Source organism: Novosphingobium sp. G106 (genome assembly GCF_019075875.1).
Classification (GTDB): domain Bacteria; phylum Pseudomonadota; class Alphaproteobacteria; order Sphingomonadales; family Sphingomonadaceae; genus Novosphingobium.
Map to the genome: position 1 here is coordinate 5,867,501 of NZ_JAHOOZ010000001.1, position 55,784 is coordinate 5,923,284.

The 55,784-nt window shown below is 64.6% G+C and carries 51 protein-coding genes, 1 tRNA gene and 1 pseudogene (2 of these 53 running past the window's edge); 27 read left to right on the forward strand and 26 right to left on the reverse strand.

Annotation, left to right across the window (positions count from 1 at the left end; all coding sequences use genetic code 11):
• From KRR38_RS28590 to KRR38_RS28600, 3 genes are all read left to right on the forward strand, one after another.
• A protein-coding gene (locus KRR38_RS28590; RefSeq protein ID WP_217406768.1) for a pyridoxamine 5'-phosphate oxidase family protein crosses the window boundary here: on the forward strand, positions 1-906 show its 3' portion. It extends 69 nt beyond the left edge of the window; 906 of the gene's 975 nt are visible here — the last part of the coding sequence; its start codon lies beyond the left edge, outside the window; the stop codon is at positions 904-906.
• A gap of 31 nt (positions 907-937) precedes the next feature.
• Entirely contained in the window at positions 938-1,402 is a 465-nt protein-coding gene (locus tag KRR38_RS28595; protein ID WP_217406769.1) for a nuclear transport factor 2 family protein, read from the forward strand.
• Between the two features lie 91 nt (positions 1,403-1,493).
• Complete coding sequence (locus KRR38_RS28600; protein WP_217406770.1) at positions 1,494-2,384, forward strand: LysR family transcriptional regulator; 891 nt, start codon at positions 1,494-1,496, stop codon at positions 2,382-2,384.
• Between the two features lie 3 nt (positions 2,385-2,387).
• On the opposite strand, the gene KRR38_RS28605 is transcribed toward KRR38_RS28600, so the two are convergent.
• A complete protein-coding gene (locus tag KRR38_RS28605; protein ID WP_217406771.1) occupies positions 2,388-3,626 on the reverse strand; it encodes an MFS transporter in 1,239 nt (412 codons plus the stop codon).
• Positions 3,627-3,750: 124 nt separating this feature from the next.
• Positions 3,751-4,005, reverse strand: coding sequence for a GlsB/YeaQ/YmgE family stress response membrane protein (locus KRR38_RS28610; protein WP_217406772.1), 255 nt, complete (start codon positions 4,003-4,005; stop codon positions 3,751-3,753).
• A gap of 240 nt (positions 4,006-4,245) precedes the next feature.
• Here KRR38_RS28610 and KRR38_RS28615 point away from each other — a divergent pair, with 240 nt between their 5' ends.
• From KRR38_RS28615 to KRR38_RS28625, 3 genes are read left to right on the forward strand one after another with little or no spacing between them, the layout of a single operon-like run.
• Positions 4,246-5,091, forward strand: a complete 846-nt coding sequence (locus tag KRR38_RS28615) for a TauD/TfdA family dioxygenase (RefSeq protein ID WP_217406773.1) — start codon at positions 4,246-4,248, stop codon at positions 5,089-5,091.
• A gap of 1 nt (position 5,092) precedes the next feature.
• Positions 5,093-6,394 carry an MFS transporter gene (locus KRR38_RS28620; protein WP_217406774.1) on the forward strand — a complete coding sequence of 434 codons (1,302 nt, stop codon included), beginning with the start codon at positions 5,093-5,095 and terminating at the stop codon, positions 6,392-6,394.
• A gap of 44 nt (positions 6,395-6,438) precedes the next feature.
• Positions 6,439-8,922 (forward strand): TonB-dependent receptor, encoded by a 2,484-nt coding sequence (locus KRR38_RS28625; RefSeq protein WP_217406775.1) that lies wholly within the window; start codon positions 6,439-6,441, stop codon positions 8,920-8,922.
• 77 nt (positions 8,923-8,999) lie between these two features.
• Here the strand turns inward: KRR38_RS28625 and KRR38_RS28630 are convergent, their stop codons facing one another.
• From KRR38_RS28630 to KRR38_RS28640, 3 genes are all read right to left on the reverse strand, one after another.
• Complete coding sequence (locus tag KRR38_RS28630; protein WP_217406776.1) at positions 9,000-10,187, reverse strand: amidohydrolase family protein; 1,188 nt, start codon at positions 10,185-10,187, stop codon at positions 9,000-9,002.
• Between the two features lie 165 nt (positions 10,188-10,352).
• Entirely contained in the window at positions 10,353-11,153 is an 801-nt protein-coding gene (locus KRR38_RS28635) for an IclR family transcriptional regulator (RefSeq protein ID WP_217406777.1), read from the reverse strand.
• Positions 11,154-11,442: 289 nt separating this feature from the next.
• Positions 11,443-12,936, reverse strand: coding sequence for an aldehyde dehydrogenase family protein (locus tag KRR38_RS28640; protein WP_217406778.1), 1,494 nt, complete (start codon positions 12,934-12,936; stop codon positions 11,443-11,445).
• A gap of 449 nt (positions 12,937-13,385) precedes the next feature.
• On the opposite strand from KRR38_RS28640, the gene KRR38_RS28645 reads away from it, so the two are divergent.
• Entirely contained in the window at positions 13,386-14,516 is a 1,131-nt protein-coding gene (locus KRR38_RS28645) for a sensor histidine kinase (protein ID WP_217406779.1), read from the forward strand.
• On the opposite strand, the gene KRR38_RS28650 is transcribed toward KRR38_RS28645, so the two are convergent.
• The 3 genes from KRR38_RS28650 to KRR38_RS28660 all read right to left on the reverse strand — a co-directional run bounded on the left by KRR38_RS28650 (position 14,481) and on the right by KRR38_RS28660 (position 18,231).
• Positions 14,481-15,131 carry a response regulator transcription factor gene (locus KRR38_RS28650; protein ID WP_217406780.1) on the reverse strand — a complete coding sequence of 217 codons (651 nt, stop codon included), beginning with the start codon at positions 15,129-15,131 and terminating at the stop codon, positions 14,481-14,483. The genes KRR38_RS28645 and KRR38_RS28650 overlap by 36 nt on opposite strands.
• A gap of 694 nt (positions 15,132-15,825) precedes the next feature.
• Positions 15,826-16,590, reverse strand: coding sequence for a phosphatase PAP2 family protein (locus KRR38_RS28655; protein ID WP_217406781.1), 765 nt, complete (start codon positions 16,588-16,590; stop codon positions 15,826-15,828).
• Between the two features lie 90 nt (positions 16,591-16,680).
• On the reverse strand, positions 16,681-18,231 hold the full coding sequence (locus tag KRR38_RS28660) for an arylsulfatase (protein WP_217406782.1): 1,551 nt from the start codon (positions 18,229-18,231) through the stop codon (positions 16,681-16,683).
• A 216-nt stretch (positions 18,232-18,447) separates the two neighbouring features.
• Here KRR38_RS28660 and KRR38_RS28665 point away from each other — a divergent pair, with 216 nt between their 5' ends.
• On the forward strand, positions 18,448-18,663 hold the full coding sequence (locus tag KRR38_RS28665; protein ID WP_217406783.1) for a hypothetical protein: 216 nt from the start codon (positions 18,448-18,450) through the stop codon (positions 18,661-18,663).
• A gap of 32 nt (positions 18,664-18,695) precedes the next feature.
• On the opposite strand, the gene aqpZ is transcribed toward KRR38_RS28665, so the two are convergent.
• On the reverse strand, positions 18,696-19,445 hold the full coding sequence (gene aqpZ, locus KRR38_RS28670; RefSeq protein ID WP_217406784.1) for an aquaporin Z: 750 nt from the start codon (positions 19,443-19,445) through the stop codon (positions 18,696-18,698).
• A 112-nt stretch (positions 19,446-19,557) separates the two neighbouring features.
• Positions 19,558-20,241 carry a hypothetical protein gene (locus KRR38_RS28675; RefSeq protein WP_254515020.1) on the reverse strand — a complete coding sequence of 228 codons (684 nt, stop codon included), beginning with the start codon at positions 20,239-20,241 and terminating at the stop codon, positions 19,558-19,560.
• A 148-nt stretch (positions 20,242-20,389) separates the two neighbouring features.
• Between KRR38_RS28675 and KRR38_RS28680 the strand changes: the two genes are divergently transcribed.
• The gene (locus KRR38_RS28680) at positions 20,390-21,073 is read left to right on the forward strand and encodes a YidH family protein (protein WP_217406785.1); all 684 of its coding nucleotides are present in this window, start codon (positions 20,390-20,392) and stop codon (positions 21,071-21,073) included.
• 39 nt (positions 21,074-21,112) lie between these two features.
• Complete coding sequence (locus KRR38_RS28685; RefSeq protein ID WP_217407514.1) at positions 21,113-22,012, forward strand: formylglycine-generating enzyme family protein; 900 nt, start codon at positions 21,113-21,115, stop codon at positions 22,010-22,012.
• On the opposite strand, the gene KRR38_RS28690 is transcribed toward KRR38_RS28685, so the two are convergent.
• Entirely contained in the window at positions 22,003-22,872 is an 870-nt protein-coding gene (locus KRR38_RS28690; RefSeq protein WP_217406786.1) for a bile acid:sodium symporter family protein, read from the reverse strand. The two genes, KRR38_RS28685 and KRR38_RS28690, sit on opposite strands and share 10 nt — an antisense overlap.
• A 233-nt stretch (positions 22,873-23,105) precedes the next feature.
• Between KRR38_RS28690 and KRR38_RS28695 the strand changes: the two genes are divergently transcribed.
• Positions 23,106-23,771, forward strand: coding sequence for a DUF3313 domain-containing protein (locus tag KRR38_RS28695; RefSeq protein WP_217406787.1), 666 nt, complete (start codon positions 23,106-23,108; stop codon positions 23,769-23,771).
• 102 nt (positions 23,772-23,873) lie between these two features.
• Here the strand turns inward: KRR38_RS28695 and KRR38_RS28700 are convergent, their stop codons facing one another.
• The 4 genes from KRR38_RS28700 to KRR38_RS28715 form a co-directional block, all read right to left on the reverse strand.
• Positions 23,874-24,878 (reverse strand): transporter, encoded by a 1,005-nt coding sequence (locus tag KRR38_RS28700; RefSeq protein ID WP_217406788.1) that lies wholly within the window; start codon positions 24,876-24,878, stop codon positions 23,874-23,876.
• Between the two features lie 138 nt (positions 24,879-25,016).
• Positions 25,017-26,075 carry a glycosyltransferase family 4 protein gene (locus tag KRR38_RS28705; RefSeq protein WP_217406789.1) on the reverse strand — a complete coding sequence of 353 codons (1,059 nt, stop codon included), beginning with the start codon at positions 26,073-26,075 and terminating at the stop codon, positions 25,017-25,019.
• Position 26,076: 1 nt separating this feature from the next.
• Positions 26,077-27,696, reverse strand: a complete 1,620-nt coding sequence (locus tag KRR38_RS28710; RefSeq protein ID WP_217406790.1) for an alpha-amylase family glycosyl hydrolase — start codon at positions 27,694-27,696, stop codon at positions 26,077-26,079.
• A 47-nt stretch (positions 27,697-27,743) separates the two neighbouring features.
• Entirely contained in the window at positions 27,744-27,956 is a 213-nt protein-coding gene (locus tag KRR38_RS28715; protein ID WP_217406791.1) for a hypothetical protein, read from the reverse strand.
• A 193-nt stretch (positions 27,957-28,149) separates the two neighbouring features.
• Here KRR38_RS28715 and KRR38_RS28720 point away from each other — a divergent pair, with 193 nt between their 5' ends.
• From KRR38_RS28720 to KRR38_RS28745, 6 genes are all read left to right on the forward strand, one after another.
• The gene (locus KRR38_RS28720) at positions 28,150-28,323 is read left to right on the forward strand and encodes a hypothetical protein (protein ID WP_217406792.1); all 174 of its coding nucleotides are present in this window, start codon (positions 28,150-28,152) and stop codon (positions 28,321-28,323) included.
• Between the two features lie 125 nt (positions 28,324-28,448).
• Entirely contained in the window at positions 28,449-28,670 is a 222-nt protein-coding gene (locus tag KRR38_RS28725; protein ID WP_217406793.1) for a hypothetical protein, read from the forward strand.
• A 62-nt stretch (positions 28,671-28,732) separates the two neighbouring features.
• Positions 28,733-29,530: an SDR family NAD(P)-dependent oxidoreductase gene (locus KRR38_RS28730; RefSeq protein WP_217406794.1), complete on the forward strand. Its 798-nt coding sequence runs from the start codon at positions 28,733-28,735 to the stop codon at positions 29,528-29,530.
• Complete coding sequence (locus KRR38_RS28735; protein ID WP_217406795.1) at positions 29,530-30,330, forward strand: alpha/beta fold hydrolase; 801 nt, start codon at positions 29,530-29,532, stop codon at positions 30,328-30,330. Before KRR38_RS28730 ends, KRR38_RS28735 begins: the two co-directional genes overlap by 1 nt.
• Positions 30,330-31,205 (forward strand): LLM class F420-dependent oxidoreductase, encoded by an 876-nt coding sequence (locus tag KRR38_RS28740; protein ID WP_217406797.1) that lies wholly within the window; start codon positions 30,330-30,332, stop codon positions 31,203-31,205. The genes KRR38_RS28735 and KRR38_RS28740 overlap by 1 nt, the downstream gene beginning before the upstream one ends.
• Positions 31,202-32,257 (forward strand): phosphotransferase family protein, encoded by a 1,056-nt coding sequence (locus tag KRR38_RS28745; protein WP_217406799.1) that lies wholly within the window; start codon positions 31,202-31,204, stop codon positions 32,255-32,257. The genes KRR38_RS28740 and KRR38_RS28745 overlap by 4 nt, the downstream gene beginning before the upstream one ends.
• Here the strand turns inward: KRR38_RS28745 and KRR38_RS28750 are convergent, their stop codons facing one another.
• Together KRR38_RS28750 and KRR38_RS28755 are read right to left on the reverse strand one after the other, a co-directional pair.
• Positions 32,258-32,704 (reverse strand): nitroreductase family deazaflavin-dependent oxidoreductase, encoded by a 447-nt coding sequence (locus tag KRR38_RS28750; protein ID WP_217406800.1) that lies wholly within the window; start codon positions 32,702-32,704, stop codon positions 32,258-32,260. It lies immediately after the preceding gene.
• A 49-nt stretch (positions 32,705-32,753) separates the two neighbouring features.
• On the reverse strand, positions 32,754-34,046 hold the full coding sequence (locus tag KRR38_RS28755) for a cytochrome P450 (protein WP_217406802.1): 1,293 nt from the start codon (positions 34,044-34,046) through the stop codon (positions 32,754-32,756).
• A 391-nt stretch (positions 34,047-34,437) separates the two neighbouring features.
• Between KRR38_RS28755 and KRR38_RS28760 the strand changes: the two genes are divergently transcribed.
• Both KRR38_RS28760 and KRR38_RS28765 read left to right on the forward strand, forming a co-directional pair.
• Positions 34,438-35,766 (forward strand): AMP-binding protein, encoded by a 1,329-nt coding sequence (locus KRR38_RS28760; protein WP_309141164.1) that lies wholly within the window; start codon positions 34,438-34,440, stop codon positions 35,764-35,766.
• 83 nt (positions 35,767-35,849) lie between these two features.
• Positions 35,850-36,758, forward strand: coding sequence for a C13 family peptidase (locus KRR38_RS28765; RefSeq protein WP_217406803.1), 909 nt, complete (start codon positions 35,850-35,852; stop codon positions 36,756-36,758).
• A 3-nt stretch (positions 36,759-36,761) separates the two neighbouring features.
• Here KRR38_RS28765 and KRR38_RS28770 read toward each other — a convergent pair whose 3' ends face one another.
• On the reverse strand, positions 36,762-38,057 hold the full coding sequence (locus tag KRR38_RS28770; RefSeq protein WP_217406805.1) for an MFS transporter: 1,296 nt from the start codon (positions 38,055-38,057) through the stop codon (positions 36,762-36,764).
• 290 nt (positions 38,058-38,347) lie between these two features.
• Here KRR38_RS28770 and KRR38_RS28775 point away from each other — a divergent pair, with 290 nt between their 5' ends.
• Together KRR38_RS28775 and KRR38_RS28780 are read left to right on the forward strand one after the other, a co-directional pair.
• Positions 38,348-39,271 (forward strand): LysR substrate-binding domain-containing protein, encoded by a 924-nt coding sequence (locus tag KRR38_RS28775; RefSeq protein WP_217406806.1) that lies wholly within the window; start codon positions 38,348-38,350, stop codon positions 39,269-39,271.
• A 136-nt stretch (positions 39,272-39,407) separates the two neighbouring features.
• On the forward strand, positions 39,408-40,613 hold the full coding sequence (locus tag KRR38_RS28780) for an amidohydrolase family protein (RefSeq protein WP_217406807.1): 1,206 nt from the start codon (positions 39,408-39,410) through the stop codon (positions 40,611-40,613).
• Between the two features lie 100 nt (positions 40,614-40,713).
• Here the strand turns inward: KRR38_RS28780 and KRR38_RS28785 are convergent.
• Positions 40,714-40,789 (reverse strand) — tRNA-Thr (locus tag KRR38_RS28785).
• Positions 40,790-40,978: 189 nt separating this feature from the next.
• Between KRR38_RS28785 and KRR38_RS28790 the strand changes: the two genes are divergently transcribed.
• Entirely contained in the window at positions 40,979-42,343 is a 1,365-nt protein-coding gene (locus KRR38_RS28790; protein WP_217406808.1) for a hypothetical protein, read from the forward strand.
• 3 nt (positions 42,344-42,346) lie between these two features.
• Here KRR38_RS28790 and KRR38_RS28795 read toward each other — a convergent pair whose 3' ends face one another.
• Together KRR38_RS28795 and KRR38_RS28800 are read right to left on the reverse strand one after the other, a co-directional pair.
• Entirely contained in the window at positions 42,347-43,501 is a 1,155-nt protein-coding gene (locus KRR38_RS28795; RefSeq protein WP_217406809.1) for a glycosyltransferase family 1 protein, read from the reverse strand.
• Positions 43,502-43,568: 67 nt separating this feature from the next.
• The gene (locus tag KRR38_RS28800) at positions 43,569-43,928 is read right to left on the reverse strand and encodes a hypothetical protein (protein WP_217406811.1); all 360 of its coding nucleotides are present in this window, start codon (positions 43,926-43,928) and stop codon (positions 43,569-43,571) included.
• Positions 43,929-44,196: 268 nt separating this feature from the next.
• Here KRR38_RS28800 and KRR38_RS28805 point away from each other — a divergent pair, with 268 nt between their 5' ends.
• The gene (locus KRR38_RS28805) at positions 44,197-45,042 is read left to right on the forward strand and encodes an outer membrane protein (protein ID WP_217406812.1); all 846 of its coding nucleotides are present in this window, start codon (positions 44,197-44,199) and stop codon (positions 45,040-45,042) included.
• Between the two features lie 73 nt (positions 45,043-45,115).
• Here KRR38_RS28805 and KRR38_RS28810 read toward each other — a convergent pair whose 3' ends face one another.
• The 3 genes from KRR38_RS28810 to istA form a co-directional block, all read right to left on the reverse strand.
• Positions 45,116-45,490 carry a hypothetical protein gene (locus KRR38_RS28810; RefSeq protein ID WP_217406813.1) on the reverse strand — a complete coding sequence of 125 codons (375 nt, stop codon included), beginning with the start codon at positions 45,488-45,490 and terminating at the stop codon, positions 45,116-45,118.
• An 851-nt stretch (positions 45,491-46,341) separates the two neighbouring features.
• Positions 46,342-47,070 carry an IS21-like element helper ATPase IstB gene (gene istB / locus KRR38_RS28815; protein ID WP_217401355.1) on the reverse strand — a complete coding sequence of 243 codons (729 nt, stop codon included), beginning with the start codon at positions 47,068-47,070 and terminating at the stop codon, positions 46,342-46,344.
• Positions 47,057-48,571, reverse strand: coding sequence for an IS21 family transposase (istA, locus tag KRR38_RS28820; protein WP_217406814.1), 1,515 nt, complete (start codon positions 48,569-48,571; stop codon positions 47,057-47,059). Before istA ends, istB begins: the two co-directional genes overlap by 14 nt.
• Positions 48,572-48,639: 68 nt before the next feature.
• Here istA and KRR38_RS28825 point away from each other — a divergent pair, with 68 nt between their 5' ends.
• Complete coding sequence (locus tag KRR38_RS28825; RefSeq protein WP_217406815.1) at positions 48,640-49,041, forward strand: hypothetical protein; 402 nt, start codon at positions 48,640-48,642, stop codon at positions 49,039-49,041.
• A gap of 448 nt (positions 49,042-49,489) precedes the next feature.
• Here the strand turns inward: KRR38_RS28825 and KRR38_RS37930 are convergent, their stop codons facing one another.
• Together KRR38_RS37930 and typA are read right to left on the reverse strand one after the other, a co-directional pair.
• Entirely contained in the window at positions 49,490-49,924 is a 435-nt protein-coding gene (locus KRR38_RS37930) for a TonB family protein (RefSeq protein WP_375293475.1), read from the reverse strand.
• Between the two features lie 878 nt (positions 49,925-50,802).
• Positions 50,803-52,635: a translational GTPase TypA gene (typA, locus tag KRR38_RS28835; protein ID WP_217406820.1), complete on the reverse strand. Its 1,833-nt coding sequence runs from the start codon at positions 52,633-52,635 to the stop codon at positions 50,803-50,805.
• 423 nt (positions 52,636-53,058) lie between these two features.
• Here typA and KRR38_RS36540 point away from each other — a divergent pair.
• From KRR38_RS36540 to KRR38_RS28845, 3 genes and pseudogenes are all read left to right on the forward strand, one after another.
• Positions 53,059-53,385, forward strand: a pseudogene (locus KRR38_RS36540) (TonB-dependent receptor plug domain-containing protein); the annotation flags it as partial.
• Positions 53,386-54,641: 1,256 nt separating this feature from the next.
• Complete coding sequence (locus tag KRR38_RS36545) at positions 54,642-55,553, forward strand: TonB-dependent receptor domain-containing protein (protein WP_309141165.1); 912 nt, start codon at positions 54,642-54,644, stop codon at positions 55,551-55,553.
• 131 nt (positions 55,554-55,684) lie between these two features.
• Positions 55,685-55,784, forward strand: the beginning of a protein-coding gene (locus KRR38_RS28845) for a DUF805 domain-containing protein (protein ID WP_217406822.1). It continues 290 nt past the right edge of the window; the window shows 100 of its 390 coding nt (coding positions 1-100); its start codon is at positions 55,685-55,687; the stop codon falls past the right edge of the window.

The window sequence follows — 55,784 nt, forward strand, 5'->3', positions numbered from 1 at the left end:
TTCGGTATTGCCGAACGGATGGAAGAGGTGGGGCGCCAGGTGATCCGCCCGTTCATGCCCGACCAGCATCGCGCGTTCTATGCGCAGTTGCCCTTTGTCGTCGCGGGAAGCGTCGATAGCGGCGGTGATGCCTGGGCGACGCTGCTGGCGGGTAGGCCGGGTTTCGTCTCCTCGCCTAGCCCGACGATTCTGGAGTTGCAGGTCGGGCTAGACCCCGCCGATCCGGCGAGCGAAGGCCTTGGCGAAGGCGATGCCGTCGGTCTGCTGGGGATCGAACTCCACACCCGGCGCCGCAATCGAGCGAACGGGGTGCTGCGCGGGTCAACTGCGGGGACGCTGCATTTCGAACTCGATCAGAGCTTCGGCAATTGCCCCAAGTACATTCAGCTTCGCGACTATATCTTCGTTCGTGATCCCGCCGAGCCCTTCGCCGGCGAGGTGCTCGAAAGCGCCGAGCTGGATGCTGCGGCGCGAGTCATGATCACCGCGGCCGATACCTTCTTCGTCGCGTCCTATGCCGATGAAGGGGGGCGCCGCCAAGTCGATGTCTCGCACCGTGGCGGCCGGCCGGGCTTCGTCCGGATCGGCGACGACGGCACGCTCACGATCCCGGATTTCTCGGGCAACATGTTCTTCTCGACGCTGGGCAACATCCTCGTCAACGGCAACGCCGGGCTCCTGTTCGTGGATTTCGAGACCGGCGACCTGCTGCAATTGAGCGGGGATGCCGAAGTGATCCTGGACTCGCCCGAGATCGCCGAGCTGGCGGGCGCCGAGCGCCTGTGGAAGTTCCGCGCGCGCCGCGTCGTGTGGCGGCCGGCGGCGCTGCCGCTGCGCTGGGAATTTCGCGAGGACGGTTGGTCGCCCTTTGCGCTACGAACCGGGGACTGGCCGCAGCATTCCTGAGTTTCGATCCGCACCGCCAAAGGAGTTCTCCATGTCCCGTCCGCCCTTGCCACCGTTCGACGAGCAAAGCGCCATCGAGAAGGTCCGCCTAGCCGAGGATGGCTGGAACAGCCGCAATCCCACCAAGGTCACGTTGGCCTACAGCGCCGACAGCCGCTGGCGCAATCGCGCCGAATTCTTCACCGGACGCGCGGAAATCGAGGCCTTCCTGACGCGCAAGTGGAACCGCGAACTCGACTACCGGCTGATCAAGGAGCTCTGGGCTTACGCCGGCAACCGCATCGCGGTGCGCTATGCCTACGAATACCATGACGACAGCGGCCAATGGTTCCGCGCCTATGGCAACGAGAATTGGGAATTCGACGATGACGGGCTGATGCGCGCGCGTCATAGCAGCATCAACGAGCAGCCTATCGCCGAAGCCGACCGCAAGTTCCACTGGCCGCTCGGCCGCCGGCCGGACGATCACCCCGGGCTCAGCCATTTCGGCTTCTGAGGTTTGGTCGCGCCCGGCTACTTTTGCGCCCGGATTTCTGTACAGAACTTCCGGGTGGACGATCCGGACGCGCCCCCGAGGAAAGCAAGCGATGGACCGCTGGCAAGCCATGCGCATCTTCGTGAAGGTCGCCGATACGGCGAGCTTTTCCGAAGCCGCGCGCCAGCTGAACATGAGTGCGCCCGCCGTGACCCGCGCGGTCGCGGCGCTCGAGGATGTCATCGGCGCGCGGCTGTTCGTGCGGACCACGCGCTCGGTAAAGCTGACCGAAGCAGGCAGCCGATATCTCGAGGATTGCCGCCGCATCCTGGCCGACATTGCCGAGGCCGAGGCCTTTGCTGCCGGTTCCTATGCCAAGCCTTCGGGGACGCTGAGCGTGACTGCGGCGACGCTTTTCGGGAAGATCTACGTGCTCCCGGTCATGCTCGAATATCTCGACGCGCATCCGGCTATGGACGGGCGCGCCTTTCTGGTCGATCGCCAGGTGAACATCGTCGAGGAGGGCATCGACGTCGCGGTCCGCATCGGCCACCTGGCGGATTCGGGTTTCACCGCCATCAAGGTCGGCTCGGTGCGGCGGGTGGTTTGCGGATCACCGGCCTATTTCGAACGACACGAGGTGCCGAGAGTGCCGAGCGACCTCAAGGACCACCGCATCGCGGCTTCGACCGGAGCCTGGGCTTCTCCCGAATGGCGCTTCGCCCGCGATCAGCGGGTGACGGTTCATCCCGGCCTGCAATGCAACACCAACGAAGCGGTGATCGCCGCCGCCGAAGCGGGGTGGGGGCTGACGCGAGTGCTGAACTATCAGATCGGTCCGGCCCTGCTTGCAGGCACGTTGCAGATCGTCCTCGCGGACCACGAGGAACCGCCGCTGCCCATCCATGTGCTTTACGCGGAGGGTCGTCATGCGCCGGCCAAGGTCCGCGCATTCGTGGACCTGGCCGTGGAGCGGCTGCGGGCAAATCGCCTTCTGAACTGAGCTCTAGGACAGAGAAGCTTCCCTCGGGCGGGCGACGAAGCGTGTTGCCAGCAGCAGCGCCGCCGCAACCAGGCCGATGAAGAAGAAAGACAATAGCATCAGATCGTAGCCGCCGGTCCGGTCGAACACCTCACCGCCGAAACGCACGGCGATGGCGCTGACGAAAGTCGACATGAAGCTCGCCGTGCCGATGGCGATGCCGAACGAGGCGGTCCCGAAATATTCGGCGATCAGCGCCATGAAGCCGGGAGAGGTCATGCCGCCCGTCAGCCCGATGAGGCCGGCGCAGGCTAGGATAGGGACATAGCCGTGGACGACCAGCAGTCCGGCATTGGCGGTGCCGATAATCGCTGCCATCGCGGCGAAAATGATGACCTGGTCGAAGCGGTCGCCGACCCAGGCGAAGATGAGTGCGCCGATCACTGCGCAGATGCCGTAGGCGGACATCAGGCTCGCGGCCTGGGTGGTGGAGAAGCCCTCACCCTGGGCGAGCGGGACCAGCGAGACGATATCCGTCGTCAGGATCGCGAAGACCAGGGCGCAGCCGATGGCGATCGTCCAGAACTTCGGCTGACGCAGCAACTGGCCGATCGTGAGCACCGCACCTGCCGGGCCCTCGCCCTCGGTCTGCATCGTTGACGCGTGCGCTGCGCCAGGTTCCTTGTCGCCGGGCCCGGGCAGATTGCGGACAAGCACCGCCATGCCCGCGATCAGCAATCCGCTGGCCACGCCCAGCACGACGAGCGTCTGCCGCCAGCCCATCGCCTCGATCATGGCTCCCACCAGCGGCGTGACGACGACGGGTCCGATCGAAATGCCGATGGTCGAGATGGCGAGCGCTCGCCCGCGGTGGACCGTGAACCAGCGCGAGACCAGCGCCGGAGAGGTCAGCGTACCGCAGCCAACGACCGCCGCGCCCAGCGGCAGCGCGATCACCACGGCGCTGAGCAGCGGGCTGGTCGAAAGCCCCAGGATTGCCAGGCTGCCGCCGAAGACGAGCCCGCTGATCATCATGATCGGCCGAGCAGGGAAGCGGTCGATCATCCGGCCGAGGAAGGGGGAAACGACAGCCATGCCGAGATTGAGCAGGATCGCGCCCGTATTCATCTCGGCGCGGGTCAGGCCGAAGGCTTCCGAGACCGGCAGCACGAACAGTCCATAGGACTGCATCGACGCGCCGATCACCAGTGCGAAGGTGACGACGGTTATCGCGACGATGAACCAGCCGTAGTAGATGCGCATGCCTTCTCTCCCCGCCGCTTTTTGCGGTCTGCGCCGGCTATGGCGGGAAGGGATGGCAGTGGAAAGACTTCAAATGGTTGCCGCGCGTTTTCCTCTCGGAGGAATCTCCGGTCAGGCTACCGGTTCAAACCCACCGACGGCCGCGTACCAAGCCCACGATCAGCAGGAGAATTATGGCGCCGACAACCGAGTAAACCACCGACATCAGCGTGATCGCGCCGGTGAGGAACGATGCGCCGCCGCCGAAAAGCCATCCGGCGACAAGCGCGCCCAGAATGCCCACGACCATGTCGAAGATGAAGCCGCCGCCGGTGCCGGTGACAACGCTCGCCAGCCAGCCGACGAGCATGCCGACAAGAAGTATGATGAGAAGGCTCATGTTTTGTCTCCTTGGCCAAGAGACGCTTGGGACCCCGCCTTGTTCCGGGTCCGCGCTCGGAGTCTGTCCAGACAGTTGACCGGGTAGACGCACATATGTGCTAAATCCCGCCGCTTAGCCCTATTGGCTGCACTTCCAAGCGCTTGTTCGCTTAGCATCGCCCAGCGTTGTCCCGAACCCGAGCCAATCGGGCGGAGACGGCGATCGCCGCCGGACCACGGCGCGAGAGGGAGAATATCGATGTCGAATAGCGCCGTTCTGGTGAAACCGCTCGAAGTCGTGCCGCTGCAGCCGGCGATCGGCGCCGTGGTCGAGAACGTCGACCTGCGCCGTCCGCAGAGCGAGGACGAGAAGCAGGTGCTGCGCGACGCGCTGTTGAAGCACGGCGTCATCTTCCTGCGCGAGCAGGCGATCGACGAGGACCAGTTCATCGCGCTCGGCCAGGTGTTCGGCAAGGTGCCGGGGTTTGACGACGATCCGGACAAGCCGCGCGTCGGCTATCAGCAGTCGATTGGCGGCGCAAAGGACCAGGCGGCCAACGTCTGGCACAGCGACGGCTGCTATCTGCCGGTCCCGCCTGCGCTGACGATCCTGCGCGCGGTCCAGGCCTCGCCCTTTGGCGGGGATACCTGCTTCTCTTCGGCGGTCGCGGCCTATGCCGGGCTGTCCGAGGTGATGCAGCAGCGGATCGCCAAGCTGCGCTATCGCTCGAGCTTCGCTTTCATCATCAGCCGCTATCCGCGCTTCACCGATCCCAAGATCCTCGAGGAACAGGCCAGGCGCTATCCCGAGGTCGAGCAGCCGGTGGTGCGCATACACCCCGAGACCGGCGCGAAAGTGCTCTACACCAACGACAGCCAGACGATCGACATCGTCGGGCTCGACAAGGCCGAAAGCGCCGCATTGCTTCGCGATCTCTCCGACGAGATCAAGCGTCCCGAATACCAGGTGCGCTGGAAGTGGAGCGATGGCGACATCGCGGTCTGGGACAACCGCGCGGTGCAGCACTACGGCGTGCCCGATCACACGGGTGATCGCCGCATGGCGCGCGTTTCGGTCGAAGGCCAGGCTGTGATCGGCGCCTGACATGCTGAATCTCAACCCGGTTACGCGACGCGAATGGCGGCTCGGCTGGCCATCGGTCTGCGCCGGCCTGTTCGGCGCCGCGGCCTCGCAGATCCAGTTCGCCACCATGGGCGTCTTCCTCAAGCCGATCGCGCAGAGTACCGGCTGGAGCAACAGCACGATCACTTTCGGCATCTTCATCTGCGCCGTCATTTCGGTGCCGGGATCGCCTTTCGCGGGCTGGCTGGCGCAGCGTTACGGGCTCACGCGGATCATCCTGCCGGGCCTGCCGCTGTTCCTTCTGGCTTTCGCCGGGCTAGGCCTGTTCTCGCACAGCCAGGCGCAATGGATCTTCGGCTGGAGCCTGCTCGCGGTGGTCGGCGTGCTGGTGAAGAGCAACCTGTGGATGCTCTGGGTCGCGCAGAAGTTCGATGCGGCGCGCGGCATGGCTTTCGCGCTGGTCATGGCGGGATCGGGCGTGCTGGCGATCTTCGTGCCGATCCTGACGCAGCTCTCGGTCGAGAACTTCGGCTGGCGCGCGACCTTTCCGATCCTCGCCGGCGTGCTGGGCCTTATTGCCATAACTGCCTGCGTGCTGGGCCTGCGGGCCTGTCCGCCGACGCCGGGCACGAAACAAGTCTCGTTCGATGAAGGCGCGGCGATGCCCAAGGGCCTGTCGATCCAGCAGGCCGCGCGGATGCGCGCCTTCTGGATGATCGCGCTGATCGCTTTCCTGATCGGCGTCGGGCTAGCCTCGATGCAGGTCCATCTCGTGCCGATGTTCGGCGAGAAGGGTCTCGACGCGCGTACCGCAGCGGTCTTGGCCGGCCTGTTCGGCGCAGCGGCGCTGGCGGGACGGATCGTCGGCGGCGCACTGCTCGATCGCTATTCGGCCAAGGTGATCGGCATGATCAGCCTGCTGCTGCCCGCGCTGGCCTGCGTGATCTACTATCTCCTGCCGATCAGCCCGGTCGCGGGCGGCCTCATTGCGATCCTGTTCGGTGTCGGCGTTGGGGCCGAGGGCGATGTGCTCGGCTACATCACCGCCAAGTTCTTCGGCGTGCACAGCTTCGGCGCGATCTTCGGGATCGTTTCCGGCGTCTTCTCGCTCGGTGCGGGCGCCGGGCCCTGGTTCATGGCGCTGCTGCTCGACAAGTTCGGTTCCTATGCGGTGGTCGTGCCGATCCTGTTCGTCGCTCTGCTGGTCTGCGCCGGGCTGTTCCTGGCGCTGGGCGACTATCCCGACTTCGACGGCGAAAGCTCCGCCGCGAGGCCGCACCGGCCCGGGCATTCAGGCCCGCTGCCCGTGGAGCAGGCGGGCTGACTAAGACCATCCATCGATAACAAACAAAAGTGGGGGAGACTGAGATGAACCATTCCATGCGCAAGGCGGCGCTCTATCTGAGCGGAGCGCTCTGCATCGTGTCGGCGGCGCCGGCCTTTGCCCAGAGCGCCGACGGGGAGGCTGGCGGCAGCGACATCATCGTCACCGCCCGCCGCCAGGAAGAGCGGCTGCAGGACGTGCCGATCTCGATTACCGTGTTCAGCCAGCAGCAGATCAGCGACCGCAATATCGTCACGGCCACCGACCTCGGCACCTACACACCTTCGCTGTCGGTCAACCAGCGCTTCGGGCCGGAGAAATCGTCGTTCGCGCTGCGCGGCTTCGTGCAGGAGAACGGCACTTCGGCATCGGTTGGCGTCTACTTCGCGGACGTCGTCGCGCCGCGTGTCCAGGCCGGTACGACTTCGGGCAATACCGCGCCGACCGGCTCGTTCATGGACCTGCAGAACGTGCAGGTGCTCAAGGGGCCGCAGGGCACGTTGTTCGGCCGCAATACCACTGGCGGCGCAGTGCTGCTCGTGCCGCACAAGCCCACCGACAAGCTCGAAGGCTCGATCGAGGGATCGGCCGGCAACTATGACATGTGGCGCCTTCAGGGCGTGCTCAACATCCCGCTGGCCGACACGTTCAAGGTCCGTCTGGCGGTCGATCGCAACAAGCGCGACGGCTACATGAAGAACCATTCGGGCATCGGGCCCGACAGCTACAACGACCTCAACTATTTCGCCGGTCGCCTCAGCATCGTAGCCGACCTGACGCCCGAGCTCGAAAACTACACGATCGCGACCTACAGCCATTCGTTCTCGCGGGGCTACGGCGCACGCCTCGTTGCCTGCGACCGGCGCTTCACGCCCGGCTTCCTGGTGACCAATCCGGCGCAGATCTCCCAGGCGATCATGGGTTCCGCGGCCTGCGCCCAACTCGATCGCCAGAGCGCACGCGGCGACGGACCGCTCGACATCGAGGTCGACAACGCCAATCCCTATCTCGACATCCATCACTGGCAGGTGATCAACACGACGACCTGGCAGGCGACCGACAATATTCGCATCAAGAACATCGTCAGCTACCAGGAGTATCGCGAGCGGGCGAGCTTCAGCCTCAACGGCGATAACTTCTCGGTCACCAATCCGGCGCCGCGGATCGCGCCTGGACTGCCCCTGCCACCCCAGACCGCAGGGGCCAAGTTCCAGTACGTGCTGATCAACCCGGCGCCGAACAACGACCTTGCGGCGGAGTCTACCTTTACCGAGGAACTCCAGATCCAGGGCGAAACGCCCGACGGGCGCTTCAACTGGCAGATCGGCGGCTATCTCGAGATGGCGCGTCCGATGGGCTTCAACGCCGCCTATTCGGCGGGCCTGCTCAACTGCTCGGTGCCCGAACAGCTTTCGACCTGCACCAACCCGCTCGGCCTCGGCTCGATGCAGAATTCGGCGACCAAGTTCTGGTACGACAACAAGGGGCTCTACGGGCAGGGAACCTTCAAGCTCACCGAGCAGCTCAGTCTGACGGGGGGCATCCGCTACACGATGGACAAGGTCCGTGCGCTTGGCCAGTCGACCCGCATCCGGCTGCCCAACACCCGCACCTGCAATGATACCGTGCGCTTCGGCAATCTGGTGGTGCAGAACGCCGAGCAGTGCGCCGTGCTCTTCCGCCAGGAATCGAACAAGCCGACCTGGCTGATCGATCTCGACTACAAGCCTAGCGACGACATTCTGCTCTATGCCAAATGGGCGCGCGGCTATCGCGAGGGCGGCATCAATATCACCAACATCGGTTTCGAGGTGTGGAAGCCCGAGCAGGTGGACCTCTACGAGGTCGGCGCCAAGACCAGCTTCCGCGGCGCCGTGCCCGGCTATTTCAACGTCGCCGCCTTCTACAACGACTTCCGCAACCAGCAGATCGTCGCCAACGGCATTTCCAATGTCGCGGGTTTCAACGGTTCGGCGCCGATCATCAATGCGGGCAAGTCGCGCATTCAGGGTATCGAGGCTGACGCTTCGGCGACCCTGTTGGGCGCGCTGCGTTTGGATCTCGGCTATACCTTCCTCGATACCAAGGTGAAGTCGATCACCGTGCCGCCGATCCCGGCGGGCGCGCCCTATTCGGCGCTGATCCCTTCGGCCTCGGTCGGCGATCCGCTGCCGCTGTCGCCCAAGCACCGGGTCTCGCTGACGGGGACCTACACGCTGCCGGTGCCCGAGAGCGTGGGCCAGGTCTCGCTGGGCGCGACCTATGTCTACACCGCCAAGCAGGCCTTCACCAAGGCGACCCTGCCGCAGTACTGGGACCTGCCGGCGACCAATATCGTCAACCTCAACGTCAACTGGGACAACGTCATGGGACAGCCCGTCGACGTCGCTTTCTTCGTCACCAACCTGACCAACAATATTTCCCAGGTCGCGGTGGGCACCTCCTACAACTCCGCCGGTTTCGAGAGCCTGCTCTATGCGCCGCCGCGGATGTGGGGCTTCCGGCTGAAGTACCGCTTCAGCGAATAAGCCTTTTCAGTATCAACGAAAAAGCGGCCGCGGAGTGATCCGCGGCCGCTCTCTTTTTGCCCCCCCGGGCGATACGCCTATTTCAGGCCGAAGAACTTCTCGGCGCAGCCCGCGACGATCCAGTGCGTGTCTTCCTTCGACACGCCGCGGAAGTTCTCCTCGATCACCCTGTGCGAGTGCGGGAAGGTGGTTTCGGAGTGCGGATAGTCCGACGACCACATGATGTTCTTGCCGCCCGGCTGGTCGCGCAGCTTCACCCCGATCGGATCGGAAATGAACGAGGCGTAGACGTTCTGGTCGAAATAGTGGCTCGGCGCGTGCTTGATGTCGCACTCGGTCCAGTGGCGCTGCATTTCCCAGGTCCGGTCCATGTAGTTGGCCGCCCAGGGGATCCAGCCCACGCCGCTCTCGATCAAGCCGATGCGCAGGTCTGGGAAGCGGTCGAAGACGCCGCCATAAATCATTATCGAGACGACCTCGAGCATCGCTGGCTTGCCCATGACGATGTCGGGCAGAAAGTTGGTCTTGTCCTTGAAGCGCGAGACGCGCGCACCGAGATGGAAGGTGATCGGCATGTCGAGCTCGACCGCGGCGGCCCAGAGCGGATCGAACTCGGCGTCGCGATACTGGCGGAAGCCGCCGACGTCCCCCGTCATCGCCTGCCAGACCGCATCCTTCTTCGTGAACTTGTCGACCGACTGCGGGAAGGCTGGCAGGTTCACGGCGACGTCGCCGCGCCCCCGCGCCGCGCGCATCATGCCGATCGTGTGCTGGACATCGACCATGGGCAGAAAGGCGGCGCTGAACAGGCGGCCGTTTGAATCCGCGCAGAAGTCCGACTGCCAGCGGTTGAAGGCGTCGAAGCTGTCCATGTAGAGGTCGAGGTCGCCGGTCTGCAGCGGCCCGCCACCGAAGACCACGCCCTTGTCGATGCCGTCGCGGTTCATGTCGTCGAGCCGCTGGTCGGTCATCCAGCCGCCGACACGCATGTCGGACAAGCGGCCAGAATTCTTGTACTCATCGAACTTGCGGCCTGCCTGCGATTGCATGAGGTTCACCTTGCGGCGCTCTCCCTCGAACACGATGTAGTCGAACTCGCCGTCGGTCTCGACCCTGGGCGCCTGGGCTTGGTACTTGGGCGAAAGATATTCGGCCCAGAAGGTCGGCGGCGGCGTCACGTGGACGTCGGCATCGACCACATAGTCCGCCACGCGCGGATCGGCTTCGAACACGCGGTTGACGTCGACTTCGGCTGTTATCGTCATAGTCCTCTCCTGCCAGGAAGCGGCGCGGCGGCAGTGGCGAAAACGAGGATCTCGCGCGCTGCTGCGGGGCCGGGCAAGACTGTCTCTTGCACGGCGGGAAGAGGCGCTAAATCGAATTCACCGCCGGCGTCCCAACTATCATGGATGTGCGCCAACCAGCGCTTTTCAGCCCTCGCAGAGCCAGTGCTGCACCGCGTTCTTGAGGATGTTGCCCCAAACGTGCGGATCGTCGCCGAAGTTCTCCAGCGGCACGCTGATGCCGATGACCATGGGCTCCACCGTAGTATCGGGCAGGCGCACGGCGACGGTCATATTGTTCTGCGATCGCATCGCCGGTCCGATCGCGAAGCCTTCCCTGCGCACGGCAGCCAGCTTGTCGAACAGTTCGCGCGCGCTGACTGACGGCACGCCGTCTGGGAGCCGCGCGTTGGTGGCGGTGACGAGCTTGGTCACCTCGCGCTCCGACATGTCGTACATCAGCGCATGGCCGGTCGCGGCGAGCGTCATGAAGCTGCCGGCGCCCGTCAGGCTGTGCGAGATCATGCCCGCCGAATGCTGGCGGTAGACGATCTGCACGTGCAGCTTGTTGCGGATCGCCAGGAAAGTGTCGAAACCGGCTTCTGCGCTGACCGCACGGGTCATCTGCAGGATCGGCCCCTCGCGCACCAGCAGCGGGTCGATCCAGTGGCCGAGCAGGGCGACGCGGCTGGTGGGCGCGTAGGTCCGCTTCTCCTCGTCGATCGCCAGGTAGCCGAGCGTGTGCAGGCTGCGCAGCAGGGCCGAGGTGCTCGACTGCGGCATCTTGAGCTTCGAGGCGACGTCGGCGACCGTGATGCCGATCCGCACGTCGCTGAAGAGTTCGAGCAACTGGATGACCCGCTGCGCCGATTTGACCACGGAACCGTCAAGTTGCGGCCGCGCGTCGACGAAAACAACGTCGGGGCCAATTGCGCGTTTGCGGGGCAACTCGGTCTCTACTCCCATCTTGACGCGCGAGGGCGCCGCGTCGTGGTCCTCCTCTCGGGTCTACCTATGCCTGCGATGGCCGTGCCGTCACTCAAAATCGCCAAGGCTGAGGCGCGCCAGCGTCCGCATGATCCGGCTGATCAGCCAGCCGCGCCGGGCAATGATTGTTGCTTTGCGCCGTCCAACAGGTTCGGGGCCGAGCTTGCGCTCGGCCCCGCGTGACGATCTGCCGTGTTCATCTCTCAACTCGCCCTAGCCGTAACCAGCCCGCCGGGGGCGGCCGGTCAGGTCAGAGCCCCACGAATACCGATTTGGTGTTCATGTAGGACTCGATGCCCTTCCAGCCGCGTTCGTGGCCCCAGCCGGACTGCTTGTAGCCGCCGAACGGCAGCGACTGGTCGGCCGCCAGCGCGCAATTCACCCAGACGAGGCCCGACTGGATGCGCTTGGCCAGCCGGTGCGCGCGGCCGATGTTCTCGGTCCAGACGGTCGCCGCCAGGCCGTATTCGGTGTCGTTGGCCCAGCCGAGCACCTCTTCTTCCTCGTCGAAGGGAATGATCGAACCGACCGGTCCGAATATCTCGTCGGTGATGAGGCGCATGTCGGGCGTGGTCCCGGTCAGGATCGTCGGCTCGACGAAATAGCCCCGCCGGTCCATCGCCCTGCCGCCCGTGACCACGGTGGCGCCGCGGGCGACGCCTTCGTTGACAATCCCGAGCACCCGGTCGCGCTGCTTGGCGCTGATCAGCGGGCCGAGATCGACGTCGGTGTCCTCGCTACCGCCCATGCGGAACGACTTCGCCGCTGCTGCGAGCTTGTCGACGACCTCCTCGTAGATGCCGCGCTGGACATACATGCGCGAGGTGCAGCAGCAGTTCTGGCCCGAATTGACGAGCAGGCCGATCGCCGCGCCCGGGATCGCGCGGGTCAGGTCGGCGTCGTTGAACATCATCAGCGGCGACTTGCCGCCGAGTTCGAGCTGGAGCCGCTTGAGATTGCCGGCTGCCGCCTTGACCAGCAGCTTGCCGACTTCGGTCGAACCGGTGAACGAGATCTTGTTGACGTCAGGATGGGCAGCGAGCGCAGCGCCGGTGGTCTCGCCGTTGCCGGTCAGCACGTTGAGCACGCCTTCGGGCACGCCGGCGTCGCGGAAGATGCTCTCGAGCTTGAGCGCGCTCAGCGGCGTCTCCTCGGCCGGCTTGAGCACGGCGCTGCAGCCGGCGGCGAGCGCGGGGGCGATCTTGCAGATGGCGACGTAGAACGGCCCGTTCCACGGAATGATCAGGCCGACGACGCCGATCGGCTCGAGCAGCGAATAGCCGTGGTACTCCTGGAAGGTACCCATGATGCCGCCTTCGGTAATGATGTCGACGGCATCGCCGTGGATTTTCGTGATCCAGCCGGCGTAGTAGTAGAGCATCTCGCACGAACCGAGGATCAGGTTCTTCGCATGCGGGCGCGACATGCCGTTGTCGATCGCTTCGACCTCGGCAATCTCGTCGGCACGCTGTTTGATGATATCGGCGGCGCGCCAGAGGATTTCGGCCCGGCGCGAGGCGGGCAGGTTCTTCCACACGCCCTTCTCGAAGGTCTCGCGGGCACGGGCGACCGCGCGATCGACCGCCGCCTTGTCGCTATCCGCAACCTCGCCGATCCGTTCCTCGGTCGAGGGGTTGAATACCTGGATGACCCCGCCTGCTACCGGCGCGTCCATCTCCGCAATATCGCTCATCACGCTCTCCTCGATCCCGTTGTTGCGCGGGTCGATAACGCCGCGCGGCATTCCTATATCTCGATATATATAGGACGGAGAGGCGTCAAAGGGCCACGCGCGACAAACACATCCCAATTACCGCGACAATCAATCGGGGAGGCGGTCGAGATTAAACCGGCAGCAGCATGATTTTGCGCTCAAGGGAGCCGCCCGATGCCCCCGCCGTAGCTGCAGGAGATTGGTTCAAGTCGCAACGCGAACGAGGATCGTCAGTTCCGGGCGGCCTAGTGCATTCGAAGATGGACTGCGATGTAGATCGAACGATCCATATTAATTAAATAGGATTCAAATGAAATGGGAGTGAGTTATTTAACTCATGTAATGTATACATAAATAAATCAGGGTAATTGCTGATGGAGAATAGTGACTATTTGAGGTAGGTAATTAGTGGAAACTGTAGGGGCGGAGCGATCGAAATGTCGGGCCACGATAATGCCGCCAAGGGCAGCGGTTCGGCCGTGGTCGATTTCCCGATGAAGGGGAGCATCGAACTGCCGGCCGAACGCCTGGAAGTACTCCGCGAGCTCATTCACGGCATTCCCTTGCCCATGTTCGTCGTCGGTGGAGAGGGGCGCATCCTGATATCCAATCTTGCGGGCGAGCAGGGCGGCCGGTTGCGCGCGGAATTCAGCGCCATCGCCATCGGCTCGCCGTTCGAAGACGTGCTTCGACAGCTGCCGCTCGACGAAGAGGCGTTCGATCGTGTCCGGGAGCAGGTCGGCAGGATCGCAGTGGGGGCCGCTAGTCTGGCGCAGGACACCTACGAGCTGCTAACAGCAGAACCCCAGATCCTGTCCGTGAGGGCGATGCGTTTACCCTATCCCGGAAACCTCAGCCTGATCGTTCTGGCCGGTGCGCGATCAGCCGTAAAAGATCGGCTGTCGCGCCGGCGAAAGCAGATCCAGATCCTGCGCGCCCAGGACGAAGAGCGCCGGCGGATCGCACGCGACCTGCACGACGATACCTCGCAGCAGCTGGCCCTGATCCAGGTCAAGCTCGAGTGTCTGCGCAAGGCGCAGACATCCGATCAGATCGCCGACGCCTGCATAGAGATTGAAAGCGCACTGCAATCGGCGCATCACCAAATGCGCACGCTGAGCTATGTCCTTCATCCTCCCGAACTGACATCCGGCGGGATCGCCGAGGCGCTGAGCACTTTCCTGAAGGGGTTCGCGCGCCGCACGCAATTGGTGGTGACCTTCGAAAGCTCGGCTGGCCGATTGAAGGCCCATGCCGATCTGGAGATCGCGCTCTATCGCGTCGTCCAGGAAGCGCTGATGAACGTGAGCAAGCATGCCGAGGCCACGGTGGTGAACGTCTCGCTGAAGATGCAGGCCAAGCATCTTGTGCTGGAGATCAAAGACAACGGCATCGGCATACCGTCCGAGATCCTTACGGGCCGCATGCCCGAGGCCGTCGGCGTCGGCCTCACGAGCATGCGTGAGCGTGTGGAATCGCTTGCCGGCCACTTCCGCGTCGAGCGCGGCGTCACGGGGACGCAGGTGAGGGCGAGCTTTCCCGTACGGCGCAGTACCGACGTGGTGATCGCGCCCTCAGGGCTCCACGATATTGTTCCGAACGGCATATAGCACCAGCTCTGCCGTCGTCCGCAGTTTGAGCTTATGCATCGCCGCGGCGCGATGAGTCTCGACCGTCTTCACGCTGATGTCGAGCATATGGGCGATCTGCTTGTTGATCTTACCCTCGGCGATCAGCTGCACGATTTCGCGCTCGCGCGGCGTCAGGACGATGCTTCGCCCCGAATTGTGGTCGCTCTCCACGAAGTGCTCGAGCAGCGTTTCAGAAATGGCGCCCGAGAAATAGGGCCTGCGCATGACCAGCGCCTCTACCGCCGCGATCAGGTGCGTACCGCTGTCCGACTTGAGCACATATCCCCGCGCGCCGGCCCTCAGGACGTCGACGAGAATACTTTCGCGATCGTGCATGGTGTAGATCAGGATCTCGGTCCGCGGCAGTTCATGCTTGATCGCACGCGTGAGTTCCAGGCCGTTCATCTGAGGTAGTGAATAGTCGAGTATGGCGATGTCGGGCTTTGTTTCGCGAGCCAGGCGCAGAGCCTCGCGACCGTCGTTGGCCTCGGCCACGACCTGCCATGCGGAATGCGATTCCAGTAGGCTTCGCACGCCTTGGCGCATGGCCTGGTGATCGTCTGCGATCAGTATCCGATATGTCGTGGGGCGCATGCGAACGTAACTCCTGGAGCATTTCGGCGATCCGCGCGCGTTCGAAACCGCGGGCGAGGCCGGACTACGCAGTACAGGCCACGGATTTTTCGATGTGCCTCCCGTGCGATCATCACGCTATTGGCGGGTCCTTCAATCGGGAATATCCCTGCATTTGCCGGTAAGAGTGCGAAAACTGAGGTAGCACATATTTTAGCGGTGCCATCGCGGATTGGGTCCATGGTGGTATTGCCGAGAAATCGGCGGCGTCGCGCAATGGAGAAATGGCCCCGGGGAATAGCCCGGGCCTCAGCCAATGCCTCGAATGCGATGTCGAGGAAATGGGCGCCGCCGATCGCCGCAGGACGAAGCGCCAGCGACGACGCGTTCCATACAAAGAACCACCGGAACGGATTCCCGGCTGCGCCCGGGAAGTCCGTTCCGGTGGCCCAGGTTCCGCCGGGTCGGGAGGGGTACTTCGGAGCTGGGCCCGGCGGATTGGCGATCGCGTTAGACACGCCGTGTCTGATATTGCGGCAGGCCCTAGTGCCGATGCTGCCCGCATCACCGCAGTAGGCGAACTCAGCGGTGGAATCCGGCACATCGGAGCCTGCATCGAATCTCCCCTTTTTGTCGATCTGGGCCCAGAATGACGGTTCTGGGTGCACTGGCCAATCGGGGGAAACCCTTTGTAGCGGAAGAATTGCCTTGGGATTCAATCCATCGCGCCCGCGCAACCCGCAGGTGCGTAGCGAGGTTTTCGCGCCAGTTCCTGCCGCGCCGCCGCCAGATCGGCGGCAAATGCCTCGTCAGCATGCAGGCGCGCGACCGTTGCCGCGGCGACCAGGCGGCCGGCGTCCACGTCGCTGGCCCAATGGGCGTTGCAGACCAGTCGGCTCTGTCCGAAATCGCGTCCGCGCTGAAGGATCGCATCGGCCTTCTCGGGCTCGAGCTCGGCCAGGACCAGCGCCCAGCCCCAGCCGAGCGCGCTGTGGCCCGAGGGATAGGAGCCGTCCCTGCGCAGCATCGCCTCGTCGCGCGGCAGGCAGGTCCTATTGCCGTGGGCAACGAAGGGCCGCATCCGCCGGTAACGGTCTTTCACCTTGTAGGTCGAGAGCCCGACATCGACCGCCATCCGCGCGAGGAGGCGGTAGAGCGCCGGCGTCTTCTGCGGATCGGGCACTACCCCGAGCGCACAGGCGAAGGCGGAGAGCGCGTGCGGGAAACGGAGATCGGCGTCGGAGGCGGCGAGGTTCCAGCGCGGGTCACCGGGTTCGTGTGCGGTCTGCCGGCTCACTTCCTCGTCACGCGCGAAAGCAGCGCTGCCGGCTGGCGGCGGCGGCGGGAGGAGCGCCAGGCTGTTGGGCAGCGCGTCACGCGGGAGATAGCCGGCGGGCGGCTGTGGTGCTTCCTGGCTTCGGCCTCCGGTTGCGACAACGACGGCCAGGAGCGCGGCGGCGACTAACGATCGGTGCTGCATGGCCTTTTCTTTCGAACGGACCGAACCGAGCCTATGTGCTCCAGGCGCAGTCGTCCCGGGGCGGCGAGCGGCGTCGCCCCGGGTACGTGCTCAGCTCGCGCCGGCGCCGGCGTCGGCCATCTTCGCGACCGCATCGTCGATGGTGAAGCTGCCCGGCCGCTGGATCGGCGGGAAGTCCTTGAAGCTCGCCGCGAACATCGCCGCGCCGGTCTGCGCCGCGTAGATGTAATAGGCGTTGTACAGGAACCACTCGTAATAGCTGTTCGAGGTCTGGTCCGCGAACTCGTAGGGATCGGTGCGCAGGTTGAAGAGCTTGGGCACCCGCAGCCGCGTGAACGGCTCCGCCCACACTTGCATCGTCCCGCGGCAGCGCTGTTCGAGGAACACCAGCTTCCAATTGTCGTAGCGCATGGCAAGAATGTCGCCGTCGTCGCTGATATAGAAAAAGAAGTTGCGCGGGCTCTCCTTCTCCTTGCCCGTGATGTGGCCGAGCAGGCTCTTGCCGTCGATGTGGTTCTTGTAGGTCCGGCCGTTCGCCTTGTAGCCCTTCTTGAGCTCGTCGACGACCTGGGGAGCGCCCGCCATCTCGAGGAAGGTCGGCAGCCAGTCGTGATGCTGGACGATGCCGTTGGAAACCGATCCGGCCGCCACCTTGCCCGGCCAGCGAACCAGCATCGGGATGCGGAACGCGCCTTCCCAATTGGTGTTCTTTTCGCTGCGGAACGGCGTCATGCCGCCGTCCGGCCACGAATTGCGGTGCGGGCCGTTGTCGGTCGAGTACTGCACGAGGGTATCGTCGGCGATGCCGAGTTCGTCGAGCAGGTCGAGCATCTGGCCGACGTTCTTGTCGTGGTCGATCATCGTGTCGTGATAGGGCGATTGCCACTTGCCGGCCTGGCCGCGGCTCTCGGGCTTGGTGTGGGTGAACATGTGCATGTGCGTCGTGTTGAGCCACACGAAGAACGGCTTGCCCTCGGCCTGTGCCTTCTTGATGAATGCCGTCGCCTTCTCGACGAAGTCGTCGTCGCAGGTTTCCATGCGCTTCTTGGTGAGCGGGCCGGTATCCTCGATCTTCTGCTTGCCGACCTTGCCCCACCGCGGCATCTCGGTGGGGTCGTCCTTGTCGGTCGCCCAGCTGTGGATCACCCCACGCGGGCCGAATTTCTCCTTGAAATGCGGGAGTTCCTCCTTGGTCGGATAGTTGTCCATCTCCGGCTCTTCCTCGGCGTTGAGATGGTAGAGATTGCCGTAGAATTCGTCGAAGCCGTGGTTGGTCGGCAGCATGTGGTTGAGGTCGCCGAGGTGGTTCTTGCCGAACTGCCCGGTGGCATAGCCCTGCTCCTTGAGCAGCGCCGCGATGGTGACGATCTTCTCGCTCATGCCGACCGGCGAGGCGGGGATGCCAACCTTGGACAGACCTGTGCGCAGCACGCTCTGCCCGGTGATGAACGAGGAGCGGCCGGCCGTGCAGCTCTGTTCGCCATAGCTGTCGGTGAACAGCATGCCTTCGCGGGCAATGCGGTCGATATTGGGCGTCTGGTAGCCCATCAGGCCGTGGGTGTAGCAGCTCAGGTTGCTTTGACCGATGTCGTCTCCCCAGATCACGAGGATGTTGGGCTTTGCTTGCGGCGTCTTGGGCATGAGGGGCTCCATCGCGGGATTGGCGGCCGCGTGATTCAAGCCGAACGGGAACGCCTAAGCCATCCGGGTTTCGCCTAGGAACGCTCTAGGTAACTTCGGACAATCGACGGGAGACGGGCCCCGCCGTAACCCTTAGGGGTAACCCCCAATAGACGCTTCGGGGTATTTCCCCGAACGATATGCGGGATTTCCAGATCAGGAGCCTGCTGCGAGCCCATGTCCTACAACTTCACGCCGAACGGTGGCGAGCCCTGGGGCATGTGCTGCAAGAATTGCCGCCTCCCGATCTTTCCCGACCAGGAAAGCCAGGAGGTGCGCTTCCCGGATGACAGCGAAAGCGCCGAGATGAGCGGTACCTATCATGCGGAGTGCGCGCGGCCCTTTGCCGGGCTGGCGCGGGCGTTGAACCTGCTCAGCCGCCCGTTCTTCTAAGTCCTGGCTGTCGGGCGCGCCGTCGGTAATGGCTACCAGGTCGCCTCATACTCTCTGCGATGTACGATAAGTACGGTGCTGTGCCGCGATGCCGCAAAGAACAGGCGATAGAAGGCCGCGCCGGCGATGCCGCCGGCGATTGGTGCCAGCCAGAACAGCCAGAGCTGCTGCAGGGCCAGGCCGCCGACCACCAGCGCGGGCCCCGTGCTCCGCGCCGGATTGACCGACGTATTGGTCACCGGGATGCTGATGAGATGGATCAGCGTGAGCGCTAGGCCGATTGCCAGCGGCGCCATGCCCTGCGGCGCGCGTTCGTCGGTCGCGCCCATGATCACCGTCAGGAATCCCGCGGTCAGGACGAACTCGGTGACCAGTGCGGAATCGAACGAATAGCCGCCGGGGGATGCGGCGCCGTAGCCGTTCTCGGCGAAGCCGACGGTTGCCAGGTCGAAGTCCGGCTGCCCCGTCGCGATGATCAGCAGGACCGCCGTGGCCGCGAGCGCGCCGATCAGCTGGGCGAGGATGTAGGGTGGAATGTCGCGTGCCGGGAAGCGTCCGCCGATCCAGAGGCCGATGGTCACGGCCGGATTGAAGTGCGCACCCGATATGTGCCCGAAGGCATAGGCCATGGTGAGCACGGTCAGCCCGAAGCTGAGCGAGACGCCGATAATGCCGATCCCGACTTCGGGAACTCCGGCGGCGAGAACCGCGCTGCCGCATCCTCCCAGAACGAGCCAGAATGTGCCGATCGCCTCGGCCGCTATCGCTGTCCGCAACCTCATCGCGCGCTTCCTTTCGGTCGATCCGGGAACGAGCGAGGATCGCAGCGGCCGGCGGTCGTGCCAATCGGTTGAACTCCCTTGTGCAGCCTCCAGAGATTCACCGACGTGCACGTCAGCCCAGCGAGAGCGTGGGTAGCGAAATGAGCTGGATCAGCCCGAATACGCAGGCGAGGCCAGCGAGTAGCGTCAGCGCCGCGGTCAGGTGTCGGCGATCGAAAGACTGGCCGATGCCCGCGAGGAACAGTGCCAGGGCCAGGATAACGGTCGCCGCGACATAGGCATCGCTGACGTCGTTGCACCGCTGGCCCTCGTCGAACAGCGCGTCGGCGCGCTTGTCGGCCGCAGCAGCCTTCTGCGCCAGCGCCGGGGCATATTCCTTCATCACGAAAGGCGAGTGGGCGGCTTGCCCATTGTGCAGCGGTTGCTGATCGCGCCAGGTGTCGAAGGCGCGCCGGAACTCGGGGCGGAACCGCTCATGGTAGAAGTCCTGCAGCCGCCGGTCCTTGGCGGCGTAGGCGTTGAGCCACTGGGTGAAGAGGACCAGATCGACCGCCTCGGACTGGCCGTTTTCCGTCGCCAGCAGGCTGGCCTGCACGCGCGCCGTACCGGCACGGGTGTAGTTGGCGGCTTGCTCGCCGTCCCACAGGGCCGACTGGAAGCTCGCCCACGAGGTCAGCAAAGCCGCGACGGAGAGTACGATCGCGGCGACCGCGTCGACGATCGCATCCTTGCGGTTCTCTGCCTTCGAGAGCTCCGTCATCTGCGGATTGTGGCGGATCGTGGTGAGGGGACCCATCGGGAGAAACCCGAAAGCGACGGGTCGAAAGGCACTATCGCCTTGTCGCGCTGGTCCGGGGAGCCCGAGCGGGAGATCGGGGACAACCCCGATGGCAGCGTCTGACGCTCGCCGCGATAGTCGTAGCGAGCGCAAAGGAGAATCCCCGATGGTGGGACGCAAGAATGGCAATGGTCCTGCCAGTTCGCGGACCTCGACGGATCTGCCCGAGCGGCCGGATCGGTTCGAACCCATCGAGGTCCCCGAGTTGCCCGACGTCGAAAGCGACGATGCCGACACCATGTCGACCACTTTCTCGCACTATCGCAGCACGCTTTCGCGGTTTCGTACCGGCCTGTCGGAGCATCGAACCGATCTGTCCGAATTCCGCACCGACCTGTCCGCGCATCGCACGGCGCTGTCGGACAACCGCACCGAGATGTCGATGCGGCGAACCGGCATGTCGTTCCAGCGCACCCGGATGAGCGCAGACCGCACTTTGATGTCCGAGATACGCACCGCATTGTCGCTGATCAGCTTCGGCTTCACGATCTACCAGGCGTTCAAGAAGTTGGTCGAGGCGGGGATGATCCATCAGACGCACACGCCAAGGACCTTCGGTCTTTCACTCATCGTTCTCGGGGTTGTCCTGCTGGTAGGCGGGATCATCAGGCAGTTGCGTTTTGCGACGGAGCTGCGCGGCACGCGCGAGATGATGACCGAGGAAGGGCTCATCCACGCGGAAAGCCGGTTTCCTGTGTCGCTGACGCTGATCGTGGCGATAGCGCTGACCATTGTGGGCCTTTCGGCGGCAGTCGGAATCCTGATGGACTTCATCGCAGCGCGGAGCTGACCCATGGCAACGCAGCCCAGTCACCGCGCTCCGCGCGACATGGTCTGGCTCGAAGGCGGCCGGTTCACCATGGGTTCGAACCGTCACTATCCGGAAGAACGTCCCGAAAGGACCATGCAGGTGAATGGCTTCTGGATCGATCGGACTCCGGTGACCAATGCCCAGTTCGCCGACTTCGTCGCCGCGACCGGCTATCGCACCCTGGCCGAGCGCGCGCCCGATGCCGACGACTACCCCGGCGCCCTGCCCGAGATGCTGGTGCCGGCATCGCTGGTGTTCGAAATGCCGACGCGCCAGGTGGATGACAGAGGGTCGGCCAGCCAGTGGTGGACCTTTCTGCCCGGTGCCGACTGGCGCCATCCTCATGGTCCCGGCAGCGGCATCGACGGCCTGCCTGACCATCCGGTGGTTCATGTCGCGCTGGTCGATGTCGAGGCCTATCTCGTCTGGGCAAATGCTTCGTTGCCGACCGAGGCCGAATGGGAATTCGCCGCGCGGGGCGGCCTGGAGGGAGCAGACTTCGCCTGGGGCGACAGCTTCGTGCCGGGCGGCGTTCATCAGGCGAACGTCTGGCAAGGCCCGTTTCCTTACGCGAACACGGGCGACGACGGGTGGCTGCGCACCTCGCCGGTCGGCACCTATCCCGCCAATGGCCATGGGCTCTACGACATGATCGGCAATGTCTGGGAATGGACCGCCGATTGGTGGTCATTCGCGCCCGAGCCGACCAGCACCTGCTGCAGCACGGGCCGAACCCGCAGCGTCGATCCGTCGGACCCAGCCGCGATTCCGCGCCGTGTTCTGAAAGGCGGCTCGCACCTTTGCGCGCCCAACTATTGCCGGCGCTATCGGCCTGCGGCGCGCCATGCCCACCCGGTGGACACATCGACCTCGCACGTCGGCTTTCGCTGCGCGATCAGGCCGCCGCCTCAGCCCTGATCGGTCGGTGCGCGCAGCTTTCGGCCGAGAACGATCTGATAGGGTATCAGGACGATGATCCCGACGACCATGAATAGCAGCACGGCGGCCGATATCGGTTTGTCACTGTGGTTGGCGCCGGCCAGGGCCAGCGCGATGCCCGGATGACGGATTGCCGCCGCGAAGCCCAGCGTCGAGCGATGGGCCAGCGCAGGCCCGCCCAGGAGATAGCCGCCGGCAAGCGCCAGCACGACGACCAGCGCCATGGCCACAATCGAGCCATCGCCGATCAGTTCGCGGATATGCGGCCAGGCAAAGATCAGGATTGGAGCGAAAGCGATCAGCAGCAGCACGTTGGCGACGGTCGAAATTCGCTGCGGCACCGCGGGCGATGCGCCGCGAAACAGCCAGCGGCCGAGCACCAGGCCGATCGCAAGCGGTACGATCAGGCCCAGAAATATGTGGCCTGCGACGACGCCGACCGGAAACTGCGCGTCGACCCCGTAGAATGCGGCGATGAACGATCCCAGCAGCGGAACGGTAAGGATCGCGAGCAGTGCGAACGCGGCCTGCAGCCCATAGACATATTGGGCATCGCCGCCGAACTTGAGCGCCTTTCCCGGCATCACGGGCGGCACCGGCGAAATCGCCATCAGCAGGATTCCCGCCTTAGCCGGCTGCGAAATCGGCAAGAGCGGGAGGACGATCATCGCCGTCAGGAGCGGGATGACCACGATGGCGAGCACGGCCTTGGCGAGCAGCCCCGGCTGGCGGAGCACGTAGACGAAGTCACCGCGGCTCGAGGCCATTCCCGCCGCGACCACAAGGAGGCCGAGGCTGACGGTGAGCAGGATCGGCGGCAACTGCTTGATGGCCTCCATCGGCGGCTCTCCTCGTTCCGCTGCAGGATCGCCGCGCCGCTCTGCGAATGTGATCGGGGAAAACCCGCAAGAGCGTGCCGGATTTTGTGCAGCGCGAGCGAACCGGCGCGAGATCCCGAAGCGGGCAACAACCGCGCGTGGCAATGCGGGATAATCCCGATAGCGGCGGCAGGCCGCAGGTCTCAGGTTCGTCACCGGCAATTGCTGCACCGGGTCCGAAACAGGAGGCTGCCATGCTGCGCGCGATAAACCTGATTCTCCTGGCGGCCTGCTTGGCAGGTGGCCGGGCCGCGGCTCAGACGCAGGATAATGCCCCCCAGGCACTGGCCTCTGCCCAGCAACTCGAACACGACAAGAAGGAATCCTGGACCTACATCAAGCCCGACCTCCATCTCGCCCGATACACCGCGCTGCAAATCCAGCCGACGGTGGTCTATCGCGGAACGGATGCCCAGTTCGAGGACATTCCCCAGCCGGACCGAGTCAAGTTCGCCCAGTTGATGACCGACGCCTTGCGGGAAGAGCTGGCCAGGTCCTTCCGGCTCGTCCAGGCGCCCGCGGCCAATACCATGCGGCTGCGCATGACACTGGTCGGCGCCAGGAAGACTACCGGTGGGGTCGGTACGGTCTCGTCGGTCATGCCGCTCGGTCTCGTGACCAACGTCGTCAAGAGCGCGACGGGGAAGAAGGGTACTTTCTCGGGATCGGTTCTCTTCGCGATAGAAATCTTCGATTCCCGCAGCGGCGAGCTTCTGGCTGCCGTGGTTCGCCGGGAGGCGCCCGATGCCCTCGACATCAAGGCGACGGTGTCGACCACGGACACGGTGAAAGCGGTTGCGGGCAATATCGCAAAGAAGCTTCGCGAACGGCTGGTGGAGGCCAAGGCCGACAACCCCTGACGGAACGGAACAGGCGCGGAATGTATCGGTGCCGAGTCCGATACTGTTTAGGCGGGGCATGAGCCTCGCCTAAACTTTTGGGCCTAAACTTTTTTGGCCTGCCTATTCGGCGCCCTGTGCGGGCAGGTTCATCTTGAGGGGAATCGTCAGGCTGAGCATGCCCGCCGTGCCCTCGGTCCGGCGTTTCGCAGCGAACTCCTGAAACAGGCGGACACGGATCGTCGCCGGGCTGCGGCCGAGGACGGTGTTGTAGGCGAGGGTCCCGCCGAGCGCCGCCACGTGGCCCTCGTTGGGACCCAGCACCGCGCCCGCACCGCTGTCGCCGCTGATCTGCTCGTTGTAGTATCCCTGGATCCCCGCAGAGAACTTCGGCGAGAAGGTCTTCTCTACGGCCGCCTCGACGTGCAATTCATTGCCGCTGTCGTACTGGGTGAAATCGTTGCCGCCGTTGATCGTGGCGCCGGTCTTGGCGCTGATATCCCAGCCGGATTTGGGATCATGCCAGCTGGCCGCCAGCGACAGGTCCTCCGCCCAGCGATGGAAGGCGACGTTGGCGAGTTCGCCCTCGTGGTAGTCGCCGACTGGAATGTTGACGATGCCGCTGGCGGTCAGGTGAAGCCTGTCCCATTTCCAGCCGAGCTCCGCGGTGATGACGGGGTCGCCGACCGTCAGCGTGCCGTCGTGGAGCGACAACTGGCGCTGCCCGCCGCGTGGCCCGCGAACGATCGCCGATGCGCTGACGATCGGTGCGCCGAACGGAACGATCCCGCCAACGGCTACCGTGCCGCCCAGAAAATCGGTCGACGGCACCCAGAGAAACGTGACGAACTGCGCGGCCAGGAAGACGTCCAGGCCGGCCGCGACGTTGCCGCCGACCACCAGATTCTGGTCTGCCGAGAGATCGCCGCCGTAGAAGTAGTAGGTATTGTCGAAATAGACTCCTTCTACCGGCGGGAGGATCGCGGCCTCGGGGCCGCCCGATCCCAGCAGGTAGAGGCTCGTGCCGCCTTCCGTGGCCGATGCCGGGTTCGCCGCGAGCGCCAGGAGGCCGCCGAGCATGGCTGCGGCGCCGAACGGCAAATGCCGCAATGATCTGAGGGCGATCATGACTTACGCTCCTGATCGGTGGTGCGCGATCAGGATGGGCGGGGCGAAAGCTCTGTTGCATCAGGAATAACCCTCGATTGTCGCGACGCGTCACCGAGGGGAATGTGCGGCATTGGTTGTCAGGCGCGGGAATGCTGGTCAGGCAGCGCGATGGGCCGGGATATGTCTAGCAGGACGTTCCCAACGTTCGCCGCCAAGAATCCTGCGATAGAGTGCGAGGTAATCCTCCGCCATCCGGTCAACGGAAAAGCGCCGCGCGACGGCGGCGGATGCTGCGCGGCGGTCGATCGAGGCGACCCGATCGATGGCCGCCGCAGCGTCTTCGAGGTTTTCCACGAGGAAACCGGTGCGGCCGTGGTCGATGATCTCGGGCATCGAGCCGCGGCGCATGGCAATTACCGGGGTGCCGCAGGCCATCGCCTCGATCACCGAAAGTCCGAAGGGTTCGGCGAAATTGATCAGGTGCAGCAGTGCATGGGCCTGCCCGAGTGCCCGCGAGCGCGCCTCGCCGCCGACCGCGCCATGATAGATCACCCGATCTCCGTCGATATCCGGCAGGATCTCGCGCTCGTAGTAGCCCTGGTCCTGGATAATCCCGTAGATGTGGAGCCGCCGGCCCACCGCAAGCGCCGTATCGATCGCCTCGCGCGTGCCCTTGTCGGGATGGATTCGGCCGAAATAGAGCAGATCCTCGCTGCCGATCGGATCGAGCGGGAAATCGCCGAGCGGGATGCCGTGGTGGATCGTTGCGGCATAGCGCAGGTCGGGATGCCGGTCCGCCTCGCTGATCGCGACATAATGGATGCGGTCCTCGAACGGCTTGTACATCGGCAGGATACGCTCGGACGAGAAGCCATGGATCGTCGTGACCATCGGCGTGTCGACCAGCCGCGAGAAGGCATGCGCGGGGAAATCGGCCTGGTTGTGGATCAAGTCGAAGCGGTCGGCCTGTTCGAACAGGTGTGCCAGGTGGCGGTGTTCCCAGACCTTGGCGTCGATCGTCGAATCCTCGCAATAGGGCGCAGGGACGACGCCGGCCAGCTTGCCCGTGGTCTGGCTGTCGAGCGTGGCGAACAGCGTGACGTCGACGCCGCGCGCCACCAGCGCTTCGGTCAGCAGGCTGGTGACGAGCTCCCACGGGCCGTAGTGGCGCGGCGGTGTGCGCCAGGCGATCGGGGCGAGCATGGCGATCCGCATGTCAGCGCGGCTCCATGCGCAGAACGAGGCCTTCGTTCGCGGCGAGGCCGCCGTCGAAGTGCCGGGTCACAATTGTCGAGACTAACGGCTCGGCGATCCGGGTGCCGGCGGGAATCTGGATGCGCCGCGGCTGTGTCCCGAGATTGAGCGCGATGAGTAGCCGCTCCGTCTCGGTATGGCGCTCGTACTGCAGCACCTCCGGATCGGACGGCAGCACTGCGAAGTCGCCGACGTTCAGCGCGGCATGGCTCCGGCGCAAGGCGAGCAGGCGGCGGTAGAGGTTCAGCATCGAATTGCGATCCTCATCCTGGGCCGCGACATTGCGCATCGACCAGTCGTCATTGAGCGGCAGCCAGGGCTCGGTCGTACTGAACCCGGCATGGGCGCTGTCGTCCCACGGCATCGGCGTGCGGGCACCGTCGCGGCCGAGGCCGAGACCGGGCTGGCGCAGGTCCTGAGGATCGCGGATGCGGTCGGGCGGGATCGTCACCTTGCCGATGCCGAGTTCGTCGCCCTGGTAGAGCGTCGGCGTGCCGCGCAGGGTCAGCAGCAGCATCGCCGCGACCCGCGCCTGGGCTTCGCCCAGCCGTCCGGCGATCCGCGGCGCATCGTGACTACCGAACACCCAGTTGGGCCAGCCGCCCGGCGGCAGCGCGGCTTCGTAGTCGGCGATGAGCTTGGCCAGCGCCGCTGCGTCCCAGCGTGCTTCGAGCAGCTGGAAATTGAAAGGCAGATGGACGCCGGGTTTCTCCGCGCTGCCGTAGTAGGTCATCAGCTGATCGAGCGGCAGGAAGATTTCGCCGACCAGCAGGCGTTCCTGCCCCTTGGCGCCATATTGGTCGGCCAATGCGCGGAAGGCCGCGGCTATGTCGTGGATCTCGGGCTGGTTGGCCGAGTTGTGCTGCAGCACTTTCAGCTTCTCGCCCATCTCGGGCGTAAAGGCCGGGTTGGGCGGATTGTCGCGCAGGTCATCGGCCTTGATGCAGTGCCAGAGGACGTCGATACGGAAACCGTCGATGCCGCGGTCGAACCAGAAGCGAACGACGTCGGTCATTGCTGCGTTTACAGCGGGGTTGCGCCAGTTGAGGTCGGCCTGTTCCTTGAGGAAGGTGTGGAGATAGTATTGTCGTGTCTCGACATCGAATTCCCAGGCTGAGCCGCCCATGTCGCTGGTCCAGTTGTTCGGCGGGCCGCCGTCCGGCGCGGGATCGCGCCAGAAGTACCAGTCGCGCTTCGGGTTGTCGCGCGAGGAACGACTTTCGATAAACCACGGATGCTCAGTCGAGCTGTGGTTGGGCACCAGGTCCAGCAGCAGCTTGAGGCCGCGTCGGTGCACCTCGGCGAGCAGCGCATCGAATGCCGCGAGATCGCCGAACATGCCGGCGACATCGCGGTAATCTGCAACGTCGTATCCGAAGTCGGCCATCGGCGAGGGGAAGATCGGCGATAGCCAGATGGCATCCACGCCGAGGCTGGCGACGTGGTCGAGCCGCCGGCGGATGCCTTCGAGGTCGCCGATCCCATCGCCATTACTGTCCTGGAAAGAGCGCGGATAGATCTGATAGATCACCCCGGGTTCCCACCAAGGCCGCTCGACATCCTCTGCAAATGCACCGCCCATGCGCCTCACAACGCATGGGGGCGACAAAGGTTCGGTGATCGCCGGACTTAGCCGATCGGCACGCTTACTCTCTGCTGCTTTTCATAGTGGCGCTTGAGGGCATAGCCGCCCGCCGCAGCCGCGATCAGGCCCAACGGCCCGAGGCGCCGTAGCACCATTGGCACGGCGGCACCGATCAACGCGCCGCCGGTCCCGCTGACCCCGCCGACGCTGCGCGCGACGCGCTCTCCGACGACAGCTCCGAGCAATTTACCGATCATCGTATATCTCCTTTGCTGGAGAAGCGCTGGAGAGGCCTTCGGGTTCCAGCAGCACAGCGTGCCGCCCCGCGCGGCCAACGGTCCGGCCCGGAGAACTGCCAATTCGGCGGCGCAGTCCCACGTAGCGGAACCCATCGGCGTATTGGAGTGTTGCGAAAGGAGGCGGACGAGGACGCCGGAGAGGATCCATGCCGTGAAGCGCGAACCCATCGTCGCCGTCGCCTTCCTGACCGAAGCCAACATGAAGGCCGTGGGGAACAATCTGAAGCGAATCTACCCGATCGAAGACGTCTCGCCGTTCGAGGATCTGTTGGAAAAGCTCGACAAGGCCGATCGCGAGATGCGCACGAGCGGAAGCAATCGGTAAGACTTTCGATCACCCCCTTTAATCCATGTTATTGCCCGTCGTACTCAGCCGTGTTTCATTGACACCATCGCTTGCCATTCCCGGCCCGCCAGCGACAGAGAGACAGTCATCGCGTGCTCCCGCCAGTGTCTGGGACCATCGTCGTGCCGCACTTCACGATTTTGCGAACCGATCGCTCCGCTCGCACCGAACTCACGGCGGTCACCGCCGATTCGGTGCTCCACACCATAAGTCGCCTGCATTACGACGAGGCCGACGTGTTCCGCGATGGCTCTTACGCCTTTTCGGTCCAGGTCGGCGAAGGCGGGGTCTGGACGATTTATCAGCGCGACGAAGCAGCAGTGTAACAAGCAATTTCCCTTGCTCGCCAGCCGCTTCTGGATGACCTTGCGCGGCGAGAGGGAACGCCATGAAAGTGATTTTCGGCCTGGAAGGGGAGCCTGCGCTCGTCGTGGGCGGAGGATACGGCTCGGGGCGCGAGACCGCGCTGCTCCTGGCCGAGGCGGGCGCTAGGGTGGCCATTGCCGACATCGATCGTGAGCGGGCCGAAGCGGTGGCGAAGGAGGTTGGCGGTGTCGCGGTGATCGGCGACGTCACCGATCCCGAAAGTGCCACGGCGATGGTCGACGAAGCCCATGCCGCGCTGGGCGGTCTCACCCGCGTCGCCAACATCGTCGGGCTGGTGAAGATGGCCCCGTTCATCGAGACCGATCTCGCGCACTGGGAAGCGCAGATGCGGCTCAACCTCTATTCGCAGATGTTCGTCTGCCATGCCGCCGGGCGGCACATGCTGCGTGAACGCGGCGGATCGATCGCCATGGTGGCTTCGGTCAGCGGCTACTACGGCGCGCGCAACCAGGTCGCCTATGGCATAGCCAAGGCTGGCGTCATGTCGCTGGCGCGCACGCTGTCCGACGAGTGGGCGGGGCAGGGCATCCGGATCAACTGCGTCGCACCCGACATCACCGCGGTGCCGCGGCTGACCGATGCCATGCCGATGTCCGAGCAGGAGGCCCAGGCGCGGCTCGATGCCATGGCCGCCTCCGAGGGCGTGCCGATGCAGCGCTTCGGCCGCGCGCACGAGATCGCAAAGCCGCTGCTGTTCCTGCTGTCCGAGATGTCGTCGTTCATGACTGGCCAGACGCTCGTCGTCGACGGCGGGACGATGGTCCATTTTCCCCACTCGAGCGGCGACAGGAAAGCCTGATGGAGCAGACGGTCGAACTGATCGAGGACGCGGCGCGCGGCGTGCGGCTCGAAGTGCTGGTGGCGGGGGAAGGGCCCGACGTCGTGCTGGTGCCTTCGGCGATGCGCGGGGCTTCGGACTTCGCCCATTTGCAGCAGGCGCTGGCCGCTGCCGGTTACCGCTCGCTCGCGGTGAATCCGCGAAATGCCGGGCGTAGCGCGGGCCCGCTCGATGGGCTGACGCTGCAGGACATCGCCGACGACATATCGCTAGTCGTCGGCCGCCTCTGCGACGGCCCGGTGCATCTCGTGGGCCATGCTCTGGGCAACGTCTGCGTCCGCGCCGCGGCAAGCTTCCGGCCCGAGATCGCCCGCTCGGTTACGGTCATGCCGTGTGGCGGCCACGATCTTGCCGTGCGGCCCGTGGCGCCCGAAGTGATCGCCGCGATGCCGCGCTGTCATGACGAGAGCCTTTCCGATGCCGAACGGATCGAGGCGATGCGCACCGCTTTCTTCGCCCCCGGCAATGACCCGTCGGTCTGGCTGGACGGCTGGTGGCCGCAATCGGCGGGAGTTGCCGGCGCGATCGGGCGGACCGATCCTGCGCTGTGGTGGCGGGGCGGCGAGGGGCCGATCCTGATCGTCATGCCGCTCAACGATGCGATGATGGCTGCGGAAGCGGGCCGGGCGACGGCAGAGGCTTTGGGCGAGCGGGCCAGCTATGTCGAAGTCGACAACTGCGGCCACGCAATCCTTCCCGAACAGCCCGAGGCCGTCGCCCGGCACGTGATCGCATTCCTTGATAGACAGGAGGGCCGCTGATGGCGAGCGAGTGGAAGAAGGCAGGCCGGATCGGCGTCTGGGCATCGGATTTCCGCTTCGGCGATCCGGGCTTCGTTCGTGAGGCCGCAGCGGAGCTCGAGGATCTGGGCTACGGCACGATCTGGTTTCCCGGCGGCCGCGGCGGTGACCTGCTGGAGCGGATCGACCTGATCCTCGATGCGACGCAGCGCTGCATCGTGGCCACCGGCATCCTCAACATCTGGATGCACGAGCCGGCGGAAGTCGGCGCCTGGTGGCGCGGCCTCGATCCGGCGTGGCGGGAGCGCGTCATGCTGGGCCTCGGCGTCGGCCATGCCCTGGCGATCGGCGAGGCCTGGCGTCAGCCGCTGACCAAGATGGCGGCCTACCTCGATGGTCTCGATGCGGAAGGCGTCCCGGCCGGGAGCCGCTGCATCGCGGCGCTCGGGCCGAAGATGCTCGACCTGTCGCGCGATCGGTCGGCGGGTGCGCATCCCTATCTGGTAACGCCTGAACACACGGCGATCGCCCGCGAAAGGCTGGGGCCAGACGCCTGGCTCGCGCCGGAGCAGGGCGTTGTCCTCGACAGCGACCCGACCAGCGCCCGACAGAAGGCGCGCGAGCAGCTTTCGAGCTATGCCCGGCTGGCGAACTATCGCAACAGCTGGCTGCGGCTGGGTTTCGACGAGAACGACATCGAGACGCTTAGCGACCGCCTGATCGATGCGCTGTTCGTCTGGGGCACGCCGGGGACGATCGCGGAGCGGCTTTCCTCTCATCTGCAGGCGGGGGCCGATCACGTTTGCCTGCAGGCGATCCTCGGGCCGATCGGCACGAGCGATCCGGAAACGGCCCGGCGCATCTGGCGTGAACTTGCGCCGACGGTACTCTCATGAGCAGCACGCTCGTCGCGCCGCGGACGCGGGATCTCGATGTCCTAGCGGAACAACTCGCCGGCTGGCTCGGCGCGCGGATGCCACAGGTCCGGGACATCGCCATCGGCAATCTGACCTATCCCTCGGGCGCCGGCATGTCGCACGAGACGATTCTGTTCGACGCAAGCTGGACTGAGGGCGGCCGGACGATCACCGAAGGTCTCGTGGTGCGGGTCAAGCCGACCGCCAACATGGTCTTTCCCGACGATCTGTTCGATGCGCAGTACCGGGTGATGCGGCTGATCCACGAACGCGGCTGGGTGCCGGTGGCCGAGCCGCTGTGGCTGGAGGAAAGCGATGCGGTGATCGGCGCGCCGTTCTTCGTCATGCGCAAGGTGCAGGGACGAGTGCCCGTCAGCCGCCCACCCTATGCCGAGAGCGGCTGGATCGCCGACGCCACTCCGACGCAGCGTGCGCGGCTCTGGGAAAGCGGCGTGCGGACGATGGCGACGATCCACATGTTGCCGGTGGAACACTTCGCCTTCCTCGAAGGGCCCGAGGGCGCTCGCTCAGGCCTCGATCAGGAGTGGGACAAATATGTCCGCTTCGTCGAATGGATCAGTGCGGACCGCCGCTGGCCGATCCTCGACGCCGCGCTCGCCAACCTGCGCGAACGCTGGCCGCTCAACCAGCCGCTTGGGCTGGTCTGGGGCGGGGCCGAAATGGTCAACATGATGTTCGACGACAATTTCGAGGTCATCGCGGTGATGGACTGGGAGCAGCCTTCGCTCGGCGGGCCGCTCAACGATCTCGCCTGGTGGCTTACTATGGCCGACACCAAGCACGGCCCGGCTTCCGGGCGTCCGCCGCTCGCCGGCCTCGGCACGCGCGAGGAGACTATAGCGCTATGGAGCGAGGTCACCGGCCTCAGCGCCGAGGACATCGACTGGTACGAAGATTTTATGGCGCTCAAGCTGCGCTGCCTCTCGGTCAGCACGGCCAAGGTCTGGGGTGTGGAACCGCCAGACCAGCGCTCGCTGGCCCGGCGGCTCAATCTTCCGATCGCGGACTGATTACTTAGCCCGTTCGACCACGACGACGGGAATCTTGCGGTCGGTGCGCGACTGATAGACGTCGTAGTTCGGCCACTGCCCGAGCGAAGCTTGCCACAGCTCCTCGCGTTCGGCGCCTTCGGCGATGCGGGCCACGCCCGCGAACTTCTCGCCCTTGATCTGCATCCTGACGTGCGGATCGGCCTCGACGTTGAGATACCAGATCGGGTGCGTCGGCGATCCGCCCTTCGAAGCGATGATCGCATAGCGGTCGCCGACCTGCTTGTAGATGATGGCGATGGTCCGGTCCTCGCCCGACTTGCGACCCTTGGTGGTCAGCAGGCAGGCGGTCGCGCCGTTCCACATGTAGCCAATCTCGCCGTCGGTCTCGCGGTACTTCTTCACGTGCTCGTCGCCGAGCAGCGTGAGGTCGGTGCCGATATTGCTGCGTGGCGGGGTATCGCTCATGTGGTTTCGTCCTCTCGCGGGGGGTAGGTTCTGGAATGAAATCTCGGGCTTAGCGAAGCAATACGGGCAGGGCCGAGACGCCGCGCTGCTCGAGGCCGCCGGTCATGTAGGGCGTCTCCGCGTCGGGATCGAACCGCATGTTCGGGAAATGGTCGAGCAGCTTGTTGATCGTGACCATCATCTCCGCCTCGGCGACGAAGCGGCCCAGGCACATGTGCGCGCCGATCCCGGTGCCCAGATGCTGCTGGAACGGCCGGTGCAGGTCGAACACGTCGGGATTCTCCCACCGCGCAGGATCGCGATTGGCGGCGCCAAGGCAGATGTCGAGGACGGCACCCTGCGGGATGATCGTGCCGCACAGGTCGGTGTCGACGAGGGCCACGCGGCTGAACGTGGGATTGGTCGGATTCCAGCGTAGCGACTCGTTGATCGCGGCCTCGACCAGCTTACGGTCTTCCTTGGCGGCTTCGAAATAGTCGCGGTTGCTCAGCAGCGCGAACAGCGTGATGCCGAGCTGGCGCCAGGACGTGCCGCCTCCGGCGAGCAGGATCAGCCGCGCGAAGATCACGATCTCCTCGTCGGTCAGGTGACGGCGCTCCTCGCCCGGAGGATCGATCTCGGCGGCGAGCAGCCAGGAGATGATGTCCTCGCCGGGCTCCGCCCTGCGGCGACCGATCTGCTCCATGAGCATCCGCTGGACCGTGGCATGCGATTGCATGCGCACTTCCATGCCGTGGCGGCTGGCGGAGGTTCCGACCAGCGCGTTGCGGAACAGCATGGCGTCCTCGCCGCGCAGCCCGACCGCGCGGGTGATGGTATGGACGGGGACGCGCGCGCAAAGCTGCAGGTTCAGCTCGGCCCGATCGCGCGCCTCGAAATTGGCGACCAGTTCCTCGACGAGACTGTCGATGAAATGTTCGCGCCACCACTTCTGCGCCTTAGGCCGGATGAACAGCGATTGCACCGCGCGGCGGAACGCGTGGTGCTCGGGATTGTCCATCTCGAGGATGCCCATCGTCTTCGGGGGGCTACCGTCGAAGTGATAGACGTTGTTCGACAGGTTCACGTTGTCGCGGAACGCCTTCTCGCAGGCGTCGAAGGTGAAGCAGGTATAGCCTTCACGCTCCAGCGAGCCCTTGTGGCGGTGGAACGGCGGCAGCTCCATCAGCTGGCGCATGAAGCCCTTCTGCACGGGCGCCCCGCGCTCGCGCAGCGCGTTCATCGTCGGATAGGGATCGTGGTCAATGTAGTTGCCGATTTCCTCGGCTTCCTTGCGGACGTCGTAGAGCGCCTCGTAGAGATCGTCGTCCTGCGCCGGACCGGGTTGTGCCACGCTTGCCATGCTATCCTCACCGCAATTACTATGTTCGAAATATCGAATATTAGTTCGGAATTTTAAGCTCTAGCCGGCATTCGTCAACATGTCATCTGCGTATATATGCGTTGCGGGCACAGGGTTGCCAATTTCCATGCGCTAGGCATTGTCCCGCAGAAGCTATACCGCCCCGACGGAATCTTGCTGCCAACGCCGAATTGACGAGGATTACCGCCGTGCCTGCAGACAATGCCAACATCTTCGCGCATTTCCTCGCCGCGGCCGATCAGGCGGGTAGCAAACCGTTTTTGGTCGAGGATGGCGCGACGGTGCTGTCCTTCGCCGATCTCGACGCGCGCGCCGGCCAGCTGGCTGCGCGCCTGGCGGCGTTGGGCGGCAAGGCGGGCGAGCGATCGTCGTGCAGGTCGACAAGTCGCCCGAGAACGTGCTGCTCTATCTCGCGGCCGAACGGCTCGGCATGGTCTATGTGCCGCTCAACACCGCCTATACGTCGGCCGAGCTTGCCTATTTCCTCGGCGACGCCGAGCCCGCGGTGGTGGTCTGCCGGCCGGCGGACGAGGCCGAAGTGCGCGGATTGCTTACTACCGGGACACTGGTGACGCTGGGCACCGACGGCACCGGCAGTCTGCTCGACGACATTCCCGACGAGGTCGTCCCCGTCGCCGAGCGCACGCCGGAAGACCTCGCCGCGATCCTCTATACCTCCGGCACCACGGGGCGTTCGAAGGGGGCGATGCTCACCCACGGCAACTTGCTGAGTAATGCGATGACGCTCAAGGCGCTCTGGGGCTGGCGGCACGACGACGTGCTGATCCACATCCTGCCGATCTACCACGTCCATGGCCTGTTCGTGGCGCTGCACGGCGCGCTGCTGGCGGGTGCGACGGTGCTGTTCCACCGCGGTTTCGATTCCGCCGCGGTGATTGCCGACTTCGCGCGCGGCTCGGTGCTGATGGGTGTGCCGACGCATTACACCCGCCTCACTGGGGCACCGGAAATGACCCGCGAGGCATGCACCAACATGCGCCTGTTCATCTCCGGCTCGGCGCCGCTGCTGGCCGAGGCGCACGAGCGCTTCGAGGAGAAGACCGGCCAGCGCATCCTCGAACGCTATGGCATGACCGAGACCGGCATGATCACCTCCAACCCTTACGAAGGCGGTGCGCGGGTGGCGGGGACGGTCGGCTATCCGCTGCCCGGTGTCGAGGTACGCGTCCGCGGTGACAACGGCGAACTCGTCGAGCAGGGCAAGCCGGGGGTTCTCGAAGTGCGCGGGCCCAACGTCTTCGCTGGCTACTGGCGGATGCCCGAGAAGACCGCGCAGGAAATCCGCGAGGACGGCTTCTTCATCACCGGCGACGTCGCGACGCAGGATGCCGACGGTCGCGTCACCCTGGTCGGCCGTGCCAAGGACCTGATCATCGCCGGCGGCCTCAACATCTATCCCAAGGAGATCGAGGAGGCGATCGACGCACTTCCCGGTGTCGAGGAGAGCGCCGTGATTGGCGTGCCGCATCCCGACATGGGCGAAGGCGTGGTCGCTGTCGTGGTCGCGCAGAAGGGTGCGCGCGTGACCGAGAAAGCGGTCCGCGCCGCGCTCGAAGGCCAGCTCGCGCGCTTCAAGCAGCCGCGCCGCGTCTTCGTCGTCGACGCGCTGCCGCGCAACGCCATGGGCAAGGTGCAGAAGGCGGCGCTGCGCAGCGAATATGCCGAGGCCCTGAAGTAGGAACACCGCTGGTGCTTTGCCGCTTGGATATTGTGCCGGGCAGAATATCGTAGCCGACTTGAGCTTTGGGGTCGGACGATTCGATGTCCTGGTGGCGAGTGTTCCAGCGAGGTTCTGCGGCGATCGCCTTGGCCGGCGCCAGCGTCCTCGCATTGCTGTCCGACACCCCGATCGGCCCGCCACGGGTAGCGACCGCCAGCGCGCAGGCTCCCGCGGCAGCCATGCCGTCGATCAACCAGCTCTACCAGGCGCAGGGGCAGCTCATGGCCAGCGAACTGGGCGGCTTGCAGCCTCGCGTCGCGGGACGGACCAACGTCTATGCGATCGCCGTAGCCGGACAGGGTTCGATGCAGCTGTTTTCGCGCGAGGCGCAGTTGGCGCTCCAGGTGGCGGCGGGGCGGTTCGGCGGCGACTATCGCGGCGGGGTGCTGCTCTCGAACGTCCTGTCCGATCTGCCCAGCCATCCGTGGGCGAACCACGCCAGCGTGGAAGCCGCCGCGCGGGGCATCGGTGAGCGGATCGATCCCGCGCGTGATATCGTCGTGATCTATCTGACCTCGCACGGCGCGCCCGACGCCTGGATAGCGACCAGCCTGCCGAACAACACGGTCTTCCCGCCGATCTCGTCGACCTCGCTGGCCGCTGCCCTGTCGCATGCCGGGATCAGGCGCCGCGTGGTCATCGTTTCCGCCTGCTTTTCCGCCAGCTGGATCCCGGCGCTCGCCAGCGACGACACGATCGTCATCACCGCGGCGGCCAAGGACCGCACCTCGTTCGGCTGCGACGACAGCCGCTACCTGACCTATTTCGGCGAGGCCTTCCTCGAAGGGCCGCTCGCGCGCGGCGCCTCCCTGCGCGAAGCTTTCGAGATCGCGCGCGGGAAAGTGGCGAAGTGGGAAGCCGAAGAGGAGTTCATCCCCTCGATGCCGCAGGCGTCGATCGGGCGGAATCTGCAGGGGCTGTGGACCGAGCGCGCGGCGGCCCGGAAATAGCGGTCAGTCTTCGAGGATAAGGCTGTCCTGCTTGGTGTCGCGCATGCGGACATAGACGACGAGCGACAGGCCGATCATCGCCGTGACGTACCAGTAGAAGGTGCTGCCCATCTCGTTCGACTTGAGCCAGAGCGCGACATATTCGGCCGTGCCGCCGAACACCGTGTTGGCGATCGCATAGGGCAGGGCCACGCCCAGCGCGCGGATATGCGCGGGGAACAGCTCGGCCTTCACCACTGCATTGATTGCGGTGTAACCGCTGACGATGACGAGCGCGCAGAGCACGAGGACGAAGGCGGCGAAGGGATCCTTGACGTCCTCGAGCGCGCGGAAGATCGGATAAGTGAACATCACTCCGCCGATGCCGAAGGCAACCATCACCGGCTTGCGGCCTATCCGGTCTGACAGCGCGCCGATGACGGGCTGGAGCAGCATGAACAGGAACAGCGCCGCGGCAGTGATCCGCGTTGCGGTTTCGGCCGAGAAGCCGCTGGTGTTGACCAGGAACTTCTGCATGTAGGTCGTATAGGCGTAGAAGGCCAGCGTGCCGCCGGCGGTCAGGGCCATGACCAGCAGCGCCTCCTTGGGATGCTGGCGGAATAGCGCCAAGCCGCTCGAGCGCGGCGCCGTGCTGGTCGCCGCGTCTTTCTGGCTGTTGGCAAAGCTCTCGGTCTCGGCCAGTCGCCGGCGCAGGTAGAACACGATCACAGCGAGCCCTGCGCCGACCACGAAGGGAATCCGCCAGCCCCAGGCCTTCAACTCTTCCTCGGGCATGACTGTCTGCAGTACCAGCAGCACCGAGAGCGCGACGAGCTGGCCCGAGATCAGGGTGACGTACTGGAAGCTCGAATAGAACCCCCGCCGCCGCCTACCGGCCATCTCGCTGAGGTAGGTGGCGCTCGCGCCATACTCGCCGCCGACGCTGAGGCCCTGGAGCATCCGCGCGAAGACAAGAATGGCGGGCGCCAGGTTGCCGATCGCCGCATAGCCCGGCGTCAGCGCAATCATCAGCGATCCCGCGCACATCAGCGAGACCGACAGCGTCAGCCCCGCCTTGCGCCCGCGCCGGTCGGCATAGATGCCCATCACCCAGGCGCCGATCGGCCGCATGACGAAGCCGACGGCGAAGACTGCGGCCGCGTTCAGCAGCTGCGCCGTGGCGTCGCCCTTGGGAAAGAAGATCGGCGCGAAATAGAGCGTGAACGCCGAATAGACGTACCAGTCGTACCATTCGACGAGGTTGCCCGCCGATCCACCGATGATGTTGCGGAGCCTGTGCCCACCCTGTGCTTCGCTCATCGGCGGACTATGCGGAACCGCGGCGATCCGCGCAACATGTCGCTCGTCGGGGGCGGCAGGGCGTAAAATCGCACACAAGGTTTTTTCGGACTGCTGAAGGGACGGCGTCGCGGCGTCTGCAGAATGTCGGTGCGAGAGCATCGACCGTACGTTTTGAGGACCCTAGACTCGTTCCCCCGCTTCGGCGGGGGTTCTTTTTTGCCGGCTAGGCAAGCCGCTTGAGTCTGCGGATCATCGTCGGCATCAGGGCGGTTCGCCAATCGCGACAACCTGGAAGCACGATGCAGCCCATGAGTTTTCGCCAGATACGCCACTTCGTGGCAGTGGCCGAGGAGCTGCATTTCGGCCGTGCCGCGAAACGCCTGAACATGGCGCAGCCCCCGCTCAGCCAGTCGATCCGCCGGCTGGAAGCAGACCTTGGGGTCGAGCTGCTGGCGCGATCCCGGAAGGGCGTGGAGCTCACAGCTGCGGGCGAGATATTCCTCCGCGAGGCACGGCAGGCGCTGATCCACGCCGATCTCGCACGCAAGCTGGCCCTCCGCGAAGCGCAGAAGGCGCAGGAAGTGCGCGTCGGCTTCATCGGCCCGGCGCTCTACCGGCTGTTGCCGCCGCTTCTCGTCGCCTTCACCCGCGATAACCCGGCGATCGACGTGCGACTTTATGAGGAGCGTACGCCGGCCCTGGTGAAAGCGATCGTGCAGGGCGAAACCGATGTCGGTTTCGTCACCGCGGGCTCGCAGGAGATCGAGGACTGCGACACGCTGATCGTCGAGCGCGCGACGATCGTGGCGGCCATCCCCGCCGACTGGCCGATCGTCAGCCGGGCGAGTCTCACGCTGGCCGAACTGGCCGACTATCCGCTGATCCTGCCGCCCGCACAGAACCACGCGACCGAGCCCAGGCAGGTCCTCAAGATGTTCGGCAGCGCCGGCGGCCGGCTGCCCAACGTAATCCAGGAATCGACCCATTCGAACACCACGCTCAGCCTGGTCGGTGCGGGCGTCGGTTTCAGCATCATCACGGGCACGGCGAGGCTGGCAAACCCCGCGAACGTGAGGTTCGTCCCTCTCACCGACCACATGCCCTCGTCGGACTGGGCGCTGACGATGATCTGGCGCGACGCGCAGCTGACCCGTGCCGGCCGCCGCTTCGTCGACTTCACGCGAAATTACGTCGCTGATCGGCCCGAGCTGATGAGCTTCGCTATCCCCTGAGAGCCGTTCATATCAAAACCATATCAAGAAGCCCGCAATTGATATTTTACGAACGGTCCCGGTACGCGCATATCGCTCCCATAACAGCAAGTGCCAGCGGGATCCCGGTCCCTCCGGCTTGGGAATGGAGACCGTCATGAGCGAAGCCGATCCGAAATTTGGTAGCGCCCTCAAGGAAGATTGGGACCTCGGCCCGATCTTCGATGCCGACGCGCATATCGATCCGCCCTACGAGATGTGGAAGGAATACCTGCCGCAGTCGCAGCGGCACAAGGCGCCGGTCATCGAGGAAGGTGACGATCACGACTGGCTGGTCTTCGAAGGCAACCGCCGCCCGATCCACATGATGAGCAACCAGGCCGGCCGTACCGGCAAGGACTTCAAGATGCAGGGCAAGCTCAGCGACATGCGCAACACGCATGATCCGCAGAAGCGCATCGAAGACATGGATCTCGACGGCATCGACCAGGCCATCCTGTTCGGCGGCGGCCCGCTCGGTTCGTTCGACAACGACCTCTACCTCGCCAGCTTCGAGGCCTTCAGCCACTGGGTGATGGACTGGGCCTCGAACGCACCCCACCGCTTGTTCCCCGTCGGCCACGCGCCGATGCGCGACATCGACGAGACCATCGAGCACGTCCACCGGCTCGCCAAGATGGGCTTCAAGATGATCCAGTTGCCGGCCTTCCCGCAGAATCCGGAAGCCTGGCGCACGTCCTCGGGCGTCGCGGCGCTCAAGGAAGGCCAAGTCTCGGCCCAGACCGGCGATCCCAAGGGCAAGCTGCAGTACTACCAGCCCGAGTTCGACAAGCTGTGGAAGGTGCTCAGCGACTACGGCATGGTCATCACCTTCCACTTGGGTGCCCGCTCGCCGCGGTTTCGCGACAAGCAGCACTTCCTGCCCGACATGCCGATGAGCAAGGTGAACATGGCCGAGCCGATCGGCATCTTCATCTTCAACGGCATCTTCGACCGCTTCCCCGACTTGCGCATCGGCTCGATGGAATCGGGCGTGGGCTGGTTCGCCTGGTTCTCCGAATACTGCGACCGCACCTGGGAAAAGCAGCGCTACTGGACCGAGAGCGTGATCGACAAGCTGCCCAGCTATTTCATGGACCAGAACATCTGGGGCTCGTTCATCCAGGACCGCGCCGGCATCCTCCAGGCCGAGCAGGGCCTGCCGGGCACGCGCAATTTCATGTGGTCCTCGGACTATCCGCACTCGGAGACGACCTTCCCGAACAGCCACGCGATCATCAGGCGCGACTTTGCGGGTGTGGCTAAGGACAAGATCCAGGACATCATCTGCAACAACGCCAAGCGGATGCTGCGCCTCGATTGAGCGCCGATCGAGAGATAGCCGGTGGGCCATCGAAGCGATGGTCTGCCGGCTCCCGCGTGCTGATCCGCGCTCTCGGCTTCCCAGTGCAACTATCTGAAAATGGTGCCGGCTAGAGGGTTCGAACCCCTGACCCCCTGATTACAAATCAGGTGCTCTACCAACTGAGCTAAGCCGGCTTGCCCAATCGTCTGACCGTTCGGGCGCGCCTTCGCAGGCTGGAAGCAGCACTGCGGACGGGCCGTGCCTAGCTCGCGGAATGGAGCCTGTCAAAGACGGGACTGCGAAGATTCCGCTTGCGCTCGCTCTATAATGATACGCATAAGATGCCATTAATGCGAAGCGAGTCGCCAGAGGGAGACAAGATCATGGCAACGGTAGCGGATAGCGGGTCGGTTGAGCGGCTTACGCGGATGGTCGGAGCACCCGACAAGTACGATTACGCCTCGGCCGACCTGCGCGCCGCCCAGATCGAAGCGATGAACGAGCGCTTCCAGGACCGGGTCGGCAAGATCAAGCTCCTGAAGCATCGCGCCGAGGAGGCTGAGATCAGCGAAATCCGCAGCTTGGAAGACGCCGTCCCGCTGCTACTGCCGCACACGGCCTACAAGTCCTATCCCGAGAGCTTCCTGATGGAGGAGAAGTGGGACAAGCTCAGCCGGTGGCTGGATTCCGTCTCGACCCATCGCGTGCCGGCGATCGACAAAGCCTCGATCCATGACGTCGACGGCTGGGTCGCGAAGATGCAGGAAAGCGGCCACAACGTTTCCTGCTCGAGCGGCACCACGGGCAAGTCGGCGATGCTGGTCGCCTCGGATGCCGACATGGAATGGTGCAAGCGCGAGGCGCCGCAGGCCTATACTTGGGGGTCAGGCGTCCCGCTCGACCGTAGCCGGCGTATCTTCGGCCTGGCGCCGGTTGCCTCGGTACCGCGCAATCTCGCCACGGGCGTGGCCTATACCAACGCGCTGCAGGATCCGAATTCGGAGCCGTTCCGCTATCCGGTGCCGCCGATCACCGTCGGCAGCCTCACCCAGATGGTGGTGGCGCGCAAGAAGATCGCCGACGGCACGATCCTGCCCGAGGAACTCGCCGAGTTCGAACGCATCTCGGTTGAACGCGCGAAGTACGTTGAGGATGCGGTCGGCGTGACCGCGCAGGCGCTGGTCGAGGCGCGGGGGGACAAGCTGCACCTCACCGGCCTCTGGGCCGGGCTCTACAACGTCGCCAAGGCGGTGCGCGACATGGGCTACAGCGGCAAGGACTTCAACGCGGAGAATTCGATCTATGTCGGCGGCGGCCTCAAGCGCGCCAACCTGCCGGCGGACTACCGCGAGTTCGTCTACGAGACGTTCAACATCTCGCCGACGCGCAATTATCAGAACTATTCGATGCAGGAACTGCAATCGGGCATGCCGCGCTGCCAGAAGGGCGGCCGCTACCACCTGCCGCCCTGGTTGGTTCCACTGCTGCTCGACAAGGCCGGGGACAACCTGCTGCCGATAGAGAGCGGCGAGTACGAGGGCCGCGCTGCGTTCTTCGACCTCTCGCTCGATGGGCGCTGGGGCGGGGTGATCTCGGGCGACAAGGTCTCGATCGACTTCAGCCCTTGCGCCTGCGGGGCCAGGAGCCCGTCGATCCGCGACGACATCGTGCGCTATGCGGATATCGAAGGCGACGACAAGATCGGCTGCGCCGGCACGGTCGACGCCTATGTGCGCGGGCTCTCCTAGGCCTTACCGAGCCGCGGCCCGCTGGCGGATCAGCCGGAGGTAGGTGTCGGCCACCTCCTGGTTGATCGCGTCCCACGAGAAATCGAGGCTGCGCGCTTCGCCGGCGGCGCCGTGCTTGGCGCGGCGGTCGGCCTGCTCGACGTAGGCCTTGAGCGCCTCGGCGAACTGGTGGACCGCGCCGGGGCGGATCAGCCGGCCCGAGACGTGGTCGTCGACCAGGCTCTCGCTGCCCGTGGCAATCGCGGCGACAACCGGCAGGCCGCAGGCCATGGCCTCGAGCGTGACGTTGCCGAAAGTCTCGGTCACCGAGGGATTGAACAGCACGTCCATGCCGGCGACGGCGCGGGCGAGATCCTCGCCGGCCTGGAAGCCGATGAAATGCGCGCCGGGCAGCCGCGCCTCGAACCAGCTGCGCGCCGGGCCTTCGCCGATCACCAGGACCTTGTGCCTGACGCCGCGGCGGCCGAGTTCGTCGATCGTGTCGGAGAACACGTCGAGCCCCTTTTCCATCACCAGCCGGCCCAGGAAGCCGATCACGACCTCTTCGTCGCCGATGCCGAGCGAGTGCCGCCATTCGAGCGAGCGTGCGCCCGAATGGAAGATGTCGCGGTCGACCCCGCGTGACCAGATGCCGATGTCGTAGTTCATCCGCTGGTCGCGCAAGAGCTGGGCCATGGACTCGGATGGCGCAACCAGCGCGTCGCAGCGCCGGTAGAAACGGCGCAGCAGCGCCTCGACCAGCGGCTCGCCCCAGGCCAGGTTGTAATAGCGCAGATAGGTCTCGAAGCGGGTGTGGACCGAGGCGAGCACGGGCAACTTCTGTCGACGCGCCCAGCTGACCATGCGGTGCCCGCTGACATCGGGCGAGGAAACCTGGACGACATTGGGTGCGAAGGCCTTGAGATCGCGCTTCAGCCGCGGAGAGAGCCCGAGCGAGAAGCGGTACTCGCCGCGGCCGGGGATCGGCGTCGCGGGAACGTCGACGAGGTCACCGGTGGGCGGAAAGGCGGGCGTACTGGTCGTCGGCGAATAGACGCGCACCGCGGCGCCCTGGCGCAGGAGATAGCCGACGAGGCGGTTCAATGCCTGGTTCGCACCGTCGCGGACATAATTGTAATTGCCGCTGTAAAGCGCGATGCGAAGGTCTGCGATTTTCATGTTGCAGCCGGCCTTAGCCGCTTACTGCACACATGACGAGGGCCCGCAGACCCTCCGCGGGCGCTGATCACCAGCCGCGATAATAGCGTCTGTCCCAGCCTCGATAGGGGCCGCGATCCCAGCCGCGATATTCGCGGTAGTAATAGCGCCGCGGGTAGCGATCGTAATAATAGCCGCGCGGGTAGCTCCGATAGTAGTAGCGCGGCCGGCCGTAGTAGCCGTCGCCATAATAATAGCCGCGGTCGCTGTTCGAGGCGATCGCCGCACCCACGGCGAGGCCGATGATGCCCGCGCCGACTGCGATCGCCGCCGTGTCGTCGCCGCGGCCGCGCCAGTGATCGCGTGCCTCGGCGCTGGTGGTTGTGAACGTCATGGCGCCGACCGCCAGCGCGGCGACGATCCCGGCACTCTTCAGGCTCTTGAACATGACCCTGTCTCCCATTCCTGTCGGCCAAGAGCGACCCGGCCGATGTCAGGACCATAGTGGATCATTTTTCGGCTGAACTTGCACTTAATGCCGCGTTCAGCATGGCCCGCAGGCTCCGGCTCGCACGACGAGCCGTTCATTTTTTCCTGCAAATGCCACGATTTATTGCATGAATTTGCAAAGTCATACGCAACTCAATGAAAGCTCCTCCGTTTCCTGCCGCGGACGGCTGAATGCCTCCGCGTTCAGGAATCTTGAGGAATCCAATATGAAAATCTATCGGGCCGCACCTTTCTTCGCCACCGCCGCAGCAGCGGTCGGCCTCACCATTCCCGCCTTGGCGCAGGACGCGCGGGATACGCATTTCGACGGCCCCTATGTGTCCGCCACGATCGGCATGGCTGCGCAGGGCAACGACCGAGGAGACACCCTGGTCTTCGATACCGATCGCAACGGAACCTATGGCGACACTGTGAAGACCGCGGCCGGCGCCAACGCCTTCAGCCCGGGGTTCTGCCATGGCACGGCGGGCGGCGCGGCGCCGGGTGCCTGCGGGCCTGACAACAACCGCCTCGAATACGCGGGCCGCATCGGTTACGACAAGCGGATGGGCGGCAACTTCGTGGTCGGCGGCCTTGTGGAAGTGTCGAAGACCAACGCGCGCGACTACACCAGCGGCTATTCCACGACCCCCGCCAGCTACCAACTGGGGCGCAAGCTCGACTACGCGCTGTCGGCGCGGGCCCGCGCGGGCTACACGCCGGGCGGCGGCGCGCTGTTCTATGCGACGGGCGGCGTGAGCAATGCCAAGCTCGACCACAGCTTCGTTACGACCAACACGGCGAACAGCTTCACCGAGGTGAACGACGGCAAGCGCGTCTGGGGCTGGCAGGCCGGCGGCGGCGCCGAAGTGATGGTGACCAACAACGTCAGCCTCGGTCTCGAGTACCTCTACAACCGCTATAACGACAGCAAGTACAGCGTCGCCGTCGGGCCTGGCACGGCGCCGGCGAGCAATCCCTTCCTGCTGGCATCGGGCGGCACGAACATCCGCACGTCGGACAAGAATTTCGACTACCACTCGCTGCGCGCCAGCCTGAGTTTCCAGTTCTAAGTCTCTCGCAGACCAAACGAAAAGCCCCCTCCCGCGAGGGAGGGGGCTCTTTTAGTCAGAGGCTGTGCCGGGTTCAGTAGCCGCGATAGCCGCGGTTGCCGTTGTAGTAGCCATCGTCGCCGTAACCGCGGCGCGCGTAATAACCGTCGTTGTCGTAGCGGCGGCCGTCGCGATCGTAGCGGTTGCCGTTGCGGTCCCAGTAATAGCCGTCGCGGTATTCGTAGCCGTTGCGGTTGTAGTTGTAATTGTAGTCGCGGTCGTGGCGGTCCTTGCCGGCCGAAGCGGCGATCGCGCCGATGGCGAGGCCGAGGATGCCGACGCCAATCGCTATACCCGCGGTGTCGTCGCCGCCATGATGGCGATAGTCGCGGGCCATAGCCGGGCTGGCGCCGGCAAGCGCGGTGGCGGTGAGGGCGGTGGCGAGCGCTGCCTTCTTGAACAGGTTCATGTCAAAACTCCTGGCGGCGATTGCGAGACGGGATTGCTCGTTCGATTCGCCGCTTCGAGAGTCGGTTTAGCTTTCCGTCACTGAATGCGTGCCGCACAGGTTTGGCAGCTTTTGTTCAGGCTTGTTGGCAATTTTATGAACGTCCGGAATGTGAACTGACGATGCCTCGGCCCGAACTCATCGCGCGTTGTTGGATTTGCGGGCGCAGGTCCGCGCCGGATGGGTGACGGTGCGGCCGGCGCGCCTCCCTGCGGCGCTGGGCTATGTTTGCATGCCTTGTTGCGAATGGCCGGGCGCAGGCATGCGGACGCTTCGGCACGGCGCTTAGCGCGAAGGCTTGGACGATGAGCCGGCTCGCTGCCCTGTCATCGCCTTGCGGAGTGAAGCCTCCGCCCTGATCCTTCGTCACGGGGGAGCGCGCTGCCGCGCGCACCGGCCGCCAGAGCCTGCTCCAGCAAGGGCAGGCTCCGCGCGGGAGAGCAAGAAGCGCAGGCCTGTCGCCCTCACGCACCCGTCGGGGATAGTGAATAACCTATTTGGTTCAAAATGTCAAGATGAAGCAGGCGCTGGCAGAATACGCCAACAAAGCCGCCATTCAGGCCGCGAAATGGCCTCCCTGAAACCTGCCGTTGACGAGTACCGGAGCTGTAAATAGGCGTTGAACCGGGACCCCATATCGGCGTGCAAAAGGGCCCCCCTTTGCGGTTTGCAGGGCGGTTGTCCCGGTAGTCCATAGGAGGGACCCGCGGCCGTCGCCGCGCGCCTCCTAAAGCGCTGGCGGTGACGGTCGTGGGAGGTTCCTGTGGACCCACCGGGTCAACCGCCGGGTGGGGGGGTCCGGGGGGAGGGTTTTAGCTCCGGTTTCTGAGGCGCCAGCTGTCGTTGCCGGTCTCGACGATGTCGCAGTGATGCGTGATGCGGTCGAGCAGCGCGGCCGTCATCTTGGGATCGCCGAACACGGTCGGCCATTCCCCGAACGCCAGGTTCGTCGTGATGATCACCGAGGTGCGCTCGTAGAGCTTGCTGACGAGGTGGAACAGCAGCTGGCCGCCCGAGCGGGCGAACGGCAGGTAGCCGAGCTCATCGAGCACGACGAGGTCAAGGCGCGAGAGCTGGGCCGCAAGCGCGCCTGCCTTGCCGAGGCGGCTCTCCTCCTCGAGCCGGTTCACCAGATCCACGGTGTTGAAGTAGCGGCCGCGGGCGCCGGCACGCACGACGCTGGCAGTGATCGCAACCGCGAGGTGGGTCTTCCCGGTCCCGGTGCCGCCGACCAGGACGATGTTGCGCTGTCCGGGCAGGAACGAGCCGGCATGCAGCGAGCGTACCAGCTGCTCGTTGATCGGTGTGCCTTCGAACACGAACGCATCGATGTCCTTCACCGTCGGCAGCCGGGCCGCAGTCATGCGATAGCGGATCGATGCCGCGTGGCGGTGAGCAGCCTCAGCGCGCAGCAGGTCGGTGAGGATCTCCATGGCGGTGCGCTTGCGCTGCATGCCCGTGGTGACCGCCTCGTCGAAGGCGCTGGCCATGCCCTTGAGGCCCAGGCCGCTCATCGCGGCGATCATCTCATGCCGCTGCACGGGCGCCTCGCAGCAGGTCGTATCGAGCACAGTCCGCGGTCGGCGGGTGGCTGAGCGCCAACGCTTCGGACGTCGCGATGGTCAGTGGTCGGGGCGGCTCGCGCCGTCGTGCCAGGATGTTGAGGATCACATCGTCGCTGGCAGCGCCGGCGGCGAGCGCCTCGCGGATCGCGGCCTCGACCGCTTCGAGCCCGTCGGTGAGCACGGCAGAGAGCACGCGCACGAACCGGCGGTCGGCTTCATCGCCCGTTCCCAGCTTGCGCCTGAGCCGGGCCAGTGCTGGCGGGAGATCCCAGTCCTGGAACGGTGCCCCGTTCCTTAAGGCGCCCGGCTTCTTGGCCAGCACCGGCAGGTAGTGCCAGGGATCGAGGATCATCCGATCGCGGCCGAAGAAGCGGGGATGCTCGGCGACCACCTCGTCGTCGAGGCGGACCACGATCCGGTCGGCATAGGCGCGAACCTGCACCGCACGCCGGGCCGCCTTGGCCATGACCGAGTAGCGATTGCGGTCGAAGCTGATCAGGCAGGTGCCGGTTACCGCGTGCGGCGTCTCGTGGAAGCCGTCGAACGGCGCCAGCATCGCCTGGAGCGCCGGGCGCTCGGCGTCCCATGCCTCGGCGATCGTCAGCTCGCGCTGATCGGGATGGGGATGCAGCGCCGCCCAGCGGCGGCACTCGGCCTCAAGCCACCCGTTCAGTTCCTCCAGGCTCGCAAAGCGTAATCGGGGCTGGAAGAACCGGCCGCGCATCGTCTGCACCTGGTGCTCGACCTGGCCCTTCTCCCAACCCGCCGCTGGCGAGCAGGCGGTGGGCTCGATCATGTAGTGGTCGGCCATGATCAGGAACCGGCGGTTGAAGACCCGCTCCTTGCCCGTGAACACCGTCGTGACCGCGGTCTTCATGTTGTCGTAGATGCCCCGCGTCGGCACGCCGCCGAAGAAGGCGAACGCCCGCGCGTGGGCGTCGAACACCATCTCCTGCGTCTCGCGGGGATAGGCCCGCACGAACACCGCCCGCGATGCGCAAAGCCGCATATGCGCGACCTTCACACGCATCGGCTTGCCGGCGATCTCCACATCCTCGTGGCTCCAGTCGAACTGGTATGCTTCGCCCGGCCGGAACATCAGCGGGATAAACGCCGCCGCGCCGTCGCCGGCATCCTTGCGCCGATCGTCCAGCCAGCGCTTCGCATAGCGCCTCACGGCATCGTAGGAACCGTCGAACCCCTCGCGCAGCAGCAGGTCGTGGATCCGCGTCATCCGCAACCGCTCGCGCCGGGGTCGTGCCTCGTTCTCCGTCAGCAGAGTATCCAGGCGCTCCTGGAACGGGCCGATCCGGGGAAGCGGCTGCACCGACCGCCGATAGGCAAATCCCGCTTCCGGGGCGCGGATCGCCTTCCTTATCACCTTGCGCGACACCCGCAGGTCACGCGCGATCGCCTTGATCGATTTACCGTCGGCGTGCTCGCGCCGGATCCTTACTACCGTCTCCAAAATCAACATCCCGATCCCGCCGCCTGGCTACAACCAAGCCGACGCACCTAAACCATCGAGATGGGGGTCCCTTTTAGATGCCGATCACCCCCATAACGGGGGCCTTTTTGCACGCCGATCCACATACCGGAGCCGCGCTACCGTGCGAACCGATGAAGGGGGTTTTGTCGCTCACCGCTTGGCTGACCTTAATCGCAGGAGCATTCATTGCACTGAATGCCTGCGCCGCGGTATCAGGCGATGGCGGAAAATCCGAAGCGCTGCGCGAGGCGGAAAAAGCCTGTGGTTTTGGACTGCGATCTCTCGTGCCGCTTAGCCAAAATGAGATCCCTGAGGCTTGGCGTCGAGAGCGCAAACTGATCGTGGTGTCATTGCTTTCGCACGACCAAAAGTCAGCCTGCCTTGGTAGTTTTGGAAGCGATGAAGGCTACCGTTTCGTTGGCCTTGTGCGGGCGCCAGAAGACCCACGCAAAAAATAGCACGTGATTGCGGACATTCCTCATTTTTGCGACATTGACTGTATGAAGCTGCTAACCCCGCTACGTAGCGCGATAGATCGTGAATGGGTTAGGGTTGATTGGTCAGGTCGCCAAACCCTCAGGCATAGGGCGATTGCTGCCATACCGCTAATGCTGGTGATGGTGCTATCGTTTCTCCCCATTCCGCGTGCGGTACAATTTATCGCGCTCCTAGCAGGCCTCTGTTTCAGCATCACGCTTACGATGTGGATTGAAGCTCGACGATGGGTTGGCACCGGAGCCTTCTCGACCCGTCGTTCAGAGAGTTTTGTGCGTCGCCTGCGAGCGAAGCGACAGCGGCAAGATCAAGCAGACTAGGTCGGTCTCCGCCGACTTTCCTGCCTTCGAAGTTCGATCTGTCAGGCTCTGGGAGCAGACATTGTTCATTACCAGAACCGCGTACGAAAGCTCAAAAGCTGCGAGGTATGACCCAACGGATACGCTCAATGGCTGTAGAGCCTTTCGCGTCTCCGGTGGTGCCTGCCACCGGCGGGTAATGCGCGCGCGCGATCATAAGCTGGCAAGATTCCTCATCGAGAGGTCTGAACTGGCTGCTGACGGCAACGCGGCAGGTTTCGACCCGCCCAGTCGCGCTCACAGAAAGTACCATGACGACCGTGCCGCTACGTTCGGCGCGTAGTGCGGCGCTCGGGTAGTCTGACCAACTCACCCAGCTGTTTTTGGGGATTGGCGGAGGCGGCCGATCCGCTAGCTGAGCGATCACGACCCCCGGATTGCCCCCCTCGGGTAGGACCCCAGGCTGATAAGGCGCTCTAGGCAGCTTCGCCAAACTCGTCGGGTCCACGCCCCAGCCTCGCAGCAAGTTCTCATAGCAGGTTTGCATAGAGGCGAACGCTGCTTTCGCCCGGGGAAGGTCTAGAGTAAGCGTGACGGCGTTCTCGCGAGAAAATGAAAGCTGTTGGCTATCCGACAGGTCCGAAAATAGCCCGGCGTCGACATCGTATGCGCGCCGAGGATTTGCGGAATCAAAGATCAGCAATCGTGTCACCCCTTGCGTACTAAGGTGCACATTGATGCCCGAGGATTTGCGAAGCTTTGCTATACCCGAACCCGCTAGCGCTATGTCGAAAATGGCCGGCCCCGCCACCCTCGAAATCTGAAGAGTGACGCTCCGGTCTCCATTGCCAAAGTCGTGCTGCAAATCACAACTTTGACCGGAATTATTTAGACGCCATTGCCCAGTTGCTTCGAGGTTTTCTTCAGATACGTGTTCTCGATTGCTTTGAGCTAGTAACGGTGAACTCAGTGCGATTACCGAATAAAAGGCAATTCGTGTCAAGTCCCTCACCACGATGCTCCCGCTACTAGTTCACTTGCGTTCCGCAGGTCGAGACCGGCGAAACCGTCGTCAGCATGCCGAGTTTCGAACGGAACCGCAAACGCACCTGATCGGCAGCTTTCCAACGCTCCCCCGTCCATAGCGGACTTTCCGGAGCCCCAACAAACCCGTCGCGCCTGCGCAGGCAGGGGCTAGATAAGCTCTCCTCCTGAAGCGGAAGGTACAATGAGGCACCGTCAGCTGGACCCCTGCCTTCGCAGGGGCGACGGATGGAGTGAGAGCGTCGGAATTTCCCGACGAGACCGTTCTGCCGGATGATCTTCCGTCGAGTTGGCCTCGGCTCCCACAGGCCCAGCATTCGCAGCCCCCATGGCCCCAAAGAAAAAGGGCGGCGCCGGTAGTCCGGGCCGCCCTTTCTATCTTCAGGCCGCTTCTTTCTTGCGGCTCTCGCGCTTGCGGTCGTTGGCGTCGAGCCAGCGCTTGCGCAGGCGGATGGTCTTGGGCGTCACTTCGACGAGTTCGTCATCGTCGATATAGGCGATGGCCTGCTCGAGCGTCAGCTTCCACGGCGGGGTCAGGCGAACGGTGTCGTCCTTGCCGCTGGCGCGGAAGTTGGTCAGCGCCTTGGACTTCATCGGGTTGACCTCGAGATCGTCCGGCTTGGCGTTCTCGCCGATGATCATGCCTTCGTAGAGCGCTTCGCCGACGCCGACCATCAGGATGCCGCGCTCTTCGAGCGGGCCGAGCGCATAGGCATTGGCCTCACCCGCGCCATTGGAGATCAGCACGCCGTTCTTGCGGCCTTCGATCTTGCCTTTGTGCGGGCCGTACTTCTCGAACAGCCGGTTCATGATGCCGGTGCCGCGCGTGTCGGACAGGAACTCGCCGTGGTAGCCGATCAGGCCGCGGGAGGGGGCCGAGAAGGTGATGCGGGTCTTGCCGCCGCCCGAGGGCCGCATGTCGGTCATCTCGGCCTTGCGCTGGTTCATCTTGTCGACGACCGTGCCCGAAAACTCATCGTCCACGTCGATCACGACGATCTCGTAAGGCTCGGTGCGCTTGCCGTCCTCGTCCTCGCCGAACAGCACGCGCGGGCGGCTGATGCCGAGCTCGAAGCCTTCGCGGCGCATCGTCTCGATCAGCACGCCGAGCTGGAGCTCGCCGCGGCCGGCGACTTCGAAGCTGTCCTTGTCGGCGCTCTCGGTGACCTTGACGGCGACGTTGGACTCCGCTTCGCGCATCAGGCGGTCGCGGATCATGCGGCTGGTGACCTTGTCGCCCTCGCGCCCGGCCATCGGGCTGTCGTTGACGGCAAAGCGCATCGACAGCGTCGGCGGGTCGATCGGCTGGGCCTGGATGGGCACGGAGACCGCGGTGTCGCAGATCGTGTTGGAGACGGTGGCGACGGCCAGGCCGGCCAGCGAAATGATATCGCCCGCCTTGGCTTCGTCGACGGGCACGCGCTCGAGCCCGCGGAACGACATGATCTTGGAGGCGCGACCGGTCTCGATCACCTTGCCGTCCATGTCGAGCGCGTGGATCGGCTGGTTGACCTTGACCGTGCCCGACTGGACGCGGCCGGTCAGCACGCGGCCGAGGAAGTTGTCGCGGTCGAGCAGGGTCACGAGGAAGCTGAACGGCGCGTCGGCGTCGAGCGCCGGCGGCGGCACGTGGTCGACGATCTTCTGGAACATCGGCTCGAGCGTGCCTTCGCGGCGTTGCGGATCCTCGCTGGCATAGCCGTTGCGGCCCGAGGCGTAGAGCACGGGGAAGTCGAGCTGCTCGTCGTTGGCTTCGAGCGTGACGAAGAGGTCGAACACCTCGTCGAGCACTTCCTGGATGCGCTCGTCGGGGCGATCGACCTTGTTGACCACGACGATCGGCTTGAGGCCGAGCGCCAGCGCCTTGCCGGTGACGAACTTGGTCTGCGGCATCGCGCCTTCCGAGCTGTCGACCAGCAGGATCACACCGTCCACCATCGAGAGGATGCGCTCCACCTCGCCGCCGAAGTCAGCGTGGCCGGGGGTGTCGACGATATTGATGCGCGTGCCGTTCCATTCGACCGAGGTCGGCTTCGCCAGGATGGTGATGCCGCGTTCCTTTTCCAGGTCGTTCGAATCCATCGCCCGCTCTTCGACGCGCTGGTTGTCGCGGAAGGTGCCGGACTGGCGGAACAACTGATCGACGAGCGTGGTCTTGCCGTGGTCGACGTGCGCAATGATCGCAATATTGCGCAGGGGAAGCGGGGCGGACATGCGATGGGTTTCCAAATACTGGGGGATTTCAGACAGCGCTCTGTTGCGCTGCAACACGGCGCGCCCCTATCCGAAACCGCTCGCGGCGGCAAGCGGTGGATTGCACCGCATGGTCTGTGACCGATTTATCACCAATGCACAGAAACCAGCGGTTCTTGCGTCGACCACGTATCGAAAAATTAGGAATTTATGGTTAAATCGAACTTCCAGAAGAGCTCGTACGCGCAAGGCACAGTGCCGGCGTGGCTCCTCGCAGGGAGGGATCGCAACCCTATGTCGCTGATTGCACGCGGCCTTGCCGTATCAACCCGCGCCGCCATGTTCTCCACCGTAGCGGCGCTCGTTATTGCTTCGCCGGCGACGGCGTTCGCCCAGGATAGCGGGGAGGCGCAGCCTGCCGAAGAGGCGCAGCCGGCGGGCGACATGCCCGTGGACAGCAACGCCAACGAAATCGTCGTTACCGCGACCAAGCGCGAACAGACGCTGCAGGACGTGCCGGTCGCCGTGACCGTCGCCACTGCCCAGCAGATCGAGCGCGAATATATCCGCGACCTGAAGGACCTCGGTTCGATCGTTCCCTCGCTGCGCGTGGGCGAGCGGCAGAATTCGGCCAATACCAACTTCTTCATCCGCGGCTTCGGCAACGGCGCCAACAATGCCGGCATCGAGCCTTCGGTCGGCGTGTTCATCGACGGCGTCTACCGTTCGCGCACCGCGTCGCAGATTTCCGATCTGCCCGATCTCGAGCGGATCGAGGTTCTGCGCGGGCCGCAGTCGACGCTGTTCGGCAAGAACGCTTCGGCCGGCGTCATCTCGATCGTCACGCAGAAGCCGAAATTCGAATTCGGCGGCAATGTCGAGGCGTCCTACGGCAACTATGATGCCGTCGTCGTCAAGGGCGTCGTCACCGGGCCGCTCAGCGATACCCTCGCGGCCAGCCTTTCGGGTGGCTACAACAAGCGCGACGGCTACAACAAGGATCTCAACACCGGCGCCAAGCTCAACGACCGCGATCGCTGGTTCGTGCGCGGCCAGCTGCTGTTCGAGCCGGACAGCCAGCTCAAGGTCCGCCTGATCGGCGACTACGGCAAGATCGACGAAGTCTGCTGCGGCGTGGTCAACGTCCAGTCGTCGGCGGCGACGGCGGCCGTCCGCGCGGTCGGCGGCAACGTCAATGCGCCGCAGGACCTGTTCGACAACAAGGTCTACAACAACTTCGTGCCGTCGAACAAAATCGAGAACTACGGGTTCTCGGGCCAGATCGACTACGAGGTCGGGCCGCTGACGCTGACTTCGATCACGGCCTATCGCAAGACGCAGTCGTTCACCGACTATGATGCCGATTTCACCAGCGCCGACATCATACGGACCAACGCCTCGGACACCGGCATCAAGACCTTCACCCAGGAATTCCGCGCCACCGCCTCCATCGCGGACAAGCTGACGGCATTGCTGGGCGCCTATTATTTCCACGAGAAGATCGACCAGAACGGCGGGATCCAGTGGGGTTCGGTCGCGCGGCCCTATGCCAATCTCCTGGTCCAGGGGGCTTCGGGCGGGGCGCTCTCCATCCCGATGCTCGAGCAGACCTTCGGTGCCCTGGAAGGCGCGCCGACGAAGTATGTCGGCCAGTTCTTCGTCAACGGGCAGGGCCTCAGCGAGCGCTACGCCATGAAGAACCAGGCCTTCTCGATCTTCGGGCAGATCGATTTCCAGATCGTCGACCGGCTGACCCTCACGGGCGGCATCAATTATACCCACGACGCCAAGGACTACTCGGCGAACATCTCGTCGAACGACGTCTTCGCCAACCTCAACTTCAACGATCCGCGCTATGCGCCGTTCCGCAATCAGCTCCTTCTGGGGGGGGGGCGCTCAAGCAGGGAGCCTCACTCGCCCAGGCGCAGGCTTTTGCCAACGCCAACCAGAACAATCCCAACGCGAACCCGCTCAATGCCCTGCGGGCACTGCAGTTCCTGCCCGAGTTCCTCGACGTGCCGAATTCGGTGGAGCCCGGCAAGACGCGCGACGGCAACGTTTCGTGGACGGCGCGCGCCTCTTACGACGCAACTGATACGATCAATGTCTATGCGGGCGTCGCGACGGGCTTCAAGGCCAGCTCGATCAACCTTTCGCGTGACAGCCGGCCATCGCTCAGCGACCAGTCGGCACTGGTTGCGGCAGGCTTGGCATCGCCCAACCAGACTTACGGCAGCCGCTATGCCAGCCCCGAGAAATCGACCTCTTACGAGGCCGGCATCAAGGCCAACTGGGGCCAGGTCACGGCCAACGTTGCGGTGTTCAAGGAGATCATCCGCGGTTTCCAGTCGAACATCTTCACCGGGACCGGCTTTTTCCTCGGCAATGCCGGCAAGGAATCGGTGTTCGGCATCGAGTTCGAAGGTACGGTGCGGCCGGCCAAGGGGCTGACCCTGGGCATGTCGTGGACCTATCTCAATCCCAAGTACGACGACTTCAAGAATTCCGCCTTCGGCGACGCGACGGGCATCACGCCCGCCGACATCCCGCCGATCTCGGCGACCTTCACCGCGCAGTACGATCACGAGTTCGGCAACGGCGATCACCTGATCCTCTACGGCGACTACCACTACGAATCCGAAGTGCAGACCGTCGAGGGCCTGCCCGGCTTCATCGTCAAGGATCCGGTCACCGGCGCCGTGCTCAACTATCAGCCGGGTCTCGACGCGGCGCGGCCGTTCAAGCGCGAGGTCAGCGATCTCAACGCGTCGATCACCTATGCCATGGCGAACGGTCTCGAGCTTGGAGTCTGGGGCCGCAACCTGCTCGACAACCGCTACATCAACGTGATCTTCGACTCGGTGGCGCAGCAGGGATCGGTCTCGGCCTATACCAATCAGCCGCGCACCTACGGCGTCTCGGCAAGGTTCCGCTGGTAGGGACGGCGACTGTACGAATACGGGAAGGGGGCCTCGCGGCCCCCTTTTTGTTTGCGGTCATGAAGATTCTGTGATGCTCTCCCCGCGTCTTTCCAACGAGAAGGGCGCTGTTCGATAAGGGGGGACAGGTTATGGAATGGATGCTGATGCCTTTGAAGCGTTACGCCGACTTTTCCGGGCGGTCGCGGCGCAAAGAATATTGGATGTTCGTCCTTGGCATATTTATCGCTG

What these genes read in the sequence shown, in the direction of transcription:
- KRR38_RS28625 (WP_217406775.1), top strand. Translation starts at nt 6,439, where the DNA reads ATGAACCATTCCATGCGCAAGGCGGCGCTCTATCTGAGCGGAGCGCTC.
- KRR38_RS28800 (WP_217406811.1), bottom strand. Translation starts at nt 43,928, where the DNA reads ATGTTCAAGAGCCTGAAGAGTGCCGGGATCGTCGCCGCGCTGGCGGTC.
- KRR38_RS28745 (WP_217406799.1), top strand. Translation starts at nt 31,202, where the DNA reads ATGAGCAGCACGCTCGTCGCGCCGCGGACGCGGGATCTCGATGTCCTA.
- KRR38_RS28650 (WP_217406780.1), bottom strand. Translation starts at nt 15,131, where the DNA reads ATGCGCCCCACGACATATCGGATACTGATCGCAGACGATCACCAGGCC.
- KRR38_RS28680 (WP_217406785.1), top strand. Translation starts at nt 20,390, where the DNA reads ATGGTGGGACGCAAGAATGGCAATGGTCCTGCCAGTTCGCGGACCTCG.
- KRR38_RS28640 (WP_217406778.1), bottom strand. Translation starts at nt 12,936, where the DNA reads ATGCCGCGCGGCGTTATCGACCCGCGCAACAACGGGATCGAGGAGAGC.
- KRR38_RS28805 (WP_217406812.1), top strand. Translation starts at nt 44,197, where the DNA reads ATGAAAATCTATCGGGCCGCACCTTTCTTCGCCACCGCCGCAGCAGCG.
- KRR38_RS28715 (WP_217406791.1), bottom strand. Translation starts at nt 27,956, where the DNA reads ATGATCGGTAAATTGCTCGGAGCTGTCGTCGGAGAGCGCGTCGCGCGC.
- KRR38_RS28600 (WP_217406770.1), top strand. Translation starts at nt 1,494, where the DNA reads ATGGACCGCTGGCAAGCCATGCGCATCTTCGTGAAGGTCGCCGATACG.
- KRR38_RS28755 (WP_217406802.1), bottom strand. Translation starts at nt 34,046, where the DNA reads ATGGCAAGCGTGGCACAACCCGGTCCGGCGCAGGACGACGATCTCTAC.
- aqpZ (WP_217406784.1), bottom strand. Translation starts at nt 19,445, where the DNA reads ATGAGGTTGCGGACAGCGATAGCGGCCGAGGCGATCGGCACATTCTGG.
- KRR38_RS28780 (WP_217406807.1), top strand. Translation starts at nt 39,408, where the DNA reads ATGAGCGAAGCCGATCCGAAATTTGGTAGCGCCCTCAAGGAAGATTGG.
- KRR38_RS37930 (WP_375293475.1), bottom strand. Translation starts at nt 49,924, where the DNA reads ATGCAAACCTGCTATGAGAACTTGCTGCGAGGCTGGGGCGTGGACCCG.
- KRR38_RS28660 (WP_217406782.1), bottom strand. Translation starts at nt 18,231, where the DNA reads ATGCCCAAGACGCCGCAAGCAAAGCCCAACATCCTCGTGATCTGGGGA.
- KRR38_RS28735 (WP_217406795.1), top strand. Translation starts at nt 29,530, where the DNA reads ATGGAGCAGACGGTCGAACTGATCGAGGACGCGGCGCGCGGCGTGCGG.
- KRR38_RS28690 (WP_217406786.1), bottom strand. Translation starts at nt 22,872, where the DNA reads ATGGAGGCCATCAAGCAGTTGCCGCCGATCCTGCTCACCGTCAGCCTC.
- KRR38_RS28655 (WP_217406781.1), bottom strand. Translation starts at nt 16,590, where the DNA reads ATGCAGCACCGATCGTTAGTCGCCGCCGCGCTCCTGGCCGTCGTTGTC.
- KRR38_RS28825 (WP_217406815.1), top strand. Translation starts at nt 48,640, where the DNA reads ATGCCGATCACCCCCATAACGGGGGCCTTTTTGCACGCCGATCCACAT.
- KRR38_RS28730 (WP_217406794.1), top strand. Translation starts at nt 28,733, where the DNA reads ATGAAAGTGATTTTCGGCCTGGAAGGGGAGCCTGCGCTCGTCGTGGGC.
- KRR38_RS28740 (WP_217406797.1), top strand. Translation starts at nt 30,330, where the DNA reads ATGGCGAGCGAGTGGAAGAAGGCAGGCCGGATCGGCGTCTGGGCATCG.
- KRR38_RS28795 (WP_217406809.1), bottom strand. Translation starts at nt 43,501, where the DNA reads ATGAAAATCGCAGACCTTCGCATCGCGCTTTACAGCGGCAATTACAAT.
- KRR38_RS28605 (WP_217406771.1), bottom strand. Translation starts at nt 3,626, where the DNA reads ATGCGCATCTACTACGGCTGGTTCATCGTCGCGATAACCGTCGTCACC.
- KRR38_RS28615 (WP_217406773.1), top strand. Translation starts at nt 4,246, where the DNA reads ATGTCGAATAGCGCCGTTCTGGTGAAACCGCTCGAAGTCGTGCCGCTG.
- KRR38_RS28710 (WP_217406790.1), bottom strand. Translation starts at nt 27,696, where the DNA reads ATGGGCGGTGCATTTGCAGAGGATGTCGAGCGGCCTTGGTGGGAACCC.
- KRR38_RS28775 (WP_217406806.1), top strand. Translation starts at nt 38,348, where the DNA reads ATGAGTTTTCGCCAGATACGCCACTTCGTGGCAGTGGCCGAGGAGCTG.
- KRR38_RS28630 (WP_217406776.1), bottom strand. Translation starts at nt 10,187, where the DNA reads ATGACGATAACAGCCGAAGTCGACGTCAACCGCGTGTTCGAAGCCGAT.
- istA (WP_217406814.1), bottom strand. Translation starts at nt 48,571, where the DNA reads ATGTTGATTTTGGAGACGGTAGTAAGGATCCGGCGCGAGCACGCCGAC.
- KRR38_RS28610 (WP_217406772.1), bottom strand. Translation starts at nt 4,005, where the DNA reads ATGAGCCTTCTCATCATACTTCTTGTCGGCATGCTCGTCGGCTGGCTG.
- KRR38_RS28665 (WP_217406783.1), top strand. Translation starts at nt 18,448, where the DNA reads ATGTCCTACAACTTCACGCCGAACGGTGGCGAGCCCTGGGGCATGTGC.
- KRR38_RS28770 (WP_217406805.1), bottom strand. Translation starts at nt 38,057, where the DNA reads ATGAGCGAAGCACAGGGTGGGCACAGGCTCCGCAACATCATCGGTGGA.
- KRR38_RS28675 (WP_254515020.1), bottom strand. Translation starts at nt 20,241, where the DNA reads ATGGGTCCCCTCACCACGATCCGCCACAATCCGCAGATGACGGAGCTC.
- KRR38_RS28765 (WP_217406803.1), top strand. Translation starts at nt 35,850, where the DNA reads ATGTCCTGGTGGCGAGTGTTCCAGCGAGGTTCTGCGGCGATCGCCTTG.
- KRR38_RS28705 (WP_217406789.1), bottom strand. Translation starts at nt 26,075, where the DNA reads ATGCGGATCGCCATGCTCGCCCCGATCGCCTGGCGCACACCGCCGCGC.
- KRR38_RS28620 (WP_217406774.1), top strand. Translation starts at nt 5,093, where the DNA reads ATGCTGAATCTCAACCCGGTTACGCGACGCGAATGGCGGCTCGGCTGG.
- KRR38_RS28695 (WP_217406787.1), top strand. Translation starts at nt 23,106, where the DNA reads ATGCTGCGCGCGATAAACCTGATTCTCCTGGCGGCCTGCTTGGCAGGT.
- KRR38_RS28750 (WP_217406800.1), bottom strand. Translation starts at nt 32,704, where the DNA reads ATGAGCGATACCCCGCCACGCAGCAATATCGGCACCGACCTCACGCTG.
- KRR38_RS28685 (WP_217407514.1), top strand. Translation starts at nt 21,113, where the DNA reads ATGGTCTGGCTCGAAGGCGGCCGGTTCACCATGGGTTCGAACCGTCAC.
- KRR38_RS28810 (WP_217406813.1), bottom strand. Translation starts at nt 45,490, where the DNA reads ATGAACCTGTTCAAGAAGGCAGCGCTCGCCACCGCCCTCACCGCCACC.
- typA (WP_217406820.1), bottom strand. Translation starts at nt 52,635, where the DNA reads ATGTCCGCCCCGCTTCCCCTGCGCAATATTGCGATCATTGCGCACGTC.
- KRR38_RS28595 (WP_217406769.1), top strand. Translation starts at nt 938, where the DNA reads ATGTCCCGTCCGCCCTTGCCACCGTTCGACGAGCAAAGCGCCATCGAG.
- KRR38_RS28700 (WP_217406788.1), bottom strand. Translation starts at nt 24,878, where the DNA reads ATGATCGCCCTCAGATCATTGCGGCATTTGCCGTTCGGCGCCGCAGCC.
- KRR38_RS28790 (WP_217406808.1), top strand. Translation starts at nt 40,979, where the DNA reads ATGGCAACGGTAGCGGATAGCGGGTCGGTTGAGCGGCTTACGCGGATG.